Genomic DNA, 57,671 nt, shown 5'->3' on the forward strand with positions numbered 1-57,671 from the left:
CATCGTGGTGTAGTCGGTAATCAGTTTGCCTGTATTCTTGTCTACTACACGGGCGGGGGTCTCCTTATCTATATAGGCAAATACACGGTCGATGTCTTTCTTCACCTGTTCCGGTGACAGATCACCATACGTACCCTGATAAGCAGGTTGCAGCAAATGTAAAGGAGTATTTGAATCATTCACTACCGTTTTCTTTTTCTGTGCACTAATCGGCAAAGTTGCCAGCAATAAAGCAATGGTTATGATACGAACATTCATAATCTATTTTTTAGGTATTTCACATCCTCTGAATACGGTTCCCTGAAGTTCCGGTCCGAAATAGAATCCGGGCTGTGTAGGCTGATTATAAGCAACATTCTGGGTAGCGATACTTATACGATAAATCGGATCTTCGAGGAAAGTATGAAAACGATAGTCGGTAGGAATAGTGGAGACGTAAAGCCGCAAAGCTGTATTATCAGTTGTACGCATCAGTACTTCTTCGCGCCAGTCACCCACGATATCTCCCTGAAGGCAAGGATTCGCTTTGGTTCCATTATTAGAAAGAGTCCCCTCAAAAATAGCTATGCGCTCACAGATTCCTTTTTCCCAATTGTATTTGCTGATCCTATTTCGATCCAGCAATTCACGCAACAAATCTCCATCCCACCAGACAGCCATATTACAGGATAAACCTCTCACCCGGTCTTTTACTACTTCTCCTTTCACATTCCTTATTCCTCCAGAAGCAACAGACCACATTTCAACGCCCGGTTGAGTCGGGTCAATATCGGCTGCCATACAACGCCCCACATCCGTACTGTCTTTAATCTGAAATAAAATTTCTCCGGTAGCTGCATCCCGATAGGTAGAACCGTCACGTTTATTTTCATGGCAATCCCATACTTGCAGCCCTTTACGAGAAGGGTCGAAATGAGTCAGGTGAATGGCATCGCCGTGTCCCATTTTCGTGGTGTAGAGTCCTTTGCCGTTATGGTCTATGGCGCATGAACCGTAGATGATCTCATCACATCCGTCACCGTCCACATCACCTACCCGCAGGTTATGGTTTCCCTGTCCGGCATAATCTTCACAACCGGGATTATTACTGTCGAATACCCAACGTTGTTTCAGTTCCTTTCCATCCCAGTCAAAAGCAGCCAAAACAGTACGTGTATAATATCCGCGACACATCACTACGCTCGGGTGTATGCCGTCGAGATAGGCAACGCAAGCCAGAAAACGGTCGCTGCGATTACCACGACTGTCTCCCCAACCCATCAGGTTTCCTCTTTCGGGCACATAATCAATTGTTTGCATCGCTTCTCCTGTCAATCCGTTGAATACTGTCAGATATTCCGGTCCGGTCAGAATACGCCCCTGCTCACTTCGATAGTCCGCATTGACGTCTCCAATCACTTTTCCGACTCCATCCACCGTTCCGTCTGCGGTCTTCATCACCACTTCCGCATGACCGTCACCATCCAGATCATAAACCATAAATTGAGTATAATGCGCACCTGCACGTACATTCTTTCCCAGATTAATACGCCATAGCTGCTGACCGTTCAATTTATAACAATCAACATATACTTCTCCCGTATAACCGTCGTGTGAATTATCATGTGCATTACTCGGATCCCATTTCAGAATAATCTCATATTCACCATCACCGTCCACGTCACCGATACTGGCATCATTCGGAGTATAAAAATAGTTTTGTCCTAACGGAGTCGTACCATCCTCGGGGCGGTTCAACGGAATATTCAGATAACCCGACGGGGCATTTGCCGGTAATTGATAGCTGCTTTCCGTTTTCCCTTCCCTTGCTTTCACGGTATAAAGTACAGATTCTGTTCCTGTATAAGCATCCTGAAAGAAAGTGGCATCCTTCAACGGATGGTTATTTATCTTTTCACCATTCCTATAAATATCAAAAGATTCATTCATCGGGTCGGAAGACAAATAACGCCAGGAAACAGCTACAGTAGACGGATTCTCCCGGATAGCAATTACACCACGTCCCAGACGTTCGCGTTTCAACTTCGAAAAGTCATAGTTTGGCTGGGCTATCGAGGAGATAGCTATCAGGCAGAAACTAAAATAAAGAGTTATGCACTTCATAGTTTTATCGATTATCAAATTACAACACAAAAGTAAAGGACGCAGTCCATTCATGAAATAGAATATTGTACAGATATATGTAGAAATCATCATTAGGTATGCATTTTACGCTATTTCCTGCTGCCTTGTGAACGAATTTAAAGACATTTGCACGAAAATCCATTGAAAAAGAAAGGAACGTCTCTTACCTTTGCAATAGAAATTATTATAAACAGCAAATTAATAAAACAGAACTATTGTACCATGAAGAAACCACTATTCTTACTCTTTACAGGATTGCTTCTTTCTTGTCTGATACCAGTCCATACGGTCACAGCACAAGAGCTCCCGGCACAAAAAGAGACTTTAGAGAATATCATAAAGGTGAATGACTACTTTATGAAGAAGTATGCCGATTACACTACTCCCAGTTTTTATGGTCGTGTACGTCCCAGTAATATCTGGACGCGTGGTGTATATTATGAAGGATTGATGGCTCTCTATTCTATTTATCCGCGCGAGGATTATTATAAGTATACTTACGACTGGGCCGATTTCCACAAATGGGGAATGCGCAATGGCAATACTACCCGTAATGCGGACGATCATTGTTGCGGACAGGCATACATTGATATCTATAAAATCTGCCCGTCAGACCCGAATATGATCCGGAATATCAAAGCGAGCATCGATATGGTGGTGAATACGCCGCAGGTGAACGACTGGTGGTGGATTGATGCCGTACAAATGGCAATGCCTATCTTCGCTAAATTCGGAAAAATGACCGGAGAACAGAAATACTACGATAAGATGTGGGATATGTACTACTACACACGCAGCCAACACGATGAAACGGGTATGTTCAACCCTAAAGACGGTCTGTGGTGGCGCGATCAGGATTTTAATCCTCCATATAAAGAGCCGAATGGCGAAGATTGCTATTGGAGTCGTGGAAACGGATGGGTATATGCTGCTTTGGTACGTGTGTTGGATGAAATTCCTTCTGACGAGAAACATCGTCAGGACTATATCAATGATTTCCTGACCATGAGCAAGGCTTTGAAGAAATGTCAGCGTGAAGATGGTTTCTGGAATGTCAGTCTTCACGACCCGACGAACTTCGGAGGAAAAGAGACTTCCGGTACAGCCTTATTTGTTTATGGTATGGCTTGGGGAGTCCGCAACGGATTGCTCGACCGTAAAGAGTATCTTCCCGTCCTGTTAAAAGCATGGAACGCTATGGTGAAAGATGCCGTACACCCGAACGGATTTCTGGGATATGTGCAGGGAACAGGCAAGGAGCCTAAAGACGGACAGCCGGTTACTTACAAGAGTGTACCCGATTTTGAAGACTACGGAGTCGGTTGTTTCCTGCTTGCCGGAACAGAAGTTTATAAATTAAAATAACATACAGTTTTCGATAAGGTATAAGAGAATAATAAGGCACGGATTACACGGATTAACACGGTTGTTTTACGTAATCATAGCACTAAAACCGTGAAATCCGTGTAATCCGTGCCTAAAAAAGAAAACGAACATGAAAAATAAATTGTTTCAGTATACGTGCGGACTGATAATCATTGTATGCAGTTTACAACTGCAAGCGCAAAATAAAGTTTCCGCTCCCATGGCAGACGTCAATCAGGTGGTTGACAACACGCTGGACAGCTTGAATAAGGCACGCACCTCGCGGCCGGAAGCCGGTTCCAGCCGGAAAGGTAACAACCCGGTTCTGTTTCTGGTAGGTAATTCAACCATGCGTACCGGAACTTTAGGAAATGGCAACAACGGACAATGGGGATGGGGCTATTTTGCCGGCGACTATTTCGATTCCAACCGGATTACTGTTGAGAATCATGCGTTGGGAGGTACCAGCAGCCGTACTTTCTACAACCGTCTTTGGCCGGATGTAATCAAAGGGGTACGCCCCGGAGACTGGGTTATCATCGAATTGGGACACAATGATAATGGTCCTTATGACAGCGGACGTGCCCGCGCCTCTATTCCGGGAATCGGCAAAGATACGCTGAACGTAACCATCAAAGAGACCGGAGTGAAAGAAACCGTATATACATACGGGGAATATATGCGCCGTTTTATTCAGGATGTAAAAGCAAAAGGTGCTCATCCTATCCTATTCTCGCTTACTCCCCGCAATGCTTGGGAAGATAAAGACAGCACCATCATCACACGCGTCAACAAGACTTTCGGATTGTGGGCAAAGCAAGTAGCCGAAGAACAGGGGGTTCCTTTTATTGATTTGAATGATATCAGTGCCCGCAAATTCGAGAAGTTCGGCAAGAACAAGGTGAAATATATGTTCTACATCGACCGTATACACACAAGTGCTTTCGGTGCCAAAGTCAATGCGGAATCTGCTGCGGATGGAATACGTGCTTATGAGGGATTGGAATTGGCCAATTATCTGAAGCCCGTTGAGAAAGATACTGTGACAGGTTCCAGTCGTAAAGATGGACGTCCGGTATTGTTTACTATCGGAGACAGTACAGTCCGAAATGAAGATAAAGACAAAAACGGTATGTGGGGTTGGGGAAGCGTAATTGCCGATGAGTTCAATCTGGATAAAATTTCTGTAGAAAACCGTGCCATGGCAGGACGCAGTGCCCGCACTTTCCTGGACGAAGGTCGTTGGGATAAGGTTTATAATGCCTTGCAGCCGGGAGATTTTGTGCTGATTCAGTTCGGACATAATGATGCGGGAGACATTAATGTAGGCAAAGCCCGTGCCGAACTGCGTGGTTCCGGTGACGAGAGCAAAGTCTTTTTGATGGAGAAAACAGGGAAATATCAGGTGATTTATACATTCGGCTGGTATCTTCGGAAATTCATTATGGACGTTCAGGAGAAAGGAGCTGTTCCTATCGTTCTAAGCCATACTCCACGCAACAAATGGAAAGATGGAAAGATAGAACGCAACACAGAGTCTTTCGGTAAATGGACACGTGAAGCAGCCGAAGCTACCGGGGCTTATTTCATTGATCTAAATAAGATTAGTGCCGATAAACTGGAAAAGGTGGGTATCAAGAAAGCAGCTACTTACTATAACCACGACCATACGCACACTTCCCTGAAGGGAGCACACATGAATGCGAAAAGCATTGCCGAAGGACTGAAAAAGACCGATTGCCCGTTGAAAGAGTATCTGAAATAATAATGCAATAAAGACAAAGAAGAAATATCGACCATATCGAATGCTTACATATTCAATATTAAAAAAGGAATATTTAAGCATTGCAGAAAAGGAAGAATGACATAAATGAATAAGGGAGGATGAAATAATCCCTACATTTCCCAATATCTTATTTCTTCATTCTATCTTATGTGGCTAATATCTGTCAAATAATAAATGTTATACGTTCAATCCTTACGAATAGGCGTTATTTTAGCAGAACACCCCTCATTATAACATTCATCTTATCATTTCATTTTTGAGCCAATTAGATAAAAAACAACCTAAAGAAAGTACATTTGCAGCTTCCTCACCGATGAAAGATAGATTTCCCGGTGAGGAAGGTAGTGTTCCTCACCGAGGAACACCTCGTTGGTTTAAACCCAACGAACAGTTTATCTACTAGAAAAGCTACATATTCTATCGGTTATCATTCACTTTCTGGCTATATTTCCGTATATTATTGCATTCATTTATGCAGTTTTTCCTCCAGTTCACCAATCCTAAAAGGATTATTCTCCAGTCTAATCTTAAAAACAGAACGCCGGGATAGGAAAACTACTGTCTCGTCGATAAAACCATATATCAAACGTATCAATTATTCATCCCTCGGAATAACTTCCTGCATATAAATAGCGTCGAGGCTCCAAAGGGCAGCATCATTCGTGCTGATGCTTGCACATTCGTCTAATGGAGCCGGAACTTCCGGTGGAAGGATGGTCGTGATGCGGAAAGAGGGTGCAGGTGTATGTTCCAAACGGGTGAATAAGTCCGTCCAGGCTTCTTCTGCCATTTGTCTATCACGCAGATGATAAGCCGCATAAGCCATCAGGCGGGATATACGGAAACGGCTGTGACTAAGTTCCCATGCTTTCTTCTTATAACGTGCGGCATGGTCAAGCCAGGCGTCTTTCCATTCGGGTATATCAATCATACGCATCATTTCATTGGCAACCTCAAATCCGCCCATGATCGTCATTAAATGATTAGTCGATTCTAATTTCGGATCACATTCGGTTGTGATGATACCTGTTTCCGGATCAAATCCCAGAGCTTTTGGACCAGTAAAGAGGCGGTTGGGTAAGGCGGAAATACTCTTCATTCCTGCTATGATTTTGTCACGATAAGCCGTGTTACCCGTACGCTCCCACTCTGTCATCCAATTACCGGTATAGGCCAGCCAGTCGGGACCGATACGCAAACGGGCAGGTGCAGTGCAAGGATATTCACTGCGAGGTTGAGCCAGACGCATAGGGTCTAGTTCGTAGAGTTTATGGTCGGCATCTTTGACTTCGGTCATTAAGTCTCCACAGCGTTCGTCAGTAGTGAGATAATAGTAGAAACGGTTCCAGGCGGCCTGACTGATTCGTGCTTCTTTTGCACCACACCCCCAATGACTCACATTATGACGGCTACCCAATCCGGCATTCGGACCAATGTGGTAAACGTCGACTTCACCCGTATGCCGGGTCATGGCTTCAGCCATACGCCAGATGTCGGCACGACCGGTACGAAGAAAATTATACCAAAGCCACATATTGGAAGCTAGTTCTGTATTGTCCCAAGCAAAGCCTCCGACGTCATAACGCCAGGTATGACGGACAGGATCATAAGCGTGCATCACATCACCATAATTCCAGAAGCCATACCATTTGTTCTGTTCAATAGCTTTCTGGTAGAAGTGGATGTAAACATCCAGACGCTCTTCCACACGAATACGAAAGGAAGTACTGCGATCGGGTAGACTCCATATTCCGAAAGCTCGACGGTTATACAGGTATTCCGGAGTTGGCATTAATATGCTGGTGGCAGAGAGCTGTCGGGCGTCATCCGCAAAAGTTTTCTTTCCTGTGTAACCTCCTTGCGGAACGAGAGTGAGCGTGGTGGTGCGGGCAATACCATAGGGAGTACTCATTCCTTCCTGCACATCTTCATAGCTGGCATTCAGACCGTGAGCCACATTATCATAGTGGCGTAAGTCCATCGGTTCTGCATCCGGACTCCACAGCCAGGCAGTAAGCGTGGCAACCGGAGTTCTTGCATCTGAAATTTCGATAGAAGACGGATAAGATTGCCAGAAGTCATGCAGGCAAAGTCCCAGTCCACCTGTTATATCACCGGCAAAAGCATAACCGTCACTACGGGTACCGGAGAAAGTCCCTATCCAGGGAGCATCACCATTGGTACGTTTACGAATGGAGAATGCGTCAGCCGTGAGTTGAGACAGGCGGTAGCCATTCCATGAAGCCCAGTCATTAAGCAATTCCCGGTTTTTCTCGTCAAAAGCTTCATAAGGAGGAATACGTTTGCCCTCCATTTGTTGCTGTTGCAGAGATGGTTCATCTTGTACCTGTGGCATGGTAAGCATACGTCGTCCCACTAATGGTTGCACCGGTTCACTCCAGACTCCTCCATCCGCACACGAAAAAGCGACGTGACGGTTGTACAGGGCTTCACGCATCGGAACATCGAAACGAATGCCCAGACTACGGATGAAATCCATCTTCTGATCGCCGTCATAGATAAAGCTATGCACCATTTTTATCTGTTCACTACCAGCATAAAAATAGAGGCGGACAACAAAAGGAAGCCACTCACGATTATTCTGACTGTTCTCATCAGAGTCATTCGCGTAGTTCCCTTCAGAGTAGTTCGTATCAATCTCCTTATTTCTGTTCCGATGCACGCCTTCCAACTTTATAAGTGCCCGTACTGAACCCAGACGTTCTACGGTTACTGATTTTATTTCTCCTATGTAACGAGTAAAAGATATTTGAGATGTATTTTCTTGAATCGGTTTGCTTTGAGTGCTACAAATAAGATGTGCTTTCTCTCCTACTTTAGTTCCTTTATATAACAGACTATCAATCAGGAAATCTCCGTATCGAGGGATAAAAACAGAAAGTACCCCTGTTTCAATTTGAATATTTTCAGGTGTTTCAGTGATAGAGATAGAAGCCTTAGGCTGTTTATTGGTCGTTTTTGCTTTCTTGGAGGCTTTTTCTAATGTCAATCTTTCCGTTCCGGCAGGAATGACTCCGGCAACTCCGCTCCATTTCACTGAGCCATCCGGCCAATAGGCTAATGGCCAGGTATCCACTGGAATATCTTGATATTCATTCACTTTTAGCCGCAACGGAGTTGCAGGAAATACATCTCCTTCATCAAAAGGAACTCCGAAACTTACCGCTTTATCCTGTTCAGGGGTATCACCGATCCAATGCAAAGGAACGGCAGAAATCTGTTGAGGTGAACATTCATAGCGAAAATTAGTAATGCGGGTACGTGATAAGGTGGTACGAAAACCGAACCATCCTTCAGTCAGAGGTTCGGCATCGCGGAAGTCCACCAGTCGCTCGCCATCTATGTAATAACTAACCCTATTATCTTCATTGGTTATCTTGATGTGATACCAGTGATTTGCCTTTAGCAAATGGTCGGCATCCGTATATTCTTTCCATATAGCAGGACGTATTTTCGGATCTGCGATTCCTGCCTCATTACCGTCATAACGGCGGAAGCGCGTAGTGGAGTTATAATTTCCACCATATCCCATATAGTAGAGTTGCAGGGAATAACAATTCAGAAAGATTCCGTTGCGCCACTTTTCACGTTTCCAGATATTATCAGGACAGATAGGATCCGAAGCCATCCAGAAACAATTCAAATCACTCAATCGGTCTCCTTCTTTTTCTACAACTACACACGCGTCATATTCAATCGTCACCCGTCCATTCATCTTTTCTTTTCTCCAGAGAGTTAGCCCTTTGGGAGAAACGATTTCGGCTGTATCACCGATAAATGTCACTTTATAATCAGGAGACTCCGATTCGACCTTCCAATATTTATGAAACTGGCGGGCGTTGAGGCCGGAGACTTGATTGTCTTGTGCATTCATGTTCATTCCCAAAGTGATGAAAAGGAACAAAAGAGGAAATATGTTCTTCATACGTCAATAAGCTATGTCACACTGCAAAAATAAGGAGAGCCGATTAATAAAGAAATGGAATATCATCCATTTATATGGCGATTTGTGCAAATATGAAAAAAAGAACAACCCGACAAAATGGTCGGATTGTTCTTTTTTACAAACTAATCTTTCAAATAAAGTTCTTCTTATTCTGCATTCTTCATCGTTTCTGCACCGACGTAGTAACCTAAATTAGTCCCCTGGTTATATCCCATATTCTGCATAGCTTGAGACATATCATAAGTGTGGTCTGTCATCAAATGAGGTAAACGATGAGTCGTAGGATGGTTAGTCGAGAATATATAAATAGACTTACCATCACTCGAACCTAAAATGACCTCTTCACGATAATCACCGAGGAAATCGCCATAGTAACAAGGATTATATTTCGTACTGTGATTTCCGTCGTTAGCACCATAAATACCGAAATACACCAAACGATTTTTATTTGTCTTGTTTACATCCGGATTGTTCTTGTAACTAACAACACAAGCACGGTCATACATTTCTCTAGTCGGCTGGCCACTCCAATAAATAGCAGCATTATACATCACACCACTACCAATTCCTTTCGGATAATCAGTAGCAACCACTCCACCACTACTACAACTGTACATACCCGACTGCAAAGACGAATAATATTCAAATCCCGGACTATCCGGATCTACATCTGCTACAATACAACGTCCCACATCACCATTTTTACCTGCTCCATGTCCGGTAATCAGGTTTCCATTTCGCGCATCAATCACCTGACAACCGTATCCAAGCCCTTGTGTACTGTAAGTTTCCTCTTCCTCAAAACAAGCAACAATTTGTAATCCTGCACGGTCTTGAATGAATTTACCCACATACAAACAGTCGCCATGACCATTTCCCGTACACCATAGTTCTACTCCATTATCGTCAATAGCTGCTGATCCATATAATATTTCATCCTTTCCGTCACCATCCAAATCAGCCACACGGAAACAATGTGAACACATCGCTTTCCATTTATCATCATGGTCGGCTGTATCAAATTTCCAACGATTCACCAGTTCGCCTCCTTTCAAGTCGAATGCCCACACCTGCCAATTCGCGTAAATACCCCTACTGATAATCAGACTGGGATTGGCTGTTCTTACACCAGTTGTTTCGTCTGGTATACCGTCCAGATAAGCCACACCAATAAAGAAGCGGTCCATACGGTTTCCATAATCATCCCCCCAATAGCTATTCCAATATTGAGCACGAGAGGTTTTAGATTCATCTTCTTTGCCACGAGGTATATTAGTAACACGCGTGATTTCGCAACCGTCATATCCACGGCAAATAGAAATATATTCAGGGCCTTCCAATATCAATCCACAAGTTGTATACAGGCTTGCTCCCGAATACCAACCCACACCATTCGTGTCACGTATACGATAATCATTCACATTTCCATTCGCATCAGTAATTTGTTTACCATTACCGAACTTCGTTCCTTCGGACGAACGGAATGCGATTTCACACAAGCCATCTCCGTCAAAATCATATAATATATAAGAAGTATAATGCGAACCGGAACGAATATTTATACCTAAGTCTATTTGCCATAATAACGTACCGTTCATCTTATACGCTTCAAGCAAAGTGGTACCATTGCGCCATCCACCTTGATTAGCTCCGTCATACGGTTCTCTTTTCACAACAATTTCCAATTCACCGTCACCATCCAGATCGCCTACCTGAATATCATCCGGAGAGTATGTTAATGATAAATCCGGCACATTCGTATTTAGGACAATTTCATGATAGAATTTGGTTGCCATTTGAGAGGTAAAGGTATAGTCACAAAGCGTTTCTGTCTGACCGGCCAGTGTCACTCGATAATAACTATTCTTATCCGGATCAATATCTGCATCCGTCCAACAAGTAGTATTTGTAATCGCTTCCTCATTCAGCTTTACTTCTATACCACCATTTTCCGATTTATAAATATCAAAAGCCGTATTCGCCGGATCAGTCAACAGTAATCTCCAACTTATTAATGCAGACGAAATACCTGTTGCATTGTTTACATCAGAACTTGACATAGGATCATAACTAACCCACATTGCGCGACTACCTGTGATTACCTCCGTCGGCAAGTCTGGCAAGACTTCCTCCGGTTGGTTTGAATTATTACTGTCGTCGACTATAGGATCACTTTCTGAGCAAGCACCTGACATCAGCAAGCTCAACAATCCCATTGTATATAATATCTTCTTCATATTCAGTACCTTTTTTGTTTAATAATCATTTACCATCCCGGATTTTGCACTAAGTTAGGATTCTTCCCTCTTTCACTCTGCGGAATCGGGAATAAATACATCTTGTCATCCCACTGCCGACTCACCGTATTACGAGTATATTTAAATGAACCATCTGAATTTTTAGTGATTTTCATTTCATCAATACTCTTGAAATAAGTATCTGCTTCTTTCCAACGGCGTACATCCCAAAAACGATGTCCTTCAAAAGCAAGCTCTACCATACGTTCATTTTTATACTTCTTCCACCAATTTGCATTAGTCATACCGGTAGGAAATTCCGGCATTTTAACCCGAATACGAGTCTTATTCACCATATCATTGGCAGAAACTCCAAATTCAGGATCTTTTGTATAAGGATTATCGAAATACTTGAACAATGCTTCCGCATAGTTCAAATAAAACTCACCCAAACGGAACGTAATCCATGTATGATAAGATGTAGAAGCACTTGCAGAAGTTGTATTTACCGCAGCCTGACAATACTTTTTCAAATAGTAACTGGTAGGAGTACCTCCACTTAAAGGTTCACCATTTGCTCCACTCGTATAGGTTTCCAAAGCTGTTTCATTCCAGTTCGGCCACTTTGTATCGCCATTTTTAGCTATTGTTTTTTCAAATCTCGGGTCACGTCCTTCATAATAAGGTTGATTCTTATCATAACCAGTAGTTTCATCCGGTCTCAAACCGGTTGCCTGAAATTCGTATGCATCTACTAACGTTTGTGTAGGACAGTTTCCTCCCTTACAATTTTCCAATCCAATGGGAAAATTATATTTTTCGAATGAGTTGGTACCGGTCGAAGCGCGTTTTCCAAAAATAAGTTCATCAATAGCATCATTATAGCTTGTTGCACTCCACAGAGTTTCATATTCACTGATTAATTTCATCTTGGCTTCGTCACAAGCATCAATCAGTTCTTTGCTTGCCGTCGCAGCACGATACCATAATTCTTTATTATTGTCCGGATTAAACAATGGACTCGCTGCATAAAGGGCAGTACGCGCTTTGAGTGCCAACACAGCACGTTTGTTAGCTCTACCTGTCTCTGTTGATTCACCTGAAGGCATTAAATCTCCCAATTTGGTATAGTCAGGGATAATATCATTTTTTATTGCATCACATTCGGAAATGATGTAATCAAAAATATCTTGCGCAGGTGTACGAGTGAGTGAGTTGACCTCACTCGTTGACAATACATGATCCGTAAAAGGAACATCACCGTATTGTCGCACCAGATTGAAATAGAAATAAGCTCTCAAAAAACGAACTTCATATTGGTAATTGTTATAACGGTACATCTCCGCTTTATAATCTGATATTTGTTCATAATCAGAAAAAGTCAGTCCCGTAAACTCTTCCAAATAAAGATTACAATCGGCAATAGCCTTATAACAGGCAGTCCACATACTGCTTTGTGCATTTGTCGGACTCCAGGAACCATTGTAGAAATACTCAATCGAATTTCCTGTATAGGCATATTCCGCTTCATCCGTAGCAGAGCCTAAAACAGCCCCGCTATAGTTACCGAAGTCAGTGTCGAGTTCTTGATAAATGTTGGACACTAAACCGCCCACATCACCAAAAGTACGTTTCACATAATTCGCGTCATAATTACTGTATTCTTTATATTCCATATTGTCCGCGCAAGAGGAAAGAGCAAAGATGCCCAGAACACTATATATCAATTTATTCAGTTTCATTCTTTCGCATTGTTTTTAGTGATTAAAAACCTATTATCACACCAACTACCACGCTCTTATTCAGCGGGTTTGTCGCACCGTAAGATTCCGGATCCGCCACATCAATGTGGTCAAAACAAAGTAAGTCTACTCCACGGACATACAACTTGGCACTACCTAATATTTTAGTACGCTCCATCAAACGTTTGGGAAATTTGTAGTAAACTTCCAGGTTACGTAATTTCAAAAATGAACGGTCAGCCAGCCAAATGGTATTAGTCTGATAATTATTAGCATTACTTTCTGAACTCAGACGCGGATATTTAGCATTCTGATTCTCCGGCGTCCAACGATTTTCATAATAGTGAGTAGAAAGAGACGAGTTGCTGATTAATGGCCAGAACACGCTTTTTGTATTCAATACGGCAGAGTAATTACCAGCGCCCTGGAACATGGCATCGAAACCAAGTCCTTTCCATTCAGCTCCCAAATGGAATGAATAATAAATTTCAGGAGCAGTAGTGCTATATCCAATAGCTGTCTGGTCGTTGGAATCAATGATGCCATCACCATTTACATCTTTATATTTAATATCGCCTGGTACTACCGTACTGAAATTCTGTGTAAGACTATTTGCTATATCCTCTTTATCTTTGAAAAAGCCCTCTGCTATCATTCCATAAACTTGTCCCAACCGATGACCGGTTTGCACCAAATTGTTATATAGACGTGGTTCTTCTAACTGTTCTTTAATCTCATTCCGATTCCAGGCAAAATTACCTCCGATGTTAAAAACTAAATTACCTATCCGTTTGGTATAGTCCAGACCAATCTCCGTGCCCCAACTATCTACAATACCTGCGTTCTCAAAAGGAGCATCCATACCTAATACCGTGGAATACTGCCCTTCGGAAGATACCCAAATATCTTTTCTACGTTGATAATAGCCTTCCAACGTCAAATTCAACCCTTTAAACAAGGTGGCATCAATACCTACATTATATTTATAAGCCTTTTCATGGGTAGAGTTTACAGTTGCTAAACGACTGACATACGTACTTCCGAAAGCAGAGTTGTAACCGGAATCAAAACGATACATTGTACCGGAAGTCGAATAAATCTGATCCCAATAGTCATAAACCGTATTGCTTCCATCTTTAGGAAGATAATCGGCATTGATAACACCAAATGAAGCCCGTAGTTTTAATAAGTCAATCCACGAAGTGTTCTTCAGGAAGTTCTCTTCCGAAAGCACCCAAGCTGCAGAGATGGTGGGTGAAAAAGCCCACTTATGTCCCGGTGCCAACAGGCTCGATTCAGACCCCAACAGTGCCAAATCTACATAATACCGTTTATTGAACCCGTAGTGAGTATACCATGACACATTCTGACGGTAGATGGTAGTGTTTAACCCGTAACTGTCACGATATTCATACTCCCACTTCAATTGAGAATAGAGATCATGTTTACCAAACGAGCGGTTGTAGTTAATATTACCGGAAAAGTTAAACTGGCGTGTCCAATCGTTTGTATTAGCACTGGTTGACATTTCGCTAGGCGTACCACCCGTAACAGTAGTATACATCGGACCACCGGCACTAGGGTCTGTCCAACTGGCCGTATACCCTTTATAAGAATAAGTCTTACTATGGTCTTCCCAGATAGACGAATAGTTGTCATAGGCCAAACGCAAATCAACTCCTAATCCTTTTACGAAACCGGATAAGTCTTGTGATAAAGTCAAATCAGCAAACAAACTACGTGTATGTCCCTTACTATAGGCCGCGCCTTGTGACTGTGCCACAGGGTTTAATGTGCCTGCCCAAGTGGAATTACCACCCCAAGTTCCATCTTCTGTACGTACGGGGAAAGCAGAGGGAGGCAATGAGTAAACCATATTCCACAAATCTGCCGAAGCTCCCGGACGACTTGATTCCGCCAATGTACCCAGAATATTCAACTTCAATTTAGTCGTATTCGTCAAATCGATATCCAAATTCGAACGCAAGTTGGCACGAGAATATTTATCTTGCGTAGAGTATCCATCGTTCATATTGGCATTCTTTATGAAACCTTTATCGGTTAGTAATCCAACCATCGTGTAGTAACGAAACTTATTACCTCCACCTCGGAACTCAATGGTATATTTATTTGAGATACCTGTGTTTTTGAATGTTTCATCAATCCAGTCCACATTCGGATAAAGATAAGGAAGCATGGCAGATATATTTGCACCAATACCGCTTCCTGTCACCGTTCCATTACGAAACATATTAATTTCATCCGAAGTATAACGTGCGCTCAATCCTTCATAGCCACGTGCTTCATTGATTGCTTCAGCATAGGTTGCAGCATCCGCAAACTCCGGACGACGCACTTGGAAATTCGTCACGTGGTCGTAAGTAAAGTTCACTTCTCTGGTGTTATACTTACCACGTTTCGTAGTCACCAGGACAGCACCATTAATACCTTTGTATCCATATAATGCTACCGCGGCAGCATCTTTCAATATAGATACTGATTCTACTTCTTCCGGGGTTATCAAGCTCATATCACGTTCCAAACCATCTACCAATATAAGCGGTGAACTGCTTGACAAGCTCTGCAAGCCACGTATATAAAAGGTAGGCTCCACGGTGGAGTAGTTACCTGCATTTTGCAAAGTGGTTAGTCCCAGTCCTTGTCCGAAAAGAGAATTAGAAATATCCTTTGAGGCACGCTTGTTGAATTCCTCGTTATACACAGTAGAAACCGCTGCAGTTGATTCGTGACGGGTGAATGTACGATTGGCTCCTACATCAATTGTTTCCGCTCCATAATCCATCACTATCCTCACTGGTTTTCCGTTTTTCTCCACCTTTACAGTGGTAGAACCTTTATCCGATGTCACCACCTGTAAACTCCGCCCTGCCTCGGCAGCAATCTCAAATTTACCATTCTTGTCGGTCTCTACTCTGACAGACGGTAAACCTGCTACTTGTACGGATGCTCCATACACAGGATTTCCCCATTTGTCTACAACAACACCTGTAATATTGTTGTCAGTATTCTGTGCTCCACCCGGAATGCTTAAACATGCCAACAGAGCCAGTACCAGAATCTTATATTTCTTCATATCATTATCTAATATCGTTATTCATATTTGTTGCCTCATTACCATCCCGGATTCTGAATCAACCCATATCCTTTGTTGATTTCACTCTGTGGGAACGGAGAAAGGTACCACTTGGAATCAAAACCTTTTGTCCACCAGACACGCGTTCTGTTTTTCAATTGGAACTTTTTATAACTAAACTTTACAGGCTGCAAAGCACCGCCATTCTTACTTGTTGTTTTATCAGATCCTTCACGCCATGCTTTCTCTATAGGTGAACCATTACTATCCAAACGATAGATCAGCAATCCATGCAAAGGAGTTTCGAATCGATCGGCACGTTTGTAACGAACCAAGTCAAAGTAACGGCTATCTTCCATACCTAGTTCACAGGCACGTTCACGCAATAGTTCTTCCAGTAAAGCGTCTTTGTCAGAAAGCAGATTCTTGTCGGGATTACATTTCACGAGTCCGGGCAGTCCGACACGAGCACGCACAATATCAATTTGGTTTACAGCTCCTTGAAGATCATTGTTGGCTTGAAGCAATGCTTCTGCATAAGTCAAATAAAGGTCGGACAAACGAAGATATACCCAATGTACCCCCTGGCGATTATAATCGCTATCACTCAAGTAGTATTTCATATTCTCGTAACCGGTGGCAAAACGTCCACTCTCCAGGAAAGAGCTTGTTCCGGCATCCGAGCCGCCTACCCAAAGCTCCCACGGGTCACCACTCATGCTGGCAGAAGACCATCCTAGATTTTCAGGTACGTTGTTCACTATCGCCGATTCATATAGACGTGGGTCACGTGTTAAATCAAGATCTGAAAGTGTTTGTTCCCCATCTTTAAAAGTCCCCTTCAGGAACATCTCGTCCAACTTACCTTCTGCTTCAGTCTTATCCCAATCGAAAGGTGTACCATCTGCCCAAGGAAACATTTCCACATATTCTTGTGTGGGGGTATATGAATTACGACCATTGTTACACCAGGCATGCCAGAAATAACTTGAAGAACCACCGGTTGTCTCATACCCATTTACACGGACAGAGTGTAACACTTCGGGACTATTCAGCAATACATATCCCATACGATAAGCATAGCGGTAATCAGCAGGAGTATCACCAGTTGCTTCTTTCAGCTGATAGAATCCATTCACTGCCATAGCGTTGAAGAACTCCTTGCAGGCTGCCAAGCAGTTGTCCCAAAGTTCTGAACGATAGCTTCCGTACCACACCAGATGTTGTTGTTCAGCTTCACTGCTTCCGCCTGCATATCCCTGGCTGGCATTAAATAGAGGAGAAGCAGCAAACTGCCAGATTTTACACTTCAGAGCCATCGCTCCGGCTTTTGTCCAATGTCCCGTTTCAGTAGTAGCATCCGCTCCTGTATAAGCCCATTCAAGCCCTCCTGAATTAATAGCTTCATCCAACAGGTTAATCATATATTTTACTGTTTCCTCCACAGTAGCACGCGGTAAGTTATAGCTTGATTCTGTTCCGGAAAATGATTCGTAAACTAATGGTAATCCTCCGTAATGGCGGAACATATCAAAATAGCGGGCAGCCATTATACACTTAGCTTCTGCTTTTATCTTTGTTTTTTCTGTATCGCTCATACCCGGTACATTATCCACATTCTCCAATAACAACCAACACCAGCGTACAACCTGCCACACTACCTCACGAGTGTACCCAAAGATATCACCACGCGTTCCATAATTGGCTGTGTGTGTACCACTATAGTAACTATTGTAAATGGTAGTAGACTCATAATGAAGTTGCCAACAGTCAGTCAACGCATCAAACTTTCCCAGATAAGGATTAGATGAGTCCGGGAAATCGACATTCGAGCTATTTCCATAAGGCAGTCCATAATATTGGCGACTGTAGCAGGAATTCAGAAATTGACGCGTATAGGTAGCACTGTTAAACACCGTATCTTTAGTAGCCGTTCCGCCCGGTGCTTTATCAAGGAAGCTATTTCCAAATTTAATTTCGTCCACACAGGATACAGAACCTATGCAAAGAATCCCCCCTATCACTGCTCTGACGAGCCATTTATATCGTTGTTTCATATTTTTTCTTTCTAAAAACGGTTAGAATCCTAATTTCAAACTCACTGTATAGGTCTTAGTCAATGGATAGGAAGGTGCATTACTTGCTGTTGCTTCCGGATCTCCCCAAAGGTATGGGGTAAACGTCAACAGATTGTAACCACTGAATGCCAATTGACAGGTGTTCAATCCTAATCTCTTCATGAAAGGAAACTGGAAGTTATAAGACACGGTAAGCGTTTTCAGACGCAAGTACTTGGCATCTTTCTCATACAGTGTAGAAGTGGCATAGTTATTGTCCGCATTATCCCAAGTTGCACGAGGATATTCCGCATTCTGCGAAGGATTCTCTGTAGTCCATGTATTGGTCAAGTGGTAAGCCAACAGTCCCCCCCCGGTCTTGGTAGCAGAAGAGACAAAGGGCTGACGGAATACATCTGAAATCATACGGCTTACATTCCAAGCCCCTGTCCACTGTGTATTTACTTCCCAATTCTTCCAGGCAAATCCGAAATTAAGACCAACCATATATTCCGGATCATCCGTAAATCCATAGTCGTAACTCATATCGTTAGAGTCTATTTGACGGTCACCATTTAAGTCAACGTACACAGCATCCCCATTTTTCAAGTCTACTGAATGTGTTGGGAATGGACGATTGAATGTCTTTTCATACAGTTCGGGAGTACTTTCATCGTAATAACGCCAAAAAACATACTGGCTACGCGAACCAATGCGGTGACCTTTCAAATACTGATAGTCGTAATCTTGCGGTGATTCTTTACGTTCAATGATCTCATTCTGGTTGTAAGAGAGATTAATCCCTGCCCAATAACGGAAATTCTTACCTATTCTATCATTCCATTTCAGTGATAATTCCCATCCCCAGTTTTTCACTTCCCCAAGATTTGAATATGGTGTGGTAAATCCCAGCATACCTGGCGCTGTTCCATCCTGCAACAGAATGTCCCAACGATGTTCCTTGTAATATTCGATTGTAGCGGATAATCGGTCATCAAAGAAGTTGATATCCATGCCATAATTCTGCTTGAAAGCTTTTTCCCATGATACGTCCGGATTATTTTTTGATTTTTCGTAGGCTCCTTTGCTAGTTGTAACATTCAGACCGTCCGTTCCGAAAAAATAGCCATAGCCACCACTACCGGAAGAACTTGCATATCGATTGGTTAAATCATTTAAGTTAACGCTATACGGGTCAGCTGTATACATAAACCGGCTACCACTGATCTTGTCATTACCTACCAATCCGAAACTAGCACGTAATTTCAAGAAACTAACGAACGGTTTTGCACGTTGAAACCAATTTTCTTCGCTCATCACCCAACCCACAGAACCTGCAGGAAAAAGAGCAAAACGTTTATCCGGAGCAAAGTTCTCAGAACCGTTATAACCCATATTAGCTTCAATCATATAACGATTCTTCCAGTCATAAGTGACACGTCCTACCAGTCCGACATAACCACGCGGAACATCCGGATATTCTGTATTTGAATAATAATATTCTTTGGACTGATTGTAAAGTAACAATGCACCTACATTGTGGTTTCCGAAAGAACGATTATAATTCAATCCTGCCTCCATATACCAATCACGCGATTTACCTGTACCACTACTATAACTTACATCTGTATACTTACTCCCATCCACAGGGCGCAGATTTACTATACCCTCACTTGACAATACAGGGTTATAAGTCATTTCTGTTCCACCGGATAGATATTTGTAAACAGTGAATGAACTATTATAAGATCCTTTCAATTTGAATGAAAGTCCCTTCGTGATAAAATCCAATTTCTGATCCAGAACAAGGTCAGCGTTCAATGAGTTATTACTAGTGCGAGTAGCACCACCTCCATAGTAAGTAAATGGGTCGATATCACCAGTAAAAGGCAGGCTCATTCCATCATCATAGCTGTCAGTTGTAGTGTAAACCAATTTATCATTTACAAAACCGGCACTTTTGAACGGAGTGGCATAATAGATATTTTTCACCATACCTGATGAGCCCTGACTTGTACGTGGTTTATCAGAAGAATTAACATTACCCGCCACATTAAAAGACAGAGTGGTTGTTTTTGTCACATCCATATCCAGATTACTTCGGTAGTTGAACCGACGATACTGATAACTGATGTTATAAGGTAACTGAAATTCATTGAAAAGTCCCCCTTGTGTATAAGCTCCGGCAGAAATGAAATAACGTACTTTATCCGTACCTCCGGATATATTAACATTATGTTGACTTTGCAAGGTGGCATCTCCCATGATATAATCGACCCAGTTAATACTTGGGAAACGAATAGGATCAGATCCATCTTTAAATTTCTGAATTACCGCATCACTAAACATCGCTTCTTTCCCATCATTGGCACGCATCTGATTATAAAACGTTGCATAGTCATACGAATTGGCCGTCTCCACCATTTTAGTCGGCATCAATACGGAAGCTGAAGTAGTAAACGAAATTTTCGCCTTTCCTTCTCTACCACGTTTAGTAGTTATCAAGATAACACCATTAGCACCACGAACACCAAACACAGCAGTTGCCGAAGCATCTTTCAGGATAGAAATGGACTCTATTTCATTCGGGTCAATATCATTCATGCTACGTTCCACGCCATCCACTTGTATCAATGGAGTAGAATCTGCCCACGTTGCTTTACCACGAATAAAAATATCTGCAGCATCCGAACCCGGCTCACCGGAATACTGTACAGTAGTCAAACCTGTCATTTGACCTCCCAATACATTAGAAACAGAACCTACAGATGTACGTGTCAAAGCCTCACTCTTCACACTGGCAATCGCACCGGTCATAGTCACTTTTTTCTGCATACCATAAGCTACGATTTCTACCTCTTGCAAGGCAGTAGCATCTTCGACCAGCACAACCCGCATATCTTTCTTTGCCGCCACTATCTGGTCGCTATATCCAATAAAGGATATTTTCAATTTTGTACCTGGGCGTACATTGACTTTGAACACACCATCAATATCGGTGATTGTACCGATATTAGTGCTTTCAACAACTACATTCGCACCGATCACCGGTTCGCCTTTATCATCTACCACCGTTCCTTTGATGAAGCCTTGCTGCTGGACTACGTCCATGGCAGCAAAGACTTGTCCTTGATTACCGAAACTCGGAAGCAGGGCGAAGGAGAAAAACAGTGCGACAGGAAGAGCAGTTCCTTTTATTAAGTTTTTCTTATTCATATTTATCACTCATAATAGTTTTTTAATCGCATATTGAAAGAGTCGCTCCATTTATTTTAGACAACATCCTCAACATATTTCTTATAGCAAATTATCCTGATGCTTTTAAAATGCAAGCATCATAGGGAAATAACCAGCTGCTCCTCCTTGGTTTCGATATTTATCAACCAGGTATGCTCCTGTAGCCTGAAGTATATGCTGATATATTACCGTTGTATTTCCTGTACGTTCATTACTACTCCAATGACGACTACCTACAGCCAGAGCCTCTCCACCTGCGTTTTTAATACTTTCTTGAACGGTAGATATAACATTTACGAGTTCATCTAATTCGTATAAAGAGGGAAGATACCAGCTAGAGGCAGAAGCAGGCACGAAAACTGCTCCACGATAAGCCTCAACATAACTTACAGCCTTGTCGCACACAAATGTATTAGGAGACATCGTCATTAATACTGTATTGTTATATCCCAAATATGCTGCAATGGAAGTATTATATGTTGTACAAGCTACAAATTTATCCGACCAATCTTCATCCGTTGAATACCAGCCGCCAAAAAACACATCTCTATTAGTTGAAAATGCAGCAGTTTGTGTTCCACCAACTGACGGGTAAGTTATAGCCAGTACGAGTCCATGCGTACAGCTTGGATAATCACGGCGCAATGCATCATTTGTTTCTGTATATGTAGCAGGAGTTGTTATTGACGGTTGCGGATTACCTACATGATATACAATACCGATTACATTGTCTGGTGCAGTTTCTACATCTTTGCTGACAATAGAACCATCTGCACAATAATAGTCTCCTACAGCCAAAAGATGTGAACTCTTATTTGTGTCCTCGATCACATATTTTTTTGCAGTTCCACTTTCCAAAGTACCGTTAGCAGCATAATCCATTTCTTGTGCTCCAGTATAAGTCCCTTTGATAGAAAAAGCCGTATTGGGTTTCACCAAAAAGCGATAAGTATCTGTACTTGCCTGATAATAAGGAGATGCCTCCACATTATCTATAGTAAAAGAACCTACAGTTACAGGCAATTTATAATCTTCCAGTGTTACATCCGTATTTGTAAAGGTATACACCTTTTCAGGCATTTGTATCACAGCCATCGCCATTCTATGCTGCATGGTAAAAGCAATTGACCCTTTCAAGCGGTCACCTTGTACAGTCCCTGTGCTTGTCATCAAATCATACTTAGTATAGTTATCACCACTTTGGTCTACTCCAACTTTCCAATTGCTGACATATGTAACGAAAGGATCATCATTCGCAGGTTCGAAAGTAACTTTAGAGTCATAGGGATAATAAGCATAAAAGTTCATTTTAGAGAACTCCGAACCTTTATATTCTATAGCATCTTCACCGTCGGTCAACACCCATTCCCCATCCTGATACGTAAATTGGCGGTTATTTATATCTTCAACAATATTTTCACCTTTGACTGCGAAAATACCAATCATATCGCCTTCGGAAAATTTAGTTGTATAATTATTCTCCGTAGCCCGCGTTCCAGGAGCATTTACAGTTTGAAAGCCATCTTCAGATACGCTGATTTGGAAGCCTTGTAAAGTTCCCATATTTTCACCTTCTATCCCGTCATCCTGCGAACAAGAAGCCAAGGACACTACTCCAAGAAGAAGCATTGATATATAGTTATATACTTTCATAAATCAGATTTTATTTAGTTTTTAGTAATTCTTTCGTTTTATTCAAAATATCATTTTTTGGATGTAGGAGTAATAGTTTCTTCTGTGATATTCCAGCTTGGATTAGTGATGTTCGTACCTGTTCCTGCTACACTCGGATCTGACTCAACAGTTCCGCCATCTTCATTTTTCCATCCAATGATTTGTGTCTCTTCGGTAATAGTTAATACAAAAGGATTATCTTTATACTCATTAGCTTGAATAGTATAATTATAAGAAACCCCAGGCTCCAATTTTGTCAAATTCGGAAAGTGAACTTCGTAATAATATCCGTTCATTCCTGCTTGGATATAGACTTCTTTCTGTGGAGTTTGCGGTAATAAGATAGCCTGTATCGTATAATTATCAGCTGCACCTACTTTAGTCCATACAATATCATCATCCGACGTTACAGATTCTATACTTACAGTTGTTTCTCCTGTATTCGGATTAAATGTCCCGTTCTTCTTCAAATTAATAAGGTAGCATGTGATATCCGACAATGTAACATTCGTACCAGCTGTAAAAGTCAGTTTGATACGACTCATTACATGATTAAATGCTAATTTTACATTGGGAGTTTCGGCAGTTGCCTTTCCTGATGCATAAAGAAAGTCAATCTGTTCACGTTTTTCTGCTGTAGCCTGATTTTCACTATCAGTAGACACTTCAATGGTTTCAGCTTCCGTACCTGATGTTCCAGTGAACGGATAATAAGCTGTCACATCATATTCTTGAGTACCTAATACCCAGATATCTTCAGCATATCCACTTTTTGCGGCAAACAAGCTATTTTCACCACCGGTATATTCATACTCAATATTCACCTGCCGGGATCCGCATGTAATTCCAACCAAGTCACCCATTTCCCAACTTGTTTCCGTAGCTCTAGTCTTAAGTTCGCTTGCCTCTTGATTATTAATCACTGCACTAAAAGAAACTTTTGCACCTGTTTCTCCTGCGAACTTGATATCAGATTCTTTCACGTCATTACTGCATCCCGCCAAAAGCAGCAGAGCAAAAGCAGCCGTTACATAGTTTATTTTCATACCATGTTTTTTAAAGTTAAACAAATATATTCTCATTTATAGATTCTCCATAAGTAATAAAGAATAGCCCTCGAAATTCATCCTTTCTAATGACTATAAGTGAAAGGCTGTGTTTTCCATAGTTTATCATACTTCAAAATATTAAGTTAAACAAAAGTTAGATTCTCTTTTGACTTGAAAGCCTTGTTTATCAAAGCATTATTAGGATTAGAGAGTTACCGTTAGACAATAATGAGGCAGCTATTGAAGAATCTTCAATAGAGAAAAAACTTGAAAACAGAAGAAATGCCTCAAGACGAGGCATAAAAGAATCAACGTTTTATAATAACTGATTTAATATTTCCCTAAATACTTTATCAGCATGTTCTTGCATAATTTTGATATAATTGAATATAGGACGATTGTTTTTCATACTGTGCCCTATGCAATACTCTATTTTCTCAATTTGGATTCCTAAATTATATCCATGTTGTGCAAATGTCTTTCGAGCAGAATAGTAAGTAACCTTTTTACTTATCCCTGAAAGTCGTGCCACCTTGTCTATATGTCGAAAAATCAAACTGTATATCTGTCTATAAGATGAATACTTTCCAAATTTTAAATACCCGTCTCTAGTCAGATATTTATCTATGATAGCTTTTGCTTCGGGTTGTAGAGTAAATGCAATTTCATTCTCTCCTTTTTTACTATTACGTGTTTTATGACGTATATATCTCATATACTTTTTATCTTTAAAATTATATGCCAACAAATCTCTCAAGTTAATACCACCTAAATAATAAGTAAGCATAAAAATATCTCTTACTATAGATTGAGAAGGTTTAAAAAGACGAGTGTCTCGTATTCTCTTTAATTCATCTACTGACAAATCGAGTTCTCGTACATTACTTGCAGGCATTTTAAAGAGAACAAAAGGATGGATAGAATAAGTTACATAGTTCATTTTACCTGCATAATTCAATACGACTTTTATCAGAGTCAAATATATCCTGATAGTAGTATCTGCCAGATTCTCTTTACGGAGAGCTTTTGAAAATCCTTGTATATGGAGAGGACTCAACTGTATTAGAGGGAAATCTCCATTCATATACTTAATGAATCTCTCTGTAGCTATCTTGTAGAGTTTATAAGATTTCTCCCGTTCTTTTCCTTTCATAAAATCCATATACTCTTTCGCAACAGTTTGAAAAGTGATTCCTTTTTTCTTTTGTTCATAAGTGATAATACGTATTAGCTCAGTACATGAGATTACAGGTAAATAGCTGATTGATGTAACAATTTCCTCATACTCATTGATTAGTCTTCGAAGACAAATGTTCATATTTGCAGCATTCTCATGCCTTACTACTCTACCATTTTTTAACTGGTTGGCAGAATCCAAAGTAAACTGGGTAGATATATATCTGGTTTGTGAATGGTGGGCTACTGCTACCCTTATCCGATGTCTGCCATTTGATAATTTTTTAGTTGGAACAATTACAATTGAAAAATTCGCCATATCGTTTTTTAGGTTTATAAATTACTATTTTCAATACAATAAAATAGAAACAAAAAGATTCATAGTCATTGGTCACCAATCGAAAATCGCACCCATAACATGGAATATCGTGCAAAAGACGGTATTTTCCATGCATTTGTACGATTCTGCATTGCTATATCTTGATTAAGTCGTTATGTTTGCAACACTTTTTCACAGGTAGAATGTAAAAAGTTTCTTTTAAAAAGAGAATCTAACTTTTGTTTAACTTAATAACAATAAATACACTATGTAAATATATAAATATTATATAATACATTACATTACCAATCCTCTATAAAATCCTATATTACAGGAATATCCCCATATAATAAAGCAAGAGATAAAAAGTCCTCAAAAGAAGACGAAAAGAAAATGAACAATAAAGGCTATATAAACCAATATTTATAACTTAATAATTAAAGTATGAAAAGCAACAAAAAAGGTAATCACCTGTACGCCTATAAGGATACTATCCGACGGCTATTTCTCCTCACTTTGTTTTCTTTTTTAATAGTAGAATCTTATGCCCAGAATAAGACAATTTCGGGCACAGTTACAGATTTCACCGGAGAACCGGTTATTGGTGCCAGTGTATTGGTTAATGGTACTACTAATGGTACAATTACCGATTTAAATGGCAAGTTTTCTCTTTCCAATGTGCCAATGAAAGGTACAATCACTATCACTTATATAGGATATAAAAAACAAGAAGTATCCGTGGCCGGAAATACTAACTTCCAAATTACTCTTCAAGAAGATACAGAAACCTTAGACGAAGTAGTAGTTGTAGGATATGGAGTCCAGAAAAAAAGTGACGTAACCGGTGCTATGGCTCGCGTAGGAGAAAAAGAACTGAAAGCAATGCCTGTAAGAAACGCACTGGAAGGAATGCAAGGCAAAACAGCCGGTGTAGATATCACGTCCAGTCAACGTCCCGGAGAGGTCGGTAACATTAATATCCGTGGACAACGCTCCATTAATGCGGAACAGGGTCCGTTGTATGTGGTAGACGGTATGGTCATTCAAAATGGAGGCATTGAAAACATCAATCCTTCCGATATTGAATCTATTGACATTCTGAAAGATGCTTCAGCCACAGCAATTTATGGTTCACGTGGTGCCAATGGTGTCATTCTTGTGACTACTAAAAAAGGAAAAGAAGGGAAGGTAACCCTGAACTATTCCGGTACTGTCACTTTTGAAACACTACACGATGTAACAAAGATGATGTCTGCCTCCGAATGGCTGGATTATGCCCGCTTAGCTAAATACAATGCAGGATCTTATGCTTCCGCCACTCCGACTTATGAAGCAGATAAAGCTGCATTCGGCAGTGTAACCTCTTCATGGCAGAACATCGAGAAGGCATGGGTAAACGGAGTTTACGATCCATCTTTAGTAGGTTCATACGACTGGACTTCTCACGGCAAACAAACAGGGATCACTCACGAACATACCTTAAGCGCATCCGGAGGGTCTGACAAATTTCAAGGCTATGCCTCATTCGGCTATCTGGACCAGAAAGGTACACAACCGGGACAAGCATACGAACGCTATACATTGAAAACCTCATTTGACGTAACTCCTGTCGATTGGTTCAAAATGGGTTCTTCAATCAATGCATCGTATTCAACTCAAGACTATGGATACAGTTTCTCAAAATCTGTAACCGGTTCGGGTGATTTCTATAGTGCATTAAGAGGTATGATCCCCTGGACAGTGCCTTACGATGAAAACGGTGAATATGTCCGTTATCCGAGTGGTGATGTAAATATCATCAACCCTATTCGCGAATTGGACTATAATACTAATCAACGCCGCACTTTCCGCGCTTCTGCCAGTTTGTATTCACAAATTGATTTCGGTAAAATCTGGAAACCATTGGAAGGTTTGTCCTATCGTCTTCAGTTTGGCCCTGAATTCCAATTCTACACCTTAGGAGTTGCTAACGCTGCTGATGGTATTAATGGGGACGGTAACAATGGTGCACAATATAAAAACGAACAAAAACGTGCATGGACATTAGATAACCTGATCTATTACAACAAGTCTCTGGGACAGCATAATTTGGGAATGACATTGATGCAATCCGCTTCTGCCTACCATTACGAGATGGGAGATATGAGAGCCACTAATGTAGCCTCATCGGATGAGCTTTGGTATAATATAGGCTCTGCCGGCACACTGAACTCTTTCGGCACAGGACTGACCGAAACTCAAATGGCTTCTTATATGATTCGCCTGAATTATGGTTATAAAGATAAGTACTTGCTAACAGCATCTATGCGTTGGGACGGTGCCTCTCAATTAGCCGAAGGACACAAATGGGCCAGTTTCCCCTCTGCTGCTATCGCATGGAGAATGGATCAGGAAGATTTCCTGAAAGACATCAGTTGGCTGAATCAGTTGAAACTTCGTGTAGGTATGGGTGTTACAGGTAATGCGGCAATCAAAGCATATGCAACCAAAGGTGCCATCACAGGTTTATACTATAACTGGGGACAGAATGACTCATCTCTGGGTTATGTACCTTCAGATCCTTCACAGAAGGAACCCGCCAAAATGGCTAATCCGACTCTAGGCTGGGAAAGAACTACACAATACAATGTCGGTATTGACTATGGTTTCTTTAATAACCGACTTACCGGTAGTGTCGATGCATACAAAACGAAAACAGATGATTTGTTACTGGAAATGTCAATTCCTTCGCTAACGGGTTATGTTTCCACTTATGCGAATGTGGGTAAAACATCCGGATATGGTATTGACCTACAAGTAAATGCAATACCTGTACAAACAAAAGATTTTTCTTGGAGCACTACTTTAACATGGTCAATGGACAGAAACCGAATTGACGAATTGTCCAATGGTAGAACGGAAGATGTGAACAATAAATGGTTTGTCGGTGAAGAAATCGGCGTTTATTACGACTGGGTATATGATGGCATCTGGAAAACAGAAGAAGCTGAAGAAGCTGCCAAATATGGACGTAAACCGGGACAAATCAAAGTGAAAGATTTAAATAATGACGGCAAAATTGATGCTAATGACGATAAGAAAATTGTAGGGCACACACGTCCACGCTGGACAGGTGGATGGAGTAATACTTTCAGTTATAAGAATTTTGAACTGTCCTTCTTTATTCTATCACGCTGGGGTTTTACAGTTCCACAGGGAGCCGTTACTCTTGACGGTCGCTATATGCAGCGTAAAGTAGACTATTGGGTGGCCGGTACCAATGAGAATGCAAAATACTATTCACCCGGTTCTAACGGTGAAGGAGCCGATGCCTTTAACAGTGCAATGAACTATCAGGATGGCTCATACATCAAAGTTCGTAATATTTCATTGGGTTATAACTTTGCCCCACAGCAATTAAAGAATTTGGGTATCAATAATCTGAAGTTGTATGTTCAAGCCATGAATCCATTCAATATCTATAAGGCATGTGACTTTTTGGATACTGACTTGGTAAACTATGACAATAACACCAAGACATTTGGCTCACCTACCACTTTGAAGAGTTTTGTAATAGGTGTCAACATTGGATTCTAATAAACAAATTAAAGTAAAGACATTATGAAATTAAATAGAATATTATTTGCAGCTCTAATAGCCGGCGCAACAGGAAGTTCGATCACTTCGTGCAGTGAATCTTTCCTTGATGAGAATTTAACAACTCAATATAGTACTGACCGCTTTAAGACACAGGAAGGACTTGATGAATTAGTGACTGGAGCCTACCAGAAACTAAAATTCAAATTCAACTATATATGGGGTATTCAGTGTTACAACATGGGAGTGGATGAATTTACCGATGCTAACAATGTTATCCCTGCATGGAACCACTATAGCCAAGATTTAAATTCATCTGAGAAAGATGCCAACCAACCTGTCTGGGACAATTACTACGGACTGGTTGAACCCGCAAACATATTAATCCAGAATATACCTCAATATTATAACCAAAGTTCACCCTCATATAACACACGTCTGGGAGAAGCGCATTTTCTAAGGGCTTATGCTTATTTCGAATTAGTGAAGCAATTTGGTGGCGTACCGTTAAAATTAGTTCCGTCCACAAGTGCGGAAACATATTTCACACGAAATTCTGCTGAAGAAATATACACCCAGATTATATCAGATTTTGGAGAAGCCTACAGACTACTTCCGGATAAAGGTGAATCGATTGGACGAATCAATAAATACGCTGCCGCCCATTTCCTCGCAAAAGCGCATTTATTCCGGGCATCCGAATTGTACAGTGACTGGAACAGTAATTATGTAGCATCCGACCTTGATGCTGTGATTCAATATGGTTCGGAAGTGGTAGATGCACATCCGTTGTGCAATGACTATGTAGAACTTTGGGACTATGAGCAGCCGAACGGAGCCAATGAAAAAGTAAGTGAAGTGGTTCTGGCAGCTCAATTCTCTAACGACGAATCAACATGGGGACGTTATGGAAATCAGATGCATCTTTATTATCCGGCCGTATATCAAGGTAATGATATAGGTGGATGTAAACGCGACATCTCCGGAGGACGTGAATTCTCATATGTGAGTGCCACAGAATATACTATGCAGGTGTTTGACCGTGTCAATGACTCTCGTTTCTGGAAATCATTCATTACCTGTTATGGAGCCAACGAGACCAAAAGTGCTCCCACCTGGACAGCAGAAGATATGCCATATGCCCCGGCAGGTGTAAAAGAAGGCGACAAACGTTTTAGTGGAGGTGAACTCGGTATGAAATACATCGTTAATGACCCGGGAGACAACCGATATGAGAAATATTCCAACGCTCCGGCATATACTGTTTTGAAAGATGGAAAAATGTGCAATACATATACATATGTACGTTATTTCAAAGGACAGGAACACAGCTGGAATATAAATGAGAAAACGGGCAATTATTACGATATCATACCTCACAAGCGTTCAGTAGCTTTATCTAAATTCCGGGATGGTTACCGTGTTTCCATTGCATCTCAATTCGGTACTCGCGATGCCATCATCGCCCGTTCGGCAGATGATGTATTAATGGTTGCCGAAGCGTATATTCGTAAAGGGGAAGCCAATTACGACAAAGCTATCGAATGGATAAATAAACTGCGTGAACGTGCCGGTTACGAAACAGGTGAAGACCGTAGTAAGAATGTAGATGGCGGACAAGCTTATAAGAATAATCCTTATTGTTCCGGAAAAGGTGGCGGGCATTCTTCCGAAGGTGCTATTTACTGGGAAGAGAACACTTATTATGAGTCAAACAATATCGGACAGGAGACTACTGCTTCTACTAAAACAACAATGAAATTAAATAGTGTGGCAGATGTTTATAACTCTACAGTCGACACCCCTATCTACAACGAACTGGGCTGTACATCCAATGCAGACAAAATGATGTGCTTCCTATTAAATGAACGTACCCGTGAGCTTTGTGGCGAATTGCAACGCTGGGAGGATCTGGCGCGTACCAAAACATTAGACGCACGTTGGCATAAATTCAACGATGGTGTCAGCAGAGGTCTTGGTGAATTCAAACCGGAGAAACATTACTATCGTCCGATTCCTCAAGCCTTCCTGGATGGTATCACCAATTCAAATGGTTCTGCACTAAGTAATGAAGAAAAGAAAGCAATGCAGAATCCGGGATATTAAGATAAACAACTAAACTTATTGCCACTTGACACTCTTTGAAATAGTATTCCTAATCAAAGAGTAGCAAGTGGCAATATCATTATCTTAATTCCCGATATATTTTCACTTCGTCTTCTTCATAAACATCTTAATCTGATCGCTAATCTGCTCCATCCCCTTTATCGAAGGATGACCGCTCTTTTTATCAATATCATGCAGTTCAATACAATCAATATTATAGTGATGACAGATAGCTCTGACCGACTCATTAAACTCTTCCTTTAAACCTGAATTCAGCAGAAAATAGATCTCAACATTAGGATAACGATCAATCATGTGGTCGAGCAGATATGCCATGGCCGGACGGAATGTATATAAATCTTCCTTGGTCCATCCTTCATACTTGTAATCCCCAAGCGGTGAACCGGCCCAACAATCATTCGTTGCACCGAAAATAAAGATGATATCCGGACATCCCAACTTATCCATACGGGTAATAAAAGAACGATCCGAATAATCAGCCTGATTATAACCGGTATTACAAATTGTTGCACCGGAAAAAGAGTTGTTGACACAAAGACGGTAGTTATTCTCTTTGATGAATTTATGCCACCAGGTCTGCTTTACGGAAGTTACATCCGTTTGCTGCCGCGGAGAAACATAATACCAAATGCTATTGGTATCGGGTTGCAGGTATCCTTCAAATGTTGAATACGAATCGCCTAAAATAGATATAGATTTCAGGCTTTGGGCAAAGCTGATACTGCTATATAGAGTGATTAGCAGTAATAAATAAAAGGATTTCTTCATCTTAGCATAAAGTTTTCAATTTTGCTGCTAAGATACTACATTATACTAAAATTATAGCATGAAATTTTCCGCTACTTTCAGGAAAGGGTTATTTCCCTTTCCTATCATAAGTCACATTCTTTTCCACTACATTCTCTACATTATTCACTTTCTTCACGAACTCTTTCACCTCACCCACTTTCACATTCTCAATCGTTACATTCTTAACCGGTAATTTGGCATTCCCCTTCAATTCATAGATGGCATCTGCCGACTCACAAGTCACCTTATCCATATAAATGCCATCAATACGGGTAATCCGTTCCTCATAAGTAGGTACCAGATCTTTCCATTGATACAATACTTCCGTATCTATTTCAAGCACCCGTTGAGCGATGCCTGCCTGTACATTTTTCATGTAAACGTTTTCTATAAATCCACCCCGGCGATGATTGGTCTTCACGAAGAAAAGACGCATTACCGAATTAGGAGCCGTGCAATCGTGCATATAGATATTCCGTATGCCTCCGGATATTTCACTTCCGATGCCAAGCAAAGTATGCCCTTTAAGAATTTGACAACGACGGATAACAATATTTTCACAAGGAGTATTCAATCTCCAGGCATCCTGATTGCGTCCGGCCTTGATAACTACCGCATCATCCCCCTGATCGAAAGAACAATCCTCCACCAGAAAGTTGCGACTCATTTCAAAGTCGATACCATCGTTATTATGTCCATGAGCTTTCACATCCAGATTGCGTACCACTCCCCCGTCACACATATAAAGGTGAATGGTCCAGAACGGACTTTCCCGTATCTTAAATCCATCCAACAGCACATTCTTGCAACGATTGAAATGAATCAGATGCGGACGAAGATGATTCTCCCCTATTGCCATCTGACGTTCTATCACAGGGACATTAGTCGAAGCTTTTGTATACAACTCCTTCAACGCTTCCAAATGAGGCTGGGGACGTTTGAACCAAACTCTCCAAGCATCCATTTTCGGCTGGAGAGTTCCTTTACCCGTAATCGCCACATTCTCACATTCAAAAGCATAAAGTAAAGGAGAATAGTTATAACATTCCAAGCCTTCCCAGGAAGTCATCACTGCCGGAAGATAATCAGAAGGATTATCCGTGAAATTCAAAACTGCATTCTCTTCCAAACAGAGGTTTACATTACTCTTGAAATGAATAGGCCCGGTCAGCCATGTACCAGCCGGAACAACCACACGTCCACCTCCCGCTTGATTACATGCCTCAATAGCGGCAGCAATGGCTTTGGTATTATCCGTCTCACCTCCCGGTTGTGCACCGTAATCCGTTATCGGGAAATCTTTATCGGGATAAATAAAGATTTTAATAGGCTGCATGGGAAAAGGCGCTTTCACCTTTACCGTCTTATAATTATCACCGGCAAAAGCCAAAGAAGCTGTCAACAGACAAAAGCAGATACCTGCCATATATTTCAATAAGTTCGTCTTCATCGTATGATTCTATTTTTAATTCATTCAAATCCTGCAAAGATAAAAATATCTATTTATTGTTACATTGAAAAGACCAATACACCTGCCGTAGGAATTTCCGTAGTTCCTATCAGTGCCTTGCCCCCTTTCGGCAAGTTAAATGTATAAGGACGATCCGAATAGTTCAATACAATTCCCAATCCATTACGATATTCCATTGTCACACCAGATGGCAGGTCCATCACCGGGATATTCAGTTGTACATATAGTTTCTTCAATATATCTTTTTCCAATGCTCCATCATGACTGTCCACTCCAACATAAGTGATTGTTCCCTTTCCTAATTTACGGAAAGTAACAGCCGGACTTCCTTCATAGAATTCGTTTTTATAAGTAGCCCAGACCTGTGCGTCAGTGGGAGGATTCAGAATTTCTCCCCATGTATTCCACGCATACTCCTTTCCATCCATCATTACAGTACCGGGATCTTCAGGAAGAAGCAAATCGTAAAAGTTCATTTCGTTTCCTGTCAAAGGAGCGATCATGGAACCGAAAGGAGCTTCAGGAAGACGGCCATAACGATCCTTCTGTGCCGTACGGCAGGTTAAAATTAGATTTCCGCCATTCTTCACGTATGCAATCCATTTATCCACCAGTTCCTTATCAGCCAGTTGATAAGCCGGTATTACGACCACCGGATAATCGGATAAATTCTTTGTCTCTGATATAAAATCGACAGGAGCTCCGAATGATTTTAGGGTACGATAGTACTTTTCGATGTGTGCAAAAGTGTCCCATGTACGATTCTGCTTCTGCCGCTCGATACTCCAGGAGTTTTCATGATTGAAAAGAATTGCAGTACGACGGGCAAGGTAATCGGCAGGTTTGGTTTCACGGGAAGAGCAATGTTTACGAAGTTCACGAATCTCCTTTATAAATGTCTCATATTCTCTTCCGCCGGGAGTAACAGTCACTCCGTCCGTGCCGACAATTCCGTAATGATATTGTTCCGTGCCGTAAAGAGGCTGGCGATAACGATAGGTGCAGATAAAATCACTTCCACCGGCAAACACACTCCACATCCACAGACGAACTGCGCCCGGAAGAGGTTGGGGATTGATACTGCCCCAGTTCACCTGTCCCGGCTGTAATTCCATCACACCATAAGTTCCCTGTATCGGACGGAAAAAGTCATTTGCCCAGGCTATCCGCAACGGATTACCTACCCGGTAGCCTCGACGACCAATCCCCTCATTATCACCATATACCATATAGCGGGTGTAACTCTGGAAATCAAGTGCGGAGCTACCACCGATGTGACCTTCATCATAATTCGGTATATAATTCGTAGTCACCCATTGGTTCTTTGCATATTTCTTAATCAACAGACATTGTTCGTTCAGGAAATCATTGGTTTGTGATGCAGCAAAACGGCGGTAATCCAAAATTTGATGATGATTCATAAACATCTGTACGCGCTTGGGAAGCGTTATTTCATCAAAAGACGAATAAGCCTCACTCCAGAAAGCAGTGCCCCATGCATCATTTAAAAGTTGGATATCATTATTGTATTTGGCACGGAGAAAATCACGGAAAGCAAGCTCCGCTTTCGGATTATAATCAAACTGTACAGCAGGTTCGTTGTCGAGTTGCCATCCGATAATACGGGAGTCATTTCCATAATGTTGCGCCAGTTTTTCAATCATCTTGTATGATAATTCCCTGTAAAGAGGCGAAGCAAATGAAGCATGCTGGCGAGCACCGTGGTCAAGTATCGTTCCATCCTCATTCTTCAATAGAATTTCGGGATATTTCCGGCTCATCCATACAGGAGGAGTGGCAGTAGAAGTACACATGATTACTTTCAAATCATATTTGGCAGCTAAAGCCACGGCTTTATCGAGCCAGGCAAAATCATAGCGTCCCTCTTCCGGTTCCAGTTGCGCCCAGGCAAACTCGGCAAAATGGGTAAATTCAAATCCCAGTTCATGCATCTTCTTGAAATCACGTTCCCACTGGCTTTCATCCCAATGTTCGGGATAATAATAGACTCCTGTCAGTGTCAGGTCTTTGTCGTTAAACCAAGACTTCTTTTTTAGTGTCTCCACAACAGAAGCATCCACCGCAAACGCCGTTCCATGACGGATGCCTCTCGGGAAAGAGACCTGATCGGACACATCTTCCCATGTTTCACCATGATCCAAAGAACGAACAGCTCCATAACGATGGTCACGGTATTTATCAAAATAGACATAAAGCGTATCACCTACAAAAAGAGGAGCCGGACCTTCCGCCCAATATTCTCCTGTAATAGATGCTGATACTTGGGTCGGGAATCCTTTTTCTATCTTCTTTGTACGTGTCACACGCAAATTCTTTTCCGGTGGATTGGAATTTTCATTCTTGACTACCATTATCAGATCTTCCCGCTTCGGGTCTTTCACAATAGCGGCATCAATCACACTGAAATCAGGATTGAAGAACATCTTCGTCTTCGAGAAAGTACGAAAGTCCTTCGTTGTTACATAATATATACGATGATTCAGTCCTTTCTCACTTTCACTGGTAGCCACTTCTTTGTGACGACCGGGAATCGTAGTTGCCCAAAAGATATAATAGGTTTGTGAAGGTTCATCGTAAAACAGTTCGGGAGCCCAACAGTTATGTGCATCCGGCTCGTGCATCATCACAGGAATTGCTTGTTGCTCACTCCAATGAACCAAATCTCGGGAAGAGGCATATCCGATAATCCGGTCCGTCCAACTAGAAGTCCAGACCATGTGAAAAGTTCCGTCCGGCGACTGGCAAATACTGGGGTCACGCATTAATTTATCTTTACCAACCGCAGGGGTAAGATAAGAACGTCCGCCATGTAAAGGCAGCCAGTTCAATCCATCATAACTATATGCTAAATGCAGTCCGTCTTTACTGTCATTGATAAAATAAGAAAAGAGGTAAGCTGTCTCACCGGCAAAGATTGTCATCACCGACCAAAGACTTAGAGCTATCCAGATTACTACTTTTTTCATGGTTCCTTATTAAGATTAAAAAGTTTACCCTGCAAAGATAAGGCATCTCCGCCCCTCCTCAAAGATAAAGAGCATGGACAATATTTCAAATCCATGTAGTTTTGTACACGAACGCTTTTAGATGTCCATTTTGATACAATATTCTATGTATCTGTACATCTTTCTATTTACTAAACCCTTAAAAAGCTCTACTTTAGCGGCAGATTTTAAAAAGAATGAAAAACATATCAATTCTATATATCATGAAACGACTTTTAGTAAGTATTGCTATCGTATTTATCTCCATACTGACCGTAGCGGGACAAAATCACTCTTTCAGCTTATCCGGCAAATGGAATTTCCGGATAGACCGGGAAGATACCGGCGTCAAGGAACAATGGTTCAAAAAATCCCTCGACGATTCTATCAACCTGCCCGGCTCCATGCCCGAAAAATGGAAAGGAGATGAAGTGACCGTCCGTACCCAATGGACCGGAAGCCTCTACGACAGTTCTTACTACTTCAACCCATATATGGAAAAATACAGGATAGAGGGACAAGTAAAGCTACCCTTCTTTCTGACTCCCGACAAACATTATGTAGGTGTGGCCTGGTATCAAAAGAAAGTGACAATTCCGGCTGACTGGAAAGGAGAAAGAATCACTCTTTTTCTGGAACGTCCGCACATCGAAACTACTGTATGGGTAAATCAGCAGGAGCTTGGTATGCAAAACAGTCTTTGTGTTCCCCATGTCTATGACCTGACTGCTGCAACCACCCCCGGAAAAACGTACCTGATTACCATCCGTATCGATAATAGAATCAAAGAAATCAACGTAGGTCCCGATTCTCACAGCATCACCGACCAGACACAAGGTAACTGGAACGGCATCGTCGGACGAATCGAGTTACAAGCTACTCCCAAAGTCCATTTAGAAGATATTCAGGTATATCCCGATTTGAGCAATCAGAAAGCGCTGGTTCGCATGAATATACGGTCTGCTTCTTCCACCAAGGGAGAGATCACCCTTTCCGCCGAGAGCTTTAACACGGACATTCAGCACAAAGTGGCTCCCATACATCAAAGTTTCAACATCCGTCCGGGAGATAATCCGGTGGAAATGGAACTTCCGATGGGAAAAGAGTTTCTGACGTGGGATGAATTCAGTCCGGCACTTTATAAACTGACGGCAAAGCTGGTCAACGGCAAACTGTCTGATACGAAACAGGTACAGTTCGGTATGCGTGATTTCAAGATCGAGGGAAAATGGTTCTATGTGAACGGTCGTAAGACAATGCTTCGCGGTACAGTGGAAAACTGTGATTTCCCGTTGACAGGCTATGCTCCGATGGATGTGGCTTCTTGGGAACGGGTATTCCGCATTTGCCGCAGCTACGGCTTGAATCATATGCGCTTCCACTCTTTCTGTCCGCCGGAGGCAGCTTTCATTGCTGCCGATCTGGTTGGTTTCTATCTGCAACCGGAAGGACCGAGCTGGCCGAACCACGGTCCGAGACTGGGTAACGGACAACCGATTGACAAATACCTGATGGACGAAACCATTGCACTGACCAAGGAATATGGGAATTATGCTTCATACTGTATGCTGGCTTGCGGCAATGAGCCTTCCGGTCGTTGGGTGGCATGGGTCAGCAAGTTCGTGGATTATTGGAAAGCAACCGATCCGCGTCGTGTATACACAGGAGCTTCCGTTGGAAACAGTTGGCAATGGCAACCTCACAATGAGTATCATGTGAAAGCAGGTGCACGCGGATTAAGCTGGGCAGGTGCGCAACCGGAAAGTGAATCGGATTATCGTACAAGGATTGACACGGTGAAACAACCGTATGTATCACACGAAACGGGTCAATGGTGCGTATTCCCGAATTTCAATGAAATCCGTAAATATACGGGAGTTAACAAAGCGAAGAACTTTGAAATCTTCCGGGATATTCTGAACGATAACCACATGGGAAGCCAAAGCTACGATTTCATGATGGCTTCGGGCAAATTGCAGGCACTCTGCTACAAACATGAGATTGAAAAGACCTTGCGTACTCCGGACTATGCGGGATTCCAGTTGCTGGCTCTCAATGATTATTCCGGTCAGGGAACTGCATTAGTCGGTGTACTGGACGTGTTCTTTGAAGAAAAAGGATATATCAACGCAGAACAGTTCAGACGCTTTTGCAGTCCGACCGTACCTTTGGCACGTATTCCTAAATTTGTATATGCCAATAATGAAACATTCCATGCCGACATTGAAGTATCCCATTTCGGAGCTGCTCCCTTGAAAAGTGCAAAAACAGTATATACCATTAAGGATAAATTCGGAAAAGTATATGCTCATGGAACTGTCGGCACCCATCACATTCCCATCGGAAATCTTTATTCTCTGGGTAGTGTAGATATGACTCTGGAAGCAATCGATACACCGCAGAAACTAAATCTGGAAGTACGTATCGAAGGCAGTGATGCCGTAAACGACTGGGATTTCTGGGTATATCCGGCACAAGTGGAACTGGCGCAAGGAACAGTATATACCACCGACACCTTGGACGCCAAAGCATTGGCAGTGTTGCAGGACGGAGGAAATGTGCTGATTACGGCTGCCGGAAAGATACAATACGGCAAGGAAGTCAAACAATATTTTACTCCCGTATTTTGGAATACTTCCTGGTTCAAGATGCGTCCGCCACACACAACAGGTATTTTCCTGAATGAATATCACCCTCTTTTCCGTGAATTTCCTACTGAATATCATAGCAACCTGCAATGGTGGGAACTGCTGAACAAAGCGCAAGTGATGCAATTCACCGACTTCCCGGCAGAATTCCAACCTACGATTCAAAGTATTGATACCTGGTTTATCAGCCGGAAAATTGGAATGTTGTTCGAAGCAAAGGTGTTGAACGGCAAACTGATGATGACCAGTATGGATATTACCTCCCAACCGGAAAAACGGATTGTAGCCCGCCAGATGCACAAAGCAATCCTGGATTATATGAATTCGGATGCTTTCCGTCCGACAGAAAAGATAACTCCGGAACTAATCCAAGCATTATTCACCAAAGTGGCGGGAGATGTGAAATCTTATACCAAAGATTCACCTGACGAGCTCAAACCAAAAATTAACTAAATGGGAAATTATCAGGCACGGATTACACGGATTACGCTGTTGCTCTATAGAAAGCATAATTCTAAAAACCGTGAAATCCGTGTAATCCGTGCCTAAACTCCATAAACAATATACTTTTATATTATTTACATGAAAACAACTATTATAGGTTTGCTAGTCCTGGCAACGGCAAATATCAACGCACAGGAGAAAGCCCAAACATACCAGTTGGCAGACGCTCCCCGCTACAGTGAGGAGACAGGATACGGATATGATCTCGTCGCTACTCCCGCGAAAGGCAGTAAGGCACCCTTCTTCTTTTCTGTCCGTGTGCCGGATGGTAACTACCAAGTAACCGTTCGCCTGGGAAGCAAGAAACAGGCAGGGGTGACCACTGTAAGAGGCGAGTCACGCCGACTGTTCATTGATAACCTCGCGACCCAAAAGGGACAATTCGTAGATGAAACATTTATCATCAACAAACGCAATCCCCGCATTTCCGAGAAAGAATCCGTACGTATCAAACCCCGCGAAAAGACTAAACTGAACTGGGACGATAAACTGACTCTGGAATTTAACGGCGATGCACCCGTATGCCAGAGTATCAGTATCAAGCCTGCCGATCCGTCGGTGATTACCGTTTTTCTATGCGGCAACAGTACCGTAGTCGACCAGGACAATGAACCATGGGCGAGCTGGGGACAAATGATACCTCATTTCTTCGGCACGGACGTTTGTATCGCCAATTATGCGGAATCGGGCGAATCAGCCAATACTTTTATTGCCGCAGGACGTTTGAAAAAAGCATTGAGCCAGATAAAGAAAGGAGATTATCTTTTCATGGAATTCGGACATAACGACCAAAAGCAGAAAGGGCCGGGCAAAGGAGCCTATTACTCTTTTATGACCAGCCTGAAAACATTTATTGATGAAGCCCGTGCACGGGGAGCATACCCCGTACTGGTCACTCCCACCCAACGCCGGAGTTTCGATGCCACCGGACATATCCGTGACACACACGAAGATTATCCGGAAGCCATGCGCTGGCTGGCAGCAAAGGAAAATGTTCCGTTGATCGACCTCAACGAAATGACCCGTACGCTTTATGAAGCCTTGGGGCCGGAAACGTCCAAACGCGCTTTCGTGCATTATCCGGCAGGCACTTATCCGGGACAGACCAAGGATTTTGCCGATAACACCCACTTTAATCCTTACGGAGCCTATCAAATAGCCCAATGTGTGATTGAAGGAATGAAGAAAGCCGTACCGGAACTGGCTAAACACCTGAAAATAGACCCATCCTATAACCCGGCACAACCGGACGATGTGAATGTTTTCCATTGGAACGAATCACCATTCACGGAAATAGAGAAACCGGACGGAAATTAGGAGATAAGTATTAGGTATTAAGTATCAAGTATCAGGCATTAGATAAATATGAAAACCAAAGGCATCTTTCCCCTGCTCCTACTAGCAGGCACACTTTTGACAGCAGCTTGCGCCACCCCAACGGCCAAACAGGCAGGAAACAACAGCTTCGAATGGGGGCAGGTTCCGCAGCAACCGGATTTGTCGTGGGCCGACAGTGTAGGCAGCCGGCAAATGCCCGGAAACAATGTAATTTTATCCGCTAATTCTTTTGGCGCAGTAGCAGACAGCACGGTGCTTAGCACGGAAGCTATCCAGAAAGCAATTGACAGTTGTGCCGTCAGCGGTGGAGGAACGGTAGTTCTCCAACCGGGATATTACCAGACAGGAGCACTGTTCGTAAAAAGCGGTGTCAACCTGCAACTAGACAAAGGGGTGACTTTATTGGCCAGCCCATCCATTCATCATTATCCCGAATTCCGTTCACGGATTGCAGGAATCGAGATGACATGGCCCGCGGCAGTTATCAACATTGTCAATGAAAAGAACGTTTCTGTCACCGGAGAAGGAACACTGGACTGCCGGGGAAAAGTATTTTGGGATAAATATTGGGAAATGCGGAAAGAATACGAAGCAAAAGGATTGCGCTGGATTGTGGATTACGACTGCAAACGGGTACGGGGCATCCTCATAGAACGTAGCTCGGACATTACATTGAAAGGATTTACCCTGATGCGTACCGGTTTTTGGGGGTGTCAGATTCTTTACTCCGATTATTGCACGATAGACGGACTGACAATCAACAACAATATAGGCGGACACGGTCCGAGCACGGACGGTATCGACATTGATTCTTCCTGCAATATCTTGGTCGAAAACTGCGATGTAGACTGTAACGATGATAATATCTGTATCAAATCGGGACGGGATGCAGACGGACTGCGGGTGAACCTTCCTACAGAAAATGTGGTCATACGAAATTGCATCGCCCGCAAAGGTGCCGGACTTATCACCTGCGGAAGCGAAACTTCCGGCAGCATACGGAATGTATTGGGATATAATCTGGAAGCAATCGGCACCTCGGCCGTACTGCGGTTGAAAAGTGCCATGAACCGTGGAGGAACAATCGAAAACATTTATATGACTGAAGTAAAAGCGGCAAACGTCCGTCACGTACTGGCAGCAGACTTGAACTGGAACCCCAGTTACAGTTACAGCACTTTACCCAAAGAGTATGAAGGGAAAGAAATCCCGGAGCACTGGAGAGTCATGCTGACCCCAGTAACGCCTCCCGAAAAAGGTTATCCGCGTTTCCGCAATGTCTACGTATCAAAGGTAAAAGCGGAAAATGTGGACGAATTTATCTCCGCTTCGGGATGGAATGACTCGTTACGTCTGGAAAATTTCTATCTTTATGCCATCGAAGCGCAGACCGACAAACCGGGCAAAATCTGCTATACGAAGAATTTCAACTTATCTGAAATCACGTTAAAGACAGAAGAAAAGAATGTCATTGAACTAAAAGAGAATGAACAAAGTAATATCAACTTCAACTATGTTAAGACATCTCCTGACCATCGCACTGCTGGGAATCTTGCTCATTGATGCGCAAGCACAAGCACTGACGCCACCTGCCGGCACTTTCCGGTTGGGTGTATCGAAGAAAGGAAACGAAAGCCACTGGCTAAAACCTGAAGAAAAGATACAGGGAGTGTCCTTCCAATGGAAAGCATTGCCCGATAGTCGTGGATTTATCCTGGAAGTAGAAGTCGCCTCTGCTCCGGAAGCCGATGCCCTATTTTGGAGTTTCGGCGATTGCCAACCGGATTCGGACATCAATGTATTCAGCGTGGAGGGACAAGCCTTCACTTGCTACTATGGAGAAAGCATGAAGTTGAAAACGCTGCAGGCTGTCACCCCTACTGTTGATATCCGCTTGAGCGACGGACATAAGGATGCAACTCCCCTGATGCTTTACGAATCAGGCAAACAAACCGACCGCCCTGTACTGACCGGACGTTGCAGTCTCTCCCCGGCTTCTTCCCAAAATGAAGGAAACAAGCCTTTCCGGCTTTATTTCTGTTTCTACGAACAGAATGAAAAAGCGGATTACAACTACTATATGTTACCGGATATTTTTGCCAAAATCGACAAAAAATGAAAAGGATCTATTTATTATCCAGTCTGTTAATAGGTTGCATTTATCTACATGCAGCCATTTATAATGTAATGGACTTCGGAGCCAAAGCGGATGGGAAAACAATTGATTCGCCTGCAATCAATCGTGCGATTGAAGCGGCCGCACAGGCCGGAGGAGGCACAGTATATCTACCTGCAGGAGAATATGCGTGTTATTCCATCCGGTTAAAAAGTAATATTCATATCTATTTGGAACAGGGCACCCGCATCATTGCCGCCTTTCCCGGAAAAGAGGAAGGATATGATACCGCCGAACCGAATGAACATAATAAGTTTCAGGATTTCGGTCACAGCCATTGGAAAAACTCTTTAATTTGGGGAATCGGACTGGAGAATATTACGATCAGTGGTCCCGGCTTAATCTACGGCAAAGGCTTGACTCGTGAAGAGAGCCGCCTGCCGGGTGTAGGCAATAAGGCGATCAGCCTGAAAGATTGCAGAAATGTGACCCTGAAAGATTTATCCATGCTGCATTGCGGGCATTTCGCCCTGTTGGCTACCGGAGTGGATCATCTGACGATTCTGAATCTGAAAGTAGACACCAACCGGGACGGCTTCGACATTGATTGCTGCCGGAACGTACGTATCAGCCAATGCACGGTGAACTCCCCCTGGGATGATGCCATTGTCTTGAAAGCCTCTTATGGATTAGGACGCTTCCAAGACACGGAAAATGTGACGATCAGCGATTGTTATGTCAGCGGCTTTGACAAAGGCAGCGTAATGGACGGCACTTGGCGGCTGGACGAACCGCAGGCTCCCGATCATGGTTTCCGTACGGGACGCATCAAATTCGGCACAGAAAGCAGTGGAGGTTTCCGCAATATTGCGATTACGAATTGTATCTTTGAACATTGCCGTGGGCTGGCATTGGAAACGGTAGACGGAGGACATCTGGAAGATATTGTAATCAGTAACATCACAATGAGAAATATAGTCAACGCGCCTATTTTCCTCCGGTTGGGTGCACGTATGCGCAGTCCTGAAGATACTCCTGTAAGCACCATGAAACGTATTCTTATCAGCGATATCAATGTATGGAATGCCGACAGCCGGTATGCTTCTATCATCAGCGGCGTACCGGGAGCCTGTATCGAGGATGTGACTTTCCGTAATATTCACCTTTATTATAAAGGTGGCTACAGTGAAGAGGATGGCAAACGTGTTCCTCCCGAACAGGAAAAAGTATATCCCGAACCGTGGATGTTCGGCACGATTCCCGCCAAAGGATTTTATATCCGTCATGCACGGAATATAACCTTCGACGGTGTCCGTTTCCACTTTGAACAGCCGGACGGACGACCGCTTTTTGTTACTGACGATACAGAAAACATAGAATATTATAATACGCCGAAAGAATGATGAATAAAAGACAATGGATAGTCCTTTGCCTGCTTGCCGCAGGTGGAGTAATGCAAGCACAGCAATGGCCGGATGCTCCGGTGGAAGCACGTCCCGGTGCCAGATGGTGGTGGTTGGGAAGTGCCGTAGACGAAAAGAACCTGACATACAATCTGCAAGAATATGCACGCACCGGAATGGGGGCGGTAGAAATTACTCCCATCTATGGAGTGCAAGGCAATGATGCGAATGAGATTCAATTCCTCTCTCCCCGCTGGATGGAAGTTCTCAAACATACACAGGCGGAAGGAAAGCGCACCGGTATCGAGATTGACATGAATACCGGAACCGGATGGCCTTTCGGCGGACCGGAAGTCAGTATCGAAGACGCAGCTACGAAGGCTATCTTCCAGACATACCACATAGAGGGGAGGAAAGAGATTGAACAAGATATCAATGTGACCGACCCTAAGCAACAGGCTTATTCCGTACTAAGCCGGGTGATGGCTTACGATGAGAAAGGTAAATGTATCAACCTGACCGCCCACGTAAAAAAAGACAAGCTACAATGGAAAGCCCCTGCGGGCAAATGGAAAATCGTAGCTCTTTATATCGGTAAGACACGACAGAAAGTGAAACGTGCCGCTCCCGGAGGTGAGGGATATGTAATGAACCATCTCTCAAAGAAAGCTGTAAAGAACTATCTTTCCCGTTTTGACCGTGCTTTCAAAAGCAGCAAGACGAGCTATCCCCATACATTCTTCAACGACTCTTACGAAGTGTATCAGGCAGATTGGACAGATGATTTCCTGGAACAATTCACTCGTCGACGGGGGTACAAACTGGAAGAACATTTCCCTGAATTTCTGGACGAAAGCCGTCCGGAAGTCAGCAGACGTATCGTATCCGATTACCGGGAAACGATTTCCGATTTATTATTGGAGAACTTTACCTGTCAGTGGACGGACTGGGCACACAAAAACGGTAGCATTACCCGCAATCAGGCACATGGTTCGCCCGGCAATCTGATTGATATTTATGCTGCCGTGGATATTCCCGAATGTGAGGGTTTCGGACTGTCGCAATTCCATATTGAAGGATTGCGTCAGGACTCTTTGACTAAAAAGAATGATTCCGACCTGTCTATGCTGAAATACGCCTCTTCGGCCGCTCACATTGCAGGAAAAACATATACTTCTTCCGAAACATTCACGTGGCTGACGGAACATTTCCGCACTTCTTTGTCGCAGTGCAAACCGGATATGGATCTGATGTTCGTTTCGGGTGTCAATCACATGTTTTTCCACGGCACTCCGTACTCTCCGAAAGAAGCCGAATGGCCCGGATGGTTATTCTACGCTTCTATCAATATGAGTCCGACAAACAGTATTTGGCGTGATGCTCCTTCGTTCTTCAACTATATCACCCGTTGCCAAAGCTTCCTGCAAATGGGACGGCCGGATAATGATTTCCTGATTTATCTTCCGGTATATGATATGTGGAATGAGCAGCCGGGACGATTGTTATTATTCACGATACACCACATGGATAAACTGGCTCCTAAGTTTATCGACGCTATCCATCGCATCAACAACAGCGGGTATGACGGGGATTATATTTCCGATAACTTTATTCGCAGTACACGTTTCAAAGACGGACAGTTGGTTACTTCGGGCGGAACGGGCTACAAAGCATTGGTAGTGCCTGCTGCGCACCTAATGCCGAGTGATGTATTGGCACATCTTTATGAACTTGCCAAACAGGGAGCTACTATCGTATTCCTCGAAAATTATCCGACAGATGTACCGGGATACGGTCAGTTGGAACAAAAACGCCAAAGCTACCAGCGTACGCTCCGGCAACTTCCGGCTGTTTCTTTCTCGGAAACAACCGTTACTCCAATCGGAAAGGGGAAGATTATCACAGGAACGGATTATGCACGCACATTGGCCAGCTGCAATATCTCTCCCGAAGAAATGAAAACCAAATTCGGACTACAAGCGATCCGGAGAGTGAATGATACGGGACACCACTATTTCATCTCTTCCTTGCAAAATAAAGGAGTGGACGGTTGGATCACATTGGGAACGAATGCAGCCGCCGCCGCTCTCTTCAATCCCATGACCGGAGAATGTGGTGAAGCTAAAGTGAGACAGGCAGACGGCAAAACACAAGTCTATTTGCAATTAAAATCCGGTGAATCGATTATTCTGCAAACGTATCAACAATCTTTGCAGACATCCAAACCGTGGAAGTATGTAAATGAACAACCTTTCAGCCTTCGTCTGGATCATGGTTGGAAGTTGCACTTCGCCGAAAGCAAACCGGAAATTCAAGGAACATTTGATATAGATCGCCCCTGTTCATGGACCCATATCAATCATCCGGCAGCCCAAACGAACATGGGAACCGGTGTTTATTCCTTAGACATCGAATTGCCGGCTTTGCAAGCTGACGACTGGATTCTTGATTTGGGAGATGTACGCGAAAGTGCCCGTGTCCGCATCAACGGACAGGAAGCGGGATGCGCATGGGCAGTGCCTTATCAACTAAAGGTAGGCGAGTTCTTAAAACCCGGAAAAAACCACATCGAGATAGAAGTCACGAATCTCCCTGCGAATCGAATTGCAGAATTAGACAGGCAGGGAGTGCAGTGGCGCAAATTCAAAGAAATCAATATTGTTGATTTGAACTATCGTCCGGCCAATTATGGGCATTGGAGTCCGTTACCCTCCGGCTTGAATAGTGAGGTACGGCTGATTCCGGTAAATGTGATGCCATAGTTGAGGCATTGTCATATCATCATACTGCAACAAACTATTTTTTCAATCTTGTACTTAAGACTTTTCAGTGCAAAGATTAAGGGTTTTCAGTGCAGAGATTAGTAGTTTTTTATGCAGTCGGTAAGTCGTCCCGTTACAACGGGACAATAGGCACATTACAAAGTGACCAATATCACCTTATAAGATGATATTGGTCACTTTGTAATATGATTACCTGTCTTTGGAAAGATGGGAAGCACTAAAGATACAAAATTAAATAGTAAAAAGCAAGAGTGAGACAGGAAATATAGCTTTATCCCCTGAACGGATTGATTTCATTTCCGAACCGGGGAATGGAATAAAAAGACTACTTTAAATCCATTACAGCCTGCTCCAACTGTTTCAATGCTCTTTCCAGCGTAACACGTGGACAAGCAACGTTCAACCGCATAAATCCCTCGCCTTCCTTACCGAATGTTGTTCCATCATTCAGTGCCAGATGAGCATCTTCTACAAAAAGACGATTCAGTTCTTCCTGATTGAGTCCCAATGCGCGGCAATCCAGGAAGATCAAGTAAGAGGCTTGCGGACGGATCATCTTGATAGCAGGAATATGTTCTTTCAAATACGTTTCAGTGAAATCCACATTTCCTTTAATATATGCTATCACTTGGTCCAGCCATTCTGTTCCATGACTGTAAGCAGCTGCAACACTTAAATAAGCAAAGAGATGTCCTTCGCTAAACTCGCTTGCTTCCATATATGTCCGGAAACGGTGACGAAGTTCGTCGTTCTCAATAATTGCATAAGAACTTGCCAATCCCGGCATATTGAATGCTTTGCTGGGAGACATAAAGACAAGAGAATTCATCCGTGCCTTCTCTGAAATCAAAGCAAAGGTAGGATGTTTGTATGGAGGCAGCGTTAAGTCAGCATGAATCTCGTCAGAGATAACCAATGTGCCGCTTTCATAGCAGATGTCAGCTATTTGAGACAGTTCTTCTTTCGTCCATACACGTCCACCCGGGTTATGAGGGTTGCTTAAAATAAGCAATTTGCATCCTTGAATATCTTGACGGAAGCGGTCGAAATCAATATAATATTGTTCATCTTTCAGGACTAACGGGCTGAATACCACTTCGCGCTCATTCTTTTGAGTGACCAAAAAGAAAGGATGATAAACAGGGGGCATAACCATTATCTTATCTCCTTTCTGCGTAAAACAGTGGATCACAAAAGCCAAGCCGCGGACAATACCGGGAGTGAAAGTCAACATCTCTTCACGGATAGTCCAACCATGACGCTCCTTCACCCAGTTAATAATAGACTCCGACCATTCTTTGCAAGCAAATGTATATCCGAGTACTTCATGTTCCAGGCGTTTTTTCAAAGCCTCTATGACAAAAGGAGCTGTGCGGAAATCCATATCAGCTACCCACATTGGAATCAGGTCATTGCGTCCCCAACGACTCTCTACTGCATCCCATTTTACGGAATCTGTACCGTTACGGTTTATTATTTCATCAAAATTATAGTTCATACTGCATAATGTTGTTAGGTTATGTGTATAATAAACAGTTAGCAAAGATAGTTATTTTCATGGTATTACCGAAAGGCAGCCTCTAATTTTGTATGCTCTATCAAAACATAGAGGGCCGGAGCAATACAGCATCCGACCCTCATATTCATACCCTGAAAAAAAACTAAGGACCTATTTGTATTTATTATTCATTCCAACGATGCACTATAAATCCACGCTTACCATCTTCTGTTTTTAAAGAGATGAAATAGATATGCGGATGGCTCGTCGGACCTGTACCAATGCGTTTTTCCAAAATAAACTCGGTCAGTTTAACGTCAGAGGCTGCTTTGTCTGTGTACGAAGTCTTAGTGTCATTGATAGTCGTTTCAAACTTCGGATTACGATTGGCAGCATTCACACAATTTAAATTGTTTGCCCAACCACCATTAAAGTAGACATAGTATGTATCTTTCACTTCACCGTTTTGTTGATACCAGTACATATCTTTTGGCGTTGCATAAGATCCGGTACTGGAAACTCCGGCCGTGTTAATATCGGCACGATAACCATCCCAATAAATACGTGGCGTCGGGTCGTCAAGATTGAGCGGTACCCATAAATCTATGGAACGGCTTTCCTTTTCCTGATCGGTCACAGTGATGGTTGTGCCACCGTCACCTACCACGGTTACAGTTACTGTGGTGCCGGATACTGCCACAGTAGCTACTCCTTCATTCAGAGATTTAACGGTATAACCGCCATTACCGGAAGTGATATTGAAAGAAATCTGTTGAGGCGTACCCTCGTACACATATTCCCCCTCAAGAGTCCCCTCTTTATCAAACAGAACAGGACGAATCGGATTCGTCACCCGCACTTTAAGAGTAGCTGACTTGTTTCGGGAATCTGTCACAGTAACCGTTGCCTGATCGACATTTGCTTTACCGCCAAGTATCAGTTTATATCCTCCTGTTACGTCGGGATCTTCCACAATTTCAGCACTGATGGCTTCAGGAGCAGAATTGGTTACTGTATAACCGCCATTACCGGTCAGGATTTTCATTTCACGAAGAATAACGCCGTCGTTATCCAGACGCAATACTTCCACTCCCTCCGGGAGCGATTCGAGTGTCAGTTCCTGAAGTTTACGTACTTCAACCGTCATGAGAGCACGATTGTAGCTATCATCCGAAAGGCGAACGATGGTGCTACCTATGTCACCGCCTGTCAACAGTATCTCGTTGCCAACCACCTCGGCAGTCACCACATCCTCATTATCACTCTCTACACGATAATTCACACCGTCCAAACCAATACCGATATGCAGGACTTCTCCCTCAACGAGCACCGGATTGTGCGTAGTAAGCGGAACATTGACATAAGGGTAATACACATCTTTGTCATTTTCACATCCCGTCATCAAGCAGAGAAGAGCCAGAAAAGGGATAAAAGATAAATATTTTATTTGTTTCATTGATTCAAGATTTTTAAAGCCCGATTAAATCTCCCCAAGGGAATATCCGGACAGACTGTTAGTTTTATCAAGTTCTGCAATATCCCGTCTTATTAAAACAGAAAGAAGCATAATTGCCATCCCATTAATAATTAGGATTCTGATACATTCCGTCTTTATTCGTCGAAATCTGTATTTCGCTCAACGGAATGGGGAACAAATAATTCTTATCACTGTCGAAGCTGGTTTTCGTCGTACTAAAACCATTGCGGTTTTCCAGGAAGTGCTCAAGCATACCGGTACGTGCCAGATCATACCAACGCCAGCGTTCGAAGCATAACTCACGGGCACGCTCCAACAATACATCTTCGAGTGTATACGTATCGTAATTCCCAAATCCGGGGGTATCGTTTTCAGTGACAGCAACTCCCTGATTTAATCCGCGGGCACGTTGCACGATGCGATTCATTGCTTCCACACCCTCGTCGGACGGTGAACCATTATTCAACATCAAATCGGCTTCGGCATACATTAGCAGTACATCGGCAAAACGCAGTACGAGGATATTGTTCGGACAGTTGGAATACACAAAGTTGGTATGTTCATCTTTCCAGGTAGCTCCCCAACGATATTTGATGACACCACTGTTCGTTACAGACTTCGCATTGTCTCCGGGTTGCGGTTTACCGCTTAGCTCCGTCATGGGTTTCTGTGCTATCGGGCTATTATTGGTCTTATCAAAGTCAATCACATAATCGGCCAGATTCCACTCCCGACGCTTGTCGTAACCATTGGCATCATAATAGTTCCAGAATGAGGGAACATATTTAAGGTTGCATTGTCCGGCAATGGCATTTGTACGCCAGCCGCCGTAAAGTTTCTGTCCGTCGGTATTGATTGCACGGGCACCGTATTCTTTCGGCCATTGTGAGCCATAAGGATTCTGTGCGCTGAACTGTATTTCCCAAATCGTCTCTTTATTGATGTTCTTATTTTCAATTTTAAAGACATCTCCGTAAACAGGTTCCAAATCACGTCCGCTATTGGTAATTACATCTTGCAGCAGTGCCAATGCATCACCGTAAAGTTTTTCATCTGTCTGTTCAATCTGCTCGTAACCGGCTACACGATCGGCGGCACGTGCCGAAGCCATCGTAATATATACTTTTGCCAACAATGTTTTGGCAGCCCAGTAATTCGCCCAACCGCCATCTATCTCTTTAGGCAGAACATCTTCGCCCAAACAGAACAATAAATCATCTTCAATGAGTTGATAAACTTCCGCTACCGGTGTACGTCCCATGTCGTAAGTCAGCTCCGTCACATGATCGGTCATCAAAGGCACGGCTCCGAAAGTCTGCACCAGGTTGAAATATCCCCATGCACGTAAAAAGCGTACATTAGCTACATAGCGGTTGATAAGTTTAGCGTCTCCTTCGATTCCCTGTGCTTTGTAGATAACAGTGTTGCAGGCAGTAATCAACCGGTAGTAGCGAAACCAGAATTGCTTGATACAGCCATCGGTAGGCGTATATGTGTAGCGGTCGATAAAACCACGCAGGTTCGTTTCATTGGGATACATACACTCGTCCGTACCCACCATACCGACAAATAACGGGGTATTGGTGCCGACGTTATACATATAGCGCAGCGTAGAAAACGCACCGACTGCTCCTACTTTCAGAGATTCGACAGTCTTATAGAAAGTTCCTTCATCGAATTCAGACTCCGGCTTCTCTTCCAAGAAATTGGTACAAGACGAAACGGAAGTTCCGAGTAGGAACATAGTAGCCAATAATAATATGATATATTTTTTCATGGAATTCAATATTCAGGGTGTTAAACAAATCAGAAAATAAAATTGAAACCAACAGAATAAGAACGATTGCGCGGATAAGCACTGTAGTCGAGACTCGGCATCAAGTCGCCTGTCTGTCCCTGACGAGTGTTTACTTCCGGGTCAAATCCCGTATATTTGGTAAATACGCAAAGGTTCTTGACCGAAGCAAACAGTTTGATGTTCTGCATACCGACTTTCTTGGCTACTTTCTTTCCAAGTGCGTAGGCCAGCGTGATGTCTCCTATACGGAGGAATGAACCGTCTTCAAGCATTTTGGATGTACAGTAGTTGAGTGCCACCCCACCCGGCATACGATATTTGGCTTCGTTGTTACCGGCAAAGAATACATTACCATCTGCATCATAAAGTGTCGGTGACCAGGAGTTGGTATTCATTTCAGCAATCTGATTATGACCGTCACGTCCACTTGTCAATGAATGGAGGTTGGCGTTGAAAACAGTTGCTCCGTAACTGAACTGCATGGCTACGCTCAATGACAGGTTCTTATAAGAAACTGTGTTCGTCAAACCGCCTGTGAAATCCGGTTCGCCACTTCCCAGTAATACGAGGTCGGCGGAAGTGATTTTACCGTCACCGTTCTGGTCGCGGAAGCGATAATCTCCCGGACGTATGCTGGCAATCTTCTGTCCGAGCACTTCGGTAAGCCCCTGTTCATTGATTTCGTGCTGTGAAGCATACACACCGTCAATCTTATAGCCATACCATTGCCCGAGACTCTTATTCTTGCGAATCATGACAAAGTTTCCGGAACCGGGAATAACCCCCGGGTCAAATCCCATCTCATCACCAGGACCGATATCAAGCACTTTCGAACGGTTGAAGCCGATGTTGGCATTCAAGGTCCAGTTCCATTTCTTAGTCAGAATAGGGGTAGCATCCAAGGTAATCTCAATACCCTGATTGCGGACGGCTCCGACATTGGCCCATCCCTTTTCGTATCCCGTAGCCAATGCTGCATTCTTTTCAATCAGCAGGTCGGTGGTCTTTTTACGATAAACATCCACCGTCATTGCCAGGCGGTTTTTAAAAAAAGACATATCCAGTCCGAGATTGACCATATCCGTTGTTTCCCAACGTAATGACGGGTTTGCCGGCCTGTCAATGCTGGCACCGTAAGAAAGATCGGAACCATACATCGGATAGAATGAAGAAGCGATTGTTGAAAGGCTACGATAAGAAGGAATGGCTGTGTTACCACTGCGACCATAGCCGAAACGCAACTTTAGGTTATAGAAAACTCCTAAGTCTTTCACAAACGACTCTTCGTTGATACGCCATGCCAGACCAACTGACGGGAATCCCGCCCATTTATTACCGGCACCGAAGCGTGACGAACCATCGGCACGATAACTGGCTGTCAGCAGATAACGTTCCTTATAATTGTATTCGGCACGTGCCAGGAACGACACCATATTCCACTCAACGATTGAGGAGGTAGGAATCTGCGGAGTAACACCCATTCCCAGTCCATTTACCCCCAGATTGAGTGAAGGAAAATTCTGTGTTTCAGTACGCACCGTATTATTATTGTAGGTTTCAAGCGTGCTACCAGCCAATACTTTAAGGCGATGTCCGCCTTTCCACGAATTGGTATAAGTCAGGAATGCTTCTCCGGAGAGTTTTTTAATTCCGGCATTAGTGACAATGGCACGTCCGTTTGCTTTAAATCCCTGTTCGGTGTTGGCGGGATAAAATACATCTGTTTTCTGATGATTGTCTTCATACGTACCTGCTACATTCAGAGAAAGCTCGGTAAGTATCTTCCATTCCAGTTGCATACGTGCTGTCAGATTGTCTTTATAACGATTGTTGGTAATATCGCGCACTTGTATGTATGGGTTAGAAACAACCTGCCCCTCTTCACTGCCTGTACCTTCGGTAATACCGGATGAGGTAGCAGAATTCAAAGGCGACTGACGTAACAGTTTCACCATCAAACCATCGGAACTGCCGGTTGCTAAACCGGAGTTTTTAGTTCTTGAGCCTGATATATTGGCAGTCATAGTCACATTAGTACTCAATTTCTGAACGAGGTTAATTCTTCCTGTGAAACGTTCGAAACCGGAGTTTACTACTACCCCTTCCTGATTGAGATAACCGCCGGATACCGAATAGCGCGTGTTCTTATTACCACCCGAAACGTTGATACGATATTCCTGATACAGGGCATCGCGGAACATCAGGTCTTGCCATTGAGTATTCGTACTACCCGGAGCACCATACGACTCCCAATCTGCATAAGTTGAACTTTCGGGAAGTACCCAATAGTTACCGTCACCGTTCGGATTGTCACGATAGACAATACCATCGCTCATGGTCGACGGATCGGTTCCGTAGGGGTAGTATTTCCACCCGGTCTTATAACGCATCAACGCATATTCCGAAGAATTGAGCATATCAAATTGACGTACTGCCTGCTGCATACCTAAGTTAGCATACAGTTCCACCCGTGTTTTTCCATCATTGGTTCCCTGGCGTGTGGTAATCATGATGACACCGTTCGCACCACGCGAACCATAGATAGCGGTTGAGGAAGCATCTTTTAGAATTTCAATGGATGCCACATCGCCCGGATTCAAAGAAGAAGCATCTTCACAAATCACACCGTCGATAACAAAAATCGGGGCACTTGAAGCATTAACGGACGATGCACCACGAATACGGATGGTGTAATCAGAACCAGGAGCACCGTCATTCTGCACAATCTGCATACCGGCTGCCTTACCTCTCATAGCATCTTCGAGTGACGTAATGGCACGTTCGCTCAATGCATCCTTACTAATAGATGATATGGAACCTGTCAAGTCCGAGCGACGCATAGAGCCATAACCGATGGCTACCACTTCTACGTCTCCCAAACCAATCACATCCTCTTCCATAATAATATTGATCTGTGTACTATTGCCTACGCGATGATCGACAGTTTTCATACTAATCATCGAGAAAACAAGCACCGACTGTTTCGACGGTACATTTATAGAGTATGCTCCGTCGATATTGGTAATCGTGCCGCGCGTTGTTCCCTGCACAACGACGGAGACTCCCGACAGTGGGTCTCCCTCCAGATCCGTTACTTTACCGGTAACAGTCAGAGTCGTTTTTTGTCCCATAACATCTATTGCCAGAACAGATGCCAGGAGCATAATCATACATAATGAATAGAATTGTTTCATTGGGTATTAATTTTTTAGGTTACTAAAAGAATACTGTTTTTTTCTCAAATATATGGGTGAAATGATTAGAACTAGGGTTAATCCGTGGATTAACACCCTCAAAAAAGCATTAACCACTGTGTTAAAAGAGGGATTAACCTCTATTACCTTTTACATTCTTCCTGATAAGTTCGAGGAACTGTTCCGTATTCACCAATACTACATTTTCGTTTAATAAATTTTTAAATACAAGCATATCTTCCACCGTGTAACTGGACGGAGCATTGACGTGTACCACGATTGCCGAATAAGCATCTATACTGTTAATGTCACGTGGAGCCGAATTCAAAGCCGCAGCGATGGTTTCGGGCGTATGAGGTTCCGTAAACTTATCATCATTCTTCATGAAATAGCGGAACGAAACAACCGGAGCATCTCCTGCAAAGAAATAAGCGCCCTGCCATTTGGCATATCCCAAATAATTCATATACAAGAATCCTTTCACATCGGGCAAGTTGCCGGTGTGCCGCTTCATAAACGTTTCATACGAACCGGCAGACGAACCGGTGAATAGTTCCGCATCGTCCATCAGTACCATATACTGCATGCCGCAATCTTTCAACATTCCATTCGTCATGCGGAAATAGTCGGCTACAAACTCATGATGAGACGGGAATGTATAACCCGCACCGGACAATGCTCCGACATAACAGTTGGTTGCCGGCAGGTTTTTCTGATACCAGTTGTGCACCGGAACCATATTGGTGCGCAGAGTCGGGGGATACATCCAGGTAAGCGGAATCTCATGTACACGCGGATGCGAGATATAGGTATTCCGGGAAAACAAATCGAGCATATAGGACGTATTGTCTCCGTCACTGAATACGATCGTGGCATAATGCACGCCTGTCCGTGCCGGGACTTCCACAGGCGAAGCCGGTCGGTCATACGGTTTCAACTGTTTGGACGACAGGATGGAAAGGCTCATGGTGTTGATACCCGGCACGGTATATACTCCATTATGTTCGCATCCGAACCGCACATCCATGCGTTCAAGATTATAGGGTACTCCCCAACCGTAATGAGGCGAATTGGGTTTCAACATATAATAAAGCTTTTGCAGCACAGCACCGTCACTTTTGGCATTGCTACACCAGGGATATCGGTTCGCTATGGCAAAATCGACCATTGTCCACGGGAAAGAAGCGTTGTTCACAATCGCATTCAAGTTGAATTGTGAAGAATGTTGTTTTATATAGTCGGCCAGCCAAGCCTCATCCTTATCCCTCACGTCGGCCAGTTTCTGCAGACTGTTATAAGGAGCTTTAGAGGCCAGGGCCGCTGTCAGTATCACAGCATCAAGCACTCCTGCAAGGCTTGCAGCAATGTATGTTTTCTCCAATTTATCATCCACCAATACATACCCTTTCGCTCTGTTCAGGAACAAAGAAGTTATCTCCGACAGTCTTTTCTTCGTAAAGGTATAACCGGAGGCTTTCATTTCAGTCATCCATTTGGCGTATGCCTGACCGGAGTGAAGAAAGATTTCGGGACTGCTGCGATTCACAAGTCCGGCAAGCGAAGCCAGATAGAGCAATTCTTCATAATTGCTGTTTCCCACTTCGGCACGCGTGATTTCAATCAAATCCCAGTTTTCAACCAAAGGAGGTTCTTCGGGTGATTCCGGTTCCGGCTTCTCTCCCTGCCCTTGTTCTGTTCCCTGCTCCTGCTCTCCCTGTTTTTCGCAAGAGCAGAAAACTACCGATAGGGCAACTCCCATGATATAAATAAAACTTTTCATTTTCATAGTATTTTATCAATGCCGATATATTCTTTAACCTGTTCGTCTATATGTGTTTTCAACTGATGAATCACTTCTTTGCACTGTCACGTCCCAATATCGCATCCCACAGCATCGGTACAAGGATTTCCTGTGCCGCTTTGCGGGTAGGCAAAATACCGTCGCGCTGATATGGCTTTAATGCTTCTTCTCCTCCGGCGTCGTAGATTTTATTAAATTCTACCGAGTAATCGACGAGAATGATACCTTTCTTTTTGGCTGCTTCGCGGCATGAAGCATTGAATGCTGCCAGTTCGGGACGGGTCTCCGCCGATTGTCCCAACGGACGTTCGGAAAG

30 protein-coding genes and 1 pseudogene (2 of these 31 cut by a window edge) are annotated in these 57,671 nt (G+C 43.0%); 10 read left to right on the forward strand and 21 right to left on the reverse strand.

Features of this window, described 5'->3' with window-relative positions; genetic code table 11:
• Positions 1–258, reverse strand: the beginning of a protein-coding gene (locus AAHJ11_RS06140) for a glycoside hydrolase family 88 protein (protein WP_320974299.1). It extends 1,152 nt beyond the left edge of the window; only the first 258 of its 1,410 coding nucleotides appear in the window; its start codon is at positions 256–258; its stop codon lies beyond the left edge, outside the window.
• Between the two features lie 3 nt (positions 259–261).
• Positions 262–2,103 carry a rhamnogalacturonan lyase gene (locus tag AAHJ11_RS06145; RefSeq protein ID WP_320974298.1) on the reverse strand — a complete coding sequence of 614 codons (1,842 nt, stop codon included), beginning with the start codon at positions 2,101–2,103 and terminating at the stop codon, positions 262–264.
• Between the two features lie 243 nt (positions 2,104–2,346).
• Between AAHJ11_RS06145 and AAHJ11_RS06150 the strand changes: the two genes are divergently transcribed.
• Entirely contained in the window at positions 2,347–3,489 is a 1,143-nt protein-coding gene (locus AAHJ11_RS06150; RefSeq protein WP_167511721.1) for a glycoside hydrolase family 88 protein, read from the forward strand.
• Positions 3,490–3,619: 130 nt separating this feature from the next.
• The gene (locus AAHJ11_RS06155) at positions 3,620–5,254 is read left to right on the forward strand and encodes a rhamnogalacturonan acetylesterase (protein WP_259022276.1); all 1,635 of its coding nucleotides are present in this window, start codon (positions 3,620–3,622) and stop codon (positions 5,252–5,254) included.
• 616 nt (positions 5,255–5,870) lie between these two features.
• Here the strand turns inward: AAHJ11_RS06155 and AAHJ11_RS06160 are convergent.
• From AAHJ11_RS06160 to AAHJ11_RS06200, 9 genes are all read right to left on the reverse strand, one after another.
• Positions 5,871–9,221: a DUF6250 domain-containing protein gene (locus AAHJ11_RS06160; protein ID WP_320974297.1), complete on the reverse strand. Its 3,351-nt coding sequence runs from the start codon at positions 9,219–9,221 to the stop codon at positions 5,871–5,873.
• 167 nt (positions 9,222–9,388) lie between these two features.
• Positions 9,389–11,479, reverse strand: coding sequence for a hypothetical protein (locus AAHJ11_RS06165; RefSeq protein ID WP_148364274.1), 2,091 nt, complete (start codon positions 11,477–11,479; stop codon positions 9,389–9,391).
• A 29-nt stretch (positions 11,480–11,508) separates the two neighbouring features.
• Positions 11,509–13,221 carry a RagB/SusD family nutrient uptake outer membrane protein gene (locus tag AAHJ11_RS06170; RefSeq protein ID WP_148364273.1) on the reverse strand — a complete coding sequence of 571 codons (1,713 nt, stop codon included), beginning with the start codon at positions 13,219–13,221 and terminating at the stop codon, positions 11,509–11,511.
• 22 nt (positions 13,222–13,243) lie between these two features.
• Positions 13,244–16,315, reverse strand: a complete 3,072-nt coding sequence (locus AAHJ11_RS06175) for a SusC/RagA family TonB-linked outer membrane protein (RefSeq protein ID WP_148364272.1) — start codon at positions 16,313–16,315, stop codon at positions 13,244–13,246.
• A 38-nt stretch (positions 16,316–16,353) separates the two neighbouring features.
• Positions 16,354–18,372, reverse strand: coding sequence for a RagB/SusD family nutrient uptake outer membrane protein (locus AAHJ11_RS06180; RefSeq protein WP_148364271.1), 2,019 nt, complete (start codon positions 18,370–18,372; stop codon positions 16,354–16,356).
• Between the two features lie 21 nt (positions 18,373–18,393).
• Positions 18,394–21,588 carry a SusC/RagA family TonB-linked outer membrane protein gene (locus tag AAHJ11_RS06185; RefSeq protein ID WP_148364270.1) on the reverse strand — a complete coding sequence of 1,065 codons (3,195 nt, stop codon included), beginning with the start codon at positions 21,586–21,588 and terminating at the stop codon, positions 18,394–18,396.
• 105 nt (positions 21,589–21,693) lie between these two features.
• A complete protein-coding gene (locus AAHJ11_RS06190) occupies positions 21,694–23,262 on the reverse strand; it encodes a fimbrillin family protein (RefSeq protein ID WP_167511719.1) in 1,569 nt (522 codons plus the stop codon).
• 50 nt (positions 23,263–23,312) lie between these two features.
• On the reverse strand, positions 23,313–24,329 hold the full coding sequence (locus AAHJ11_RS06195) for a fimbrillin family protein (RefSeq protein ID WP_167511718.1): 1,017 nt from the start codon (positions 24,327–24,329) through the stop codon (positions 23,313–23,315).
• A gap of 319 nt (positions 24,330–24,648) precedes the next feature.
• The gene (locus AAHJ11_RS06200; protein WP_195648508.1) at positions 24,649–25,827 is read right to left on the reverse strand and encodes a tyrosine-type recombinase/integrase; all 1,179 of its coding nucleotides are present in this window, start codon (positions 25,825–25,827) and stop codon (positions 24,649–24,651) included.
• A 444-nt stretch (positions 25,828–26,271) separates the two neighbouring features.
• Between AAHJ11_RS06200 and AAHJ11_RS06205 the strand changes: the two genes are divergently transcribed.
• Positions 26,272–29,403 (forward strand): SusC/RagA family TonB-linked outer membrane protein, encoded by a 3,132-nt coding sequence (locus AAHJ11_RS06205; RefSeq protein ID WP_148364268.1) that lies wholly within the window; start codon positions 26,272–26,274, stop codon positions 29,401–29,403.
• Positions 29,404–29,427: 24 nt separating this feature from the next.
• Positions 29,428–31,509 (forward strand): RagB/SusD family nutrient uptake outer membrane protein, encoded by a 2,082-nt coding sequence (locus tag AAHJ11_RS06210; RefSeq protein ID WP_148364267.1) that lies wholly within the window; start codon positions 29,428–29,430, stop codon positions 31,507–31,509.
• Between the two features lie 102 nt (positions 31,510–31,611).
• Here AAHJ11_RS06210 and AAHJ11_RS06215 read toward each other — a convergent pair whose 3' ends face one another.
• The 4 genes and pseudogenes from AAHJ11_RS06215 to AAHJ11_RS06230 all read right to left on the reverse strand — a co-directional run.
• On the reverse strand, positions 31,612–32,298 hold the full coding sequence (locus AAHJ11_RS06215; protein ID WP_009000444.1) for an SGNH/GDSL hydrolase family protein: 687 nt from the start codon (positions 32,296–32,298) through the stop codon (positions 31,612–31,614).
• 88 nt (positions 32,299–32,386) lie between these two features.
• Positions 32,387–33,769, reverse strand: coding sequence for a glycoside hydrolase family 28 protein (locus tag AAHJ11_RS06220; RefSeq protein WP_167511717.1), 1,383 nt, complete (start codon positions 33,767–33,769; stop codon positions 32,387–32,389).
• Positions 33,770–33,828: 59 nt separating this feature from the next.
• Positions 33,829–36,162, reverse strand: a complete 2,334-nt coding sequence (locus AAHJ11_RS06225) for a beta-galactosidase (protein ID WP_320949042.1) — start codon at positions 36,160–36,162, stop codon at positions 33,829–33,831.
• A 342-nt stretch (positions 36,163–36,504) separates the two neighbouring features.
• Positions 36,505–36,777: pseudogene (locus AAHJ11_RS06230) on the reverse strand (glycoside hydrolase); the annotation flags it as partial.
• Between the two features lie 242 nt (positions 36,778–37,019).
• On the opposite strand from AAHJ11_RS06230, the gene AAHJ11_RS06235 reads away from it, so the two are divergent.
• The 6 genes from AAHJ11_RS06235 (at position 37,020) to AAHJ11_RS06260 (ending at position 47,566) form a co-directional block, all read left to right on the forward strand.
• On the forward strand, positions 37,020–39,896 hold the full coding sequence (locus AAHJ11_RS06235; protein WP_148364564.1) for a sugar-binding domain-containing protein: 2,877 nt from the start codon (positions 37,020–37,022) through the stop codon (positions 39,894–39,896).
• Between the two features lie 129 nt (positions 39,897–40,025).
• On the forward strand, positions 40,026–41,264 hold the full coding sequence (locus AAHJ11_RS06240; RefSeq protein WP_195648511.1) for a rhamnogalacturonan acetylesterase: 1,239 nt from the start codon (positions 40,026–40,028) through the stop codon (positions 41,262–41,264).
• Between the two features lie 48 nt (positions 41,265–41,312).
• A complete protein-coding gene (locus AAHJ11_RS06245; RefSeq protein ID WP_195648512.1) occupies positions 41,313–42,848 on the forward strand; it encodes a glycoside hydrolase family 28 protein in 1,536 nt (511 codons plus the stop codon).
• On the forward strand, positions 42,799–43,404 hold the full coding sequence (locus tag AAHJ11_RS06250) for a DUF4450 domain-containing protein (RefSeq protein ID WP_217721984.1): 606 nt from the start codon (positions 42,799–42,801) through the stop codon (positions 43,402–43,404). Before AAHJ11_RS06245 ends, AAHJ11_RS06250 begins: the two co-directional genes overlap by 50 nt.
• Entirely contained in the window at positions 43,401–44,804 is a 1,404-nt protein-coding gene (locus tag AAHJ11_RS06255; protein ID WP_320974909.1) for a glycoside hydrolase family 28 protein, read from the forward strand. Before AAHJ11_RS06250 ends, AAHJ11_RS06255 begins: the two co-directional genes overlap by 4 nt.
• Positions 44,801–47,566 carry a glycosyl hydrolase gene (locus AAHJ11_RS06260; protein ID WP_413579194.1) on the forward strand — a complete coding sequence of 922 codons (2,766 nt, stop codon included), beginning with the start codon at positions 44,801–44,803 and terminating at the stop codon, positions 47,564–47,566. The genes AAHJ11_RS06255 and AAHJ11_RS06260 overlap by 4 nt, the downstream gene beginning before the upstream one ends.
• A 346-nt stretch (positions 47,567–47,912) precedes the next feature.
• Here the strand turns inward: AAHJ11_RS06260 and AAHJ11_RS06265 are convergent, their stop codons facing one another.
• The 6 genes from AAHJ11_RS06265 to AAHJ11_RS06290 all read right to left on the reverse strand — a co-directional run.
• Positions 47,913–49,085 (reverse strand): MalY/PatB family protein, encoded by a 1,173-nt coding sequence (locus AAHJ11_RS06265; protein ID WP_148366385.1) that lies wholly within the window; start codon positions 49,083–49,085, stop codon positions 47,913–47,915.
• A gap of 184 nt (positions 49,086–49,269) precedes the next feature.
• Positions 49,270–50,541 carry a hypothetical protein gene (locus AAHJ11_RS06270; RefSeq protein ID WP_148366386.1) on the reverse strand — a complete coding sequence of 424 codons (1,272 nt, stop codon included), beginning with the start codon at positions 50,539–50,541 and terminating at the stop codon, positions 49,270–49,272.
• 124 nt (positions 50,542–50,665) lie between these two features.
• Entirely contained in the window at positions 50,666–52,339 is a 1,674-nt protein-coding gene (locus AAHJ11_RS06275; RefSeq protein WP_234131838.1) for a RagB/SusD family nutrient uptake outer membrane protein, read from the reverse strand.
• A gap of 29 nt (positions 52,340–52,368) precedes the next feature.
• Positions 52,369–55,554, reverse strand: a complete 3,186-nt coding sequence (locus tag AAHJ11_RS06280; protein WP_148366388.1) for a SusC/RagA family TonB-linked outer membrane protein — start codon at positions 55,552–55,554, stop codon at positions 52,369–52,371.
• A 133-nt stretch (positions 55,555–55,687) separates the two neighbouring features.
• On the reverse strand, positions 55,688–57,334 hold the full coding sequence (locus AAHJ11_RS06285) for a GxGYxYP domain-containing protein (protein WP_148366389.1): 1,647 nt from the start codon (positions 57,332–57,334) through the stop codon (positions 55,688–55,690).
• Between the two features lie 70 nt (positions 57,335–57,404).
• Positions 57,405–57,671 carry the 3' portion of an SGNH/GDSL hydrolase family protein gene (locus AAHJ11_RS06290; protein WP_148366390.1) on the reverse strand. 429 nt of this gene lie beyond the right edge of the window, so the window shows 267 of its 696 coding nt (coding positions 430–696); its start codon lies off the right edge, out of view; its stop codon occupies positions 57,405–57,407.

It is taken from the genome of Bacteroides sp. 90-K9/2, from assembly GCF_047310725.1.
Classification (GTDB): domain Bacteria; phylum Bacteroidota; class Bacteroidia; order Bacteroidales; family Bacteroidaceae; genus Bacteroides; species Bacteroides vicugnae.

Coding starts and splice junctions, on each gene's coding strand:
- AAHJ11_RS06145 (WP_320974298.1), bottom strand. CDS start 2,103: ATGAAGTGCATAACTCTTTATTTTAGTTTCTGCCTGATAGCTATCTCC.
- AAHJ11_RS06150 (WP_167511721.1), top strand. CDS start 2,347: ATGAAGAAACCACTATTCTTACTCTTTACAGGATTGCTTCTTTCTTGT.
- AAHJ11_RS06155 (WP_259022276.1), top strand. CDS start 3,620: ATGAAAAATAAATTGTTTCAGTATACGTGCGGACTGATAATCATTGTA.
- AAHJ11_RS06160 (WP_320974297.1), bottom strand. CDS start 9,221: ATGAAGAACATATTTCCTCTTTTGTTCCTTTTCATCACTTTGGGAATG.
- AAHJ11_RS06165 (WP_148364274.1), bottom strand. CDS start 11,479: ATGAAGAAGATATTATATACAATGGGATTGTTGAGCTTGCTGATGTCA.
- AAHJ11_RS06170 (WP_148364273.1), bottom strand. CDS start 13,221: ATGAAACTGAATAAATTGATATATAGTGTTCTGGGCATCTTTGCTCTT.
- AAHJ11_RS06175 (WP_148364272.1), bottom strand. CDS start 16,315: ATGAAGAAATATAAGATTCTGGTACTGGCTCTGTTGGCATGTTTAAGC.
- AAHJ11_RS06180 (WP_148364271.1), bottom strand. CDS start 18,372: ATGAAACAACGATATAAATGGCTCGTCAGAGCAGTGATAGGGGGGATT.
- AAHJ11_RS06185 (WP_148364270.1), bottom strand. CDS start 21,588: ATGAATAAGAAAAACTTAATAAAAGGAACTGCTCTTCCTGTCGCACTG.
- AAHJ11_RS06190 (WP_167511719.1), bottom strand. CDS start 23,262: ATGAAAGTATATAACTATATATCAATGCTTCTTCTTGGAGTAGTGTCC.
- AAHJ11_RS06195 (WP_167511718.1), bottom strand. CDS start 24,329: ATGAAAATAAACTATGTAACGGCTGCTTTTGCTCTGCTGCTTTTGGCG.
- AAHJ11_RS06200 (WP_195648508.1), bottom strand. CDS start 25,827: ATGGCGAATTTTTCAATTGTAATTGTTCCAACTAAAAAATTATCAAAT.
- AAHJ11_RS06205 (WP_148364268.1), top strand. CDS start 26,272: ATGAAAAGCAACAAAAAAGGTAATCACCTGTACGCCTATAAGGATACT.
- AAHJ11_RS06210 (WP_148364267.1), top strand. CDS start 29,428: ATGAAATTAAATAGAATATTATTTGCAGCTCTAATAGCCGGCGCAACA.
- AAHJ11_RS06215 (WP_009000444.1), bottom strand. CDS start 32,298: ATGAAGAAATCCTTTTATTTATTACTGCTAATCACTCTATATAGCAGT.
- AAHJ11_RS06220 (WP_167511717.1), bottom strand. CDS start 33,769: ATGAAGACGAACTTATTGAAATATATGGCAGGTATCTGCTTTTGTCTG.
- AAHJ11_RS06225 (WP_320949042.1), bottom strand. CDS start 36,162: ATGGTAGTCAAGAATGAAAATTCCAATCCACCGGAAAAGAATTTGCGT.
- AAHJ11_RS06235 (WP_148364564.1), top strand. CDS start 37,020: ATGAAACGACTTTTAGTAAGTATTGCTATCGTATTTATCTCCATACTG.
- AAHJ11_RS06240 (WP_195648511.1), top strand. CDS start 40,026: ATGAAAACAACTATTATAGGTTTGCTAGTCCTGGCAACGGCAAATATC.
- AAHJ11_RS06245 (WP_195648512.1), top strand. CDS start 41,313: ATGAAAACCAAAGGCATCTTTCCCCTGCTCCTACTAGCAGGCACACTT.
- AAHJ11_RS06250 (WP_217721984.1), top strand. CDS start 42,799: ATGTTAAGACATCTCCTGACCATCGCACTGCTGGGAATCTTGCTCATT.
- AAHJ11_RS06255 (WP_320974909.1), top strand. CDS start 43,401: ATGAAAAGGATCTATTTATTATCCAGTCTGTTAATAGGTTGCATTTAT.
- AAHJ11_RS06260 (WP_413579194.1), top strand. CDS start 44,801: ATGATGAATAAAAGACAATGGATAGTCCTTTGCCTGCTTGCCGCAGGT.
- AAHJ11_RS06265 (WP_148366385.1), bottom strand. CDS start 49,085: ATGAACTATAATTTTGATGAAATAATAAACCGTAACGGTACAGATTCC.
- AAHJ11_RS06270 (WP_148366386.1), bottom strand. CDS start 50,541: ATGAAACAAATAAAATATTTATCTTTTATCCCTTTTCTGGCTCTTCTC.
- AAHJ11_RS06275 (WP_234131838.1), bottom strand. CDS start 52,339: ATGAAAAAATATATCATATTATTATTGGCTACTATGTTCCTACTCGGA.
- AAHJ11_RS06280 (WP_148366388.1), bottom strand. CDS start 55,554: ATGAAACAATTCTATTCATTATGTATGATTATGCTCCTGGCATCTGTT.
- AAHJ11_RS06285 (WP_148366389.1), bottom strand. CDS start 57,334: ATGAAAAGTTTTATTTATATCATGGGAGTTGCCCTATCGGTAGTTTTC.